The organism is Streptomyces sp. NPDC101227 (assembly GCF_044767545.1).
Lineage (GTDB): Bacteria > Actinomycetota > Actinomycetes > Streptomycetales > Streptomycetaceae > Streptomyces.
Genome location: NZ_JBIWOD010000008.1, coordinates 226,033 through 279,177, shown reverse-complemented (window position 1 = coordinate 279,177; position 53,145 = coordinate 226,033). Strand labels below are relative to the sequence as shown.

The 53,145-nt window shown below is 68.9% G+C and carries 68 protein-coding genes and 1 pseudogene (2 of these 69 cut by a window edge); 38 read left to right on the top strand and 31 right to left on the bottom strand.

Annotated features, from left to right (window positions below; translation table 11 throughout):
* Both ACIRPT_RS21260 and ACIRPT_RS21255 read right to left on the bottom strand, forming a co-directional pair.
* Positions 1 to 384 carry the 5' portion of an ATP-binding protein gene (locus ACIRPT_RS21260; RefSeq protein WP_403829201.1) on the bottom strand. The gene continues 54 nt to the left of window position 1, outside the view, so only the first 384 of its 438 coding nucleotides appear in the window; it begins with the start codon at positions 382 to 384; its stop codon lies off the left edge, out of view.
* Positions 385 to 509: 125 nt separating this feature from the next.
* The gene (locus ACIRPT_RS21255) at positions 510 to 1,115 is read right to left on the bottom strand and encodes a hypothetical protein (protein WP_403829199.1); all 606 of its coding nucleotides are present in this window, start codon (positions 1,113 to 1,115) and stop codon (positions 510 to 512) included.
* 415 nt (positions 1,116 to 1,530) lie between these two features.
* Between ACIRPT_RS21255 and ACIRPT_RS21250 the strand changes: the two genes are divergently transcribed.
* The 8 genes from ACIRPT_RS21250 (at position 1,531) to ACIRPT_RS21215 (ending at position 8,606) form a co-directional block, all read left to right on the top strand.
* Positions 1,531 to 2,799 (top strand): helix-turn-helix domain-containing protein, encoded by a 1,269-nt coding sequence (locus tag ACIRPT_RS21250; RefSeq protein ID WP_403829197.1) that lies wholly within the window; start codon positions 1,531 to 1,533, stop codon positions 2,797 to 2,799.
* An 11-nt stretch (positions 2,800 to 2,810) separates the two neighbouring features.
* Entirely contained in the window at positions 2,811 to 3,284 is a 474-nt protein-coding gene (locus ACIRPT_RS21245; RefSeq protein WP_403829195.1) for a hypothetical protein, read from the top strand.
* A 172-nt stretch (positions 3,285 to 3,456) separates the two neighbouring features.
* Complete coding sequence (locus tag ACIRPT_RS21240) at positions 3,457 to 3,627, top strand: hypothetical protein (protein ID WP_403829192.1); 171 nt, start codon at positions 3,457 to 3,459, stop codon at positions 3,625 to 3,627.
* Between the two features lie 71 nt (positions 3,628 to 3,698).
* Positions 3,699 to 4,922, top strand: a complete 1,224-nt coding sequence (locus ACIRPT_RS21235) for a JmjC domain-containing protein (protein WP_403829189.1) — start codon at positions 3,699 to 3,701, stop codon at positions 4,920 to 4,922.
* Positions 4,844 to 5,686, top strand: coding sequence for an aldo/keto reductase (locus ACIRPT_RS21230; protein WP_403829187.1), 843 nt, complete (start codon positions 4,844 to 4,846; stop codon positions 5,684 to 5,686). Before ACIRPT_RS21235 ends, ACIRPT_RS21230 begins: the two co-directional genes overlap by 79 nt.
* Complete coding sequence (locus ACIRPT_RS21225) at positions 5,667 to 6,500, top strand: aminoglycoside phosphotransferase (RefSeq protein WP_403829185.1); 834 nt, start codon at positions 5,667 to 5,669, stop codon at positions 6,498 to 6,500. The genes ACIRPT_RS21230 and ACIRPT_RS21225 overlap by 20 nt, the downstream gene beginning before the upstream one ends.
* Positions 6,501 to 6,701: 201 nt before the next feature.
* Positions 6,702 to 8,093 carry a Tat pathway signal protein gene (locus ACIRPT_RS21220; protein ID WP_403829182.1) on the top strand — a complete coding sequence of 464 codons (1,392 nt, stop codon included), beginning with the start codon at positions 6,702 to 6,704 and terminating at the stop codon, positions 8,091 to 8,093.
* Positions 8,094 to 8,132: 39 nt separating this feature from the next.
* A complete protein-coding gene (locus ACIRPT_RS21215) occupies positions 8,133 to 8,606 on the top strand; it encodes a TrmO family methyltransferase (RefSeq protein WP_403829180.1) in 474 nt (157 codons plus the stop codon).
* Positions 8,607 to 8,632: 26 nt separating this feature from the next.
* Here ACIRPT_RS21215 and ACIRPT_RS21210 read toward each other — a convergent pair whose 3' ends face one another.
* Positions 8,633 to 8,971 carry a GNAT family N-acetyltransferase gene (locus ACIRPT_RS21210; protein ID WP_403829178.1) on the bottom strand — a complete coding sequence of 113 codons (339 nt, stop codon included), beginning with the start codon at positions 8,969 to 8,971 and terminating at the stop codon, positions 8,633 to 8,635.
* A gap of 393 nt (positions 8,972 to 9,364) precedes the next feature.
* Between ACIRPT_RS21210 and ACIRPT_RS21205 the strand changes: the two genes are divergently transcribed.
* The 7 genes from ACIRPT_RS21205 (at position 9,365) to ACIRPT_RS21175 (ending at position 14,408) form a co-directional block, all read left to right on the top strand.
* On the top strand, positions 9,365 to 9,937 hold the full coding sequence (locus tag ACIRPT_RS21205; protein ID WP_403829175.1) for a hypothetical protein: 573 nt from the start codon (positions 9,365 to 9,367) through the stop codon (positions 9,935 to 9,937).
* A 340-nt stretch (positions 9,938 to 10,277) separates the two neighbouring features.
* Positions 10,278 to 10,601: a hypothetical protein gene (locus tag ACIRPT_RS21200; protein ID WP_403829173.1), complete on the top strand. Its 324-nt coding sequence runs from the start codon at positions 10,278 to 10,280 to the stop codon at positions 10,599 to 10,601.
* Entirely contained in the window at positions 10,598 to 11,251 is a 654-nt protein-coding gene (locus tag ACIRPT_RS21195) for a hypothetical protein (protein ID WP_403829170.1), read from the top strand. The genes ACIRPT_RS21200 and ACIRPT_RS21195 overlap by 4 nt, the downstream gene beginning before the upstream one ends.
* The gene (locus ACIRPT_RS21190; protein ID WP_403829167.1) at positions 11,248 to 11,505 is read left to right on the top strand and encodes a hypothetical protein; all 258 of its coding nucleotides are present in this window, start codon (positions 11,248 to 11,250) and stop codon (positions 11,503 to 11,505) included. Before ACIRPT_RS21195 ends, ACIRPT_RS21190 begins: the two co-directional genes overlap by 4 nt.
* 38 nt (positions 11,506 to 11,543) lie before the next feature.
* Entirely contained in the window at positions 11,544 to 11,903 is a 360-nt protein-coding gene (locus tag ACIRPT_RS21185) for a hypothetical protein (protein WP_403829164.1), read from the top strand.
* 236 nt (positions 11,904 to 12,139) lie between these two features.
* The gene (locus ACIRPT_RS21180) at positions 12,140 to 14,095 is read left to right on the top strand and encodes a hypothetical protein (protein WP_403829162.1); all 1,956 of its coding nucleotides are present in this window, start codon (positions 12,140 to 12,142) and stop codon (positions 14,093 to 14,095) included.
* Positions 14,085 to 14,408 (top strand): hypothetical protein, encoded by a 324-nt coding sequence (locus ACIRPT_RS21175; RefSeq protein WP_403829159.1) that lies wholly within the window; start codon positions 14,085 to 14,087, stop codon positions 14,406 to 14,408. Before ACIRPT_RS21180 ends, ACIRPT_RS21175 begins: the two co-directional genes overlap by 11 nt.
* 105 nt (positions 14,409 to 14,513) lie before the next feature.
* On the opposite strand, the gene ACIRPT_RS21170 is transcribed toward ACIRPT_RS21175, so the two are convergent.
* Positions 14,514 to 14,798, bottom strand: coding sequence for a hypothetical protein (locus tag ACIRPT_RS21170; protein ID WP_403829156.1), 285 nt, complete (start codon positions 14,796 to 14,798; stop codon positions 14,514 to 14,516).
* A 136-nt stretch (positions 14,799 to 14,934) separates the two neighbouring features.
* Here ACIRPT_RS21170 and ACIRPT_RS21165 point away from each other — a divergent pair, with 136 nt between their 5' ends.
* The 3 genes from ACIRPT_RS21165 to ACIRPT_RS21155 all read left to right on the top strand — a co-directional run bounded on the left by ACIRPT_RS21165 (position 14,935) and on the right by ACIRPT_RS21155 (position 17,625).
* Complete coding sequence (locus tag ACIRPT_RS21165; protein ID WP_403829154.1) at positions 14,935 to 15,333, top strand: hypothetical protein; 399 nt, start codon at positions 14,935 to 14,937, stop codon at positions 15,331 to 15,333.
* A 177-nt stretch (positions 15,334 to 15,510) separates the two neighbouring features.
* Complete coding sequence (locus ACIRPT_RS21160) at positions 15,511 to 16,557, top strand: hypothetical protein (protein WP_403829151.1); 1,047 nt, start codon at positions 15,511 to 15,513, stop codon at positions 16,555 to 16,557.
* A 9-nt stretch (positions 16,558 to 16,566) separates the two neighbouring features.
* Positions 16,567 to 17,625, top strand: a complete 1,059-nt coding sequence (locus ACIRPT_RS21155; RefSeq protein WP_403829149.1) for a hypothetical protein — start codon at positions 16,567 to 16,569, stop codon at positions 17,623 to 17,625.
* A gap of 27 nt (positions 17,626 to 17,652) precedes the next feature.
* Here the strand turns inward: ACIRPT_RS21155 and ACIRPT_RS21150 are convergent, their stop codons facing one another.
* The 7 genes from ACIRPT_RS21150 to ACIRPT_RS21120 all read right to left on the bottom strand — a co-directional run bounded on the left by ACIRPT_RS21150 (position 17,653) and on the right by ACIRPT_RS21120 (position 22,888).
* On the bottom strand, positions 17,653 to 17,913 hold the full coding sequence (locus ACIRPT_RS21150; protein ID WP_403829146.1) for a hypothetical protein: 261 nt from the start codon (positions 17,911 to 17,913) through the stop codon (positions 17,653 to 17,655).
* A gap of 152 nt (positions 17,914 to 18,065) precedes the next feature.
* Positions 18,066 to 19,859 (bottom strand): hypothetical protein, encoded by a 1,794-nt coding sequence (locus ACIRPT_RS21145; protein ID WP_403829144.1) that lies wholly within the window; start codon positions 19,857 to 19,859, stop codon positions 18,066 to 18,068.
* Positions 19,860 to 20,072: 213 nt separating this feature from the next.
* Complete coding sequence (locus ACIRPT_RS21140) at positions 20,073 to 20,315, bottom strand: hypothetical protein (protein ID WP_403829141.1); 243 nt, start codon at positions 20,313 to 20,315, stop codon at positions 20,073 to 20,075.
* A gap of 75 nt (positions 20,316 to 20,390) precedes the next feature.
* On the bottom strand, positions 20,391 to 21,074 hold the full coding sequence (locus tag ACIRPT_RS21135) for a hypothetical protein (protein ID WP_403829139.1): 684 nt from the start codon (positions 21,072 to 21,074) through the stop codon (positions 20,391 to 20,393).
* A 276-nt stretch (positions 21,075 to 21,350) separates the two neighbouring features.
* Positions 21,351 to 21,953 carry a hypothetical protein gene (locus ACIRPT_RS21130; RefSeq protein WP_403829136.1) on the bottom strand — a complete coding sequence of 201 codons (603 nt, stop codon included), beginning with the start codon at positions 21,951 to 21,953 and terminating at the stop codon, positions 21,351 to 21,353.
* Between the two features lie 291 nt (positions 21,954 to 22,244).
* Positions 22,245 to 22,541: a hypothetical protein gene (locus ACIRPT_RS21125; RefSeq protein WP_403829134.1), complete on the bottom strand. Its 297-nt coding sequence runs from the start codon at positions 22,539 to 22,541 to the stop codon at positions 22,245 to 22,247.
* Positions 22,538 to 22,888, bottom strand: coding sequence for an HNH endonuclease (locus ACIRPT_RS21120; RefSeq protein ID WP_403829132.1), 351 nt, complete (start codon positions 22,886 to 22,888; stop codon positions 22,538 to 22,540). Before ACIRPT_RS21120 ends, ACIRPT_RS21125 begins: the two co-directional genes overlap by 4 nt.
* Before the next feature lie 291 nt (positions 22,889 to 23,179).
* On the opposite strand from ACIRPT_RS21120, the gene ACIRPT_RS21115 reads away from it, so the two are divergent.
* The 5 genes from ACIRPT_RS21115 (at position 23,180) to ACIRPT_RS21095 (ending at position 27,408) form a co-directional block, all read left to right on the top strand.
* The gene (locus ACIRPT_RS21115) at positions 23,180 to 24,496 is read left to right on the top strand and encodes a helix-turn-helix domain-containing protein (RefSeq protein ID WP_403829130.1); all 1,317 of its coding nucleotides are present in this window, start codon (positions 23,180 to 23,182) and stop codon (positions 24,494 to 24,496) included.
* A 156-nt stretch (positions 24,497 to 24,652) separates the two neighbouring features.
* Positions 24,653 to 25,015: a DUF6415 family natural product biosynthesis protein gene (locus ACIRPT_RS21110; RefSeq protein WP_403829128.1), complete on the top strand. Its 363-nt coding sequence runs from the start codon at positions 24,653 to 24,655 to the stop codon at positions 25,013 to 25,015.
* On the top strand, positions 25,012 to 25,191 hold the full coding sequence (locus ACIRPT_RS21105) for a hypothetical protein (protein WP_403829125.1): 180 nt from the start codon (positions 25,012 to 25,014) through the stop codon (positions 25,189 to 25,191). Before ACIRPT_RS21110 ends, ACIRPT_RS21105 begins: the two co-directional genes overlap by 4 nt.
* A 179-nt stretch (positions 25,192 to 25,370) precedes the next feature.
* Complete coding sequence (locus ACIRPT_RS21100) at positions 25,371 to 26,543, top strand: cupin domain-containing protein (protein WP_403829123.1); 1,173 nt, start codon at positions 25,371 to 25,373, stop codon at positions 26,541 to 26,543.
* 7 nt (positions 26,544 to 26,550) lie between these two features.
* Positions 26,551 to 27,408, top strand: coding sequence for a hypothetical protein (locus ACIRPT_RS21095; protein ID WP_403829120.1), 858 nt, complete (start codon positions 26,551 to 26,553; stop codon positions 27,406 to 27,408).
* Here ACIRPT_RS21095 and ACIRPT_RS21090 read toward each other — a convergent pair.
* Both ACIRPT_RS21090 and ACIRPT_RS21085 read right to left on the bottom strand, forming a co-directional pair.
* Entirely contained in the window at positions 27,380 to 27,952 is a 573-nt protein-coding gene (locus ACIRPT_RS21090) for a hypothetical protein (RefSeq protein WP_403829118.1), read from the bottom strand. The two genes, ACIRPT_RS21095 and ACIRPT_RS21090, sit on opposite strands and share 29 nt — an antisense overlap.
* Before the next feature lie 90 nt (positions 27,953 to 28,042).
* Positions 28,043 to 28,285, bottom strand: a complete 243-nt coding sequence (locus ACIRPT_RS21085; protein WP_403829115.1) for a DUF6207 family protein — start codon at positions 28,283 to 28,285, stop codon at positions 28,043 to 28,045.
* 295 nt (positions 28,286 to 28,580) lie between these two features.
* Here ACIRPT_RS21085 and ACIRPT_RS21080 point away from each other — a divergent pair, with 295 nt between their 5' ends.
* From ACIRPT_RS21080 to ACIRPT_RS21070, 3 genes are all read left to right on the top strand, one after another.
* Positions 28,581 to 28,904 carry a DUF6087 family protein gene (locus ACIRPT_RS21080; protein WP_403829113.1) on the top strand — a complete coding sequence of 108 codons (324 nt, stop codon included), beginning with the start codon at positions 28,581 to 28,583 and terminating at the stop codon, positions 28,902 to 28,904.
* Positions 28,905 to 28,982: 78 nt separating this feature from the next.
* On the top strand, positions 28,983 to 29,522 hold the full coding sequence (locus ACIRPT_RS21075; RefSeq protein WP_403829111.1) for a hypothetical protein: 540 nt from the start codon (positions 28,983 to 28,985) through the stop codon (positions 29,520 to 29,522).
* On the top strand, positions 29,519 to 29,920 hold the full coding sequence (locus ACIRPT_RS21070; RefSeq protein ID WP_403829108.1) for a hypothetical protein: 402 nt from the start codon (positions 29,519 to 29,521) through the stop codon (positions 29,918 to 29,920). The genes ACIRPT_RS21075 and ACIRPT_RS21070 overlap by 4 nt, the downstream gene beginning before the upstream one ends.
* Before the next feature lie 42 nt (positions 29,921 to 29,962).
* On the opposite strand, the gene ACIRPT_RS21065 is transcribed toward ACIRPT_RS21070, so the two are convergent.
* The 9 genes from ACIRPT_RS21065 to ACIRPT_RS21025 all read right to left on the bottom strand — a co-directional run bounded on the left by ACIRPT_RS21065 (position 29,963) and on the right by ACIRPT_RS21025 (position 36,069).
* A complete protein-coding gene (locus ACIRPT_RS21065) occupies positions 29,963 to 31,288 on the bottom strand; it encodes a DNA cytosine methyltransferase (protein WP_403829106.1) in 1,326 nt (441 codons plus the stop codon).
* A gap of 266 nt (positions 31,289 to 31,554) precedes the next feature.
* Positions 31,555 to 32,403: a hypothetical protein gene (locus tag ACIRPT_RS21060; protein ID WP_403829104.1), complete on the bottom strand. Its 849-nt coding sequence runs from the start codon at positions 32,401 to 32,403 to the stop codon at positions 31,555 to 31,557.
* Between the two features lie 153 nt (positions 32,404 to 32,556).
* Entirely contained in the window at positions 32,557 to 33,243 is a 687-nt protein-coding gene (locus tag ACIRPT_RS21055; RefSeq protein WP_403829101.1) for a hypothetical protein, read from the bottom strand.
* Between the two features lie 238 nt (positions 33,244 to 33,481).
* Positions 33,482 to 33,790, bottom strand: a complete 309-nt coding sequence (locus tag ACIRPT_RS21050; protein ID WP_403829098.1) for a hypothetical protein — start codon at positions 33,788 to 33,790, stop codon at positions 33,482 to 33,484.
* Between the two features lie 76 nt (positions 33,791 to 33,866).
* Positions 33,867 to 34,247 (bottom strand): hypothetical protein, encoded by a 381-nt coding sequence (locus ACIRPT_RS21045; protein ID WP_403829095.1) that lies wholly within the window; start codon positions 34,245 to 34,247, stop codon positions 33,867 to 33,869.
* Between the two features lie 206 nt (positions 34,248 to 34,453).
* Positions 34,454 to 34,651 (bottom strand): hypothetical protein, encoded by a 198-nt coding sequence (locus tag ACIRPT_RS21040; RefSeq protein WP_403829093.1) that lies wholly within the window; start codon positions 34,649 to 34,651, stop codon positions 34,454 to 34,456.
* A 20-nt stretch (positions 34,652 to 34,671) separates the two neighbouring features.
* Positions 34,672 to 35,313 carry a hypothetical protein gene (locus ACIRPT_RS21035; protein ID WP_403829090.1) on the bottom strand — a complete coding sequence of 214 codons (642 nt, stop codon included), beginning with the start codon at positions 35,311 to 35,313 and terminating at the stop codon, positions 34,672 to 34,674.
* Positions 35,314 to 35,333: 20 nt separating this feature from the next.
* Entirely contained in the window at positions 35,334 to 35,759 is a 426-nt protein-coding gene (locus ACIRPT_RS21030; protein WP_403829087.1) for a hypothetical protein, read from the bottom strand.
* Positions 35,760 to 35,823: 64 nt separating this feature from the next.
* On the bottom strand, positions 35,824 to 36,069 hold the full coding sequence (locus ACIRPT_RS21025) for a hypothetical protein (protein ID WP_403829085.1): 246 nt from the start codon (positions 36,067 to 36,069) through the stop codon (positions 35,824 to 35,826).
* A gap of 268 nt (positions 36,070 to 36,337) precedes the next feature.
* Between ACIRPT_RS21025 and ACIRPT_RS21020 the strand changes: the two genes are divergently transcribed.
* The 11 genes from ACIRPT_RS21020 to ACIRPT_RS20970 all read left to right on the top strand — a co-directional run bounded on the left by ACIRPT_RS21020 (position 36,338) and on the right by ACIRPT_RS20970 (position 46,063).
* On the top strand, positions 36,338 to 36,751 hold the full coding sequence (locus tag ACIRPT_RS21020) for a hypothetical protein (protein WP_403829083.1): 414 nt from the start codon (positions 36,338 to 36,340) through the stop codon (positions 36,749 to 36,751).
* 211 nt (positions 36,752 to 36,962) lie between these two features.
* The gene (locus ACIRPT_RS21015) at positions 36,963 to 37,382 is read left to right on the top strand and encodes a hypothetical protein (protein WP_403829080.1); all 420 of its coding nucleotides are present in this window, start codon (positions 36,963 to 36,965) and stop codon (positions 37,380 to 37,382) included.
* A 192-nt stretch (positions 37,383 to 37,574) separates the two neighbouring features.
* Positions 37,575 to 39,299 (top strand): hypothetical protein, encoded by a 1,725-nt coding sequence (locus ACIRPT_RS21010; protein WP_403829078.1) that lies wholly within the window; start codon positions 37,575 to 37,577, stop codon positions 39,297 to 39,299.
* Positions 39,300 to 39,451: 152 nt separating this feature from the next.
* Entirely contained in the window at positions 39,452 to 39,871 is a 420-nt protein-coding gene (locus tag ACIRPT_RS21005) for a hypothetical protein (protein WP_403829076.1), read from the top strand.
* Positions 39,872 to 39,945: 74 nt separating this feature from the next.
* Complete coding sequence (locus ACIRPT_RS21000) at positions 39,946 to 40,434, top strand: hypothetical protein (RefSeq protein WP_403829073.1); 489 nt, start codon at positions 39,946 to 39,948, stop codon at positions 40,432 to 40,434.
* 68 nt (positions 40,435 to 40,502) lie between these two features.
* On the top strand, positions 40,503 to 41,060 hold the full coding sequence (locus ACIRPT_RS20995; RefSeq protein ID WP_403829071.1) for a hypothetical protein: 558 nt from the start codon (positions 40,503 to 40,505) through the stop codon (positions 41,058 to 41,060).
* A gap of 94 nt (positions 41,061 to 41,154) precedes the next feature.
* The gene (locus ACIRPT_RS20990) at positions 41,155 to 41,790 is read left to right on the top strand and encodes a hypothetical protein (protein ID WP_403829068.1); all 636 of its coding nucleotides are present in this window, start codon (positions 41,155 to 41,157) and stop codon (positions 41,788 to 41,790) included.
* A 161-nt stretch (positions 41,791 to 41,951) separates the two neighbouring features.
* A complete protein-coding gene (locus tag ACIRPT_RS20985) occupies positions 41,952 to 43,445 on the top strand; it encodes a hypothetical protein (RefSeq protein ID WP_403829066.1) in 1,494 nt (497 codons plus the stop codon).
* A 99-nt stretch (positions 43,446 to 43,544) separates the two neighbouring features.
* The gene (locus tag ACIRPT_RS20980) at positions 43,545 to 44,453 is read left to right on the top strand and encodes a hypothetical protein (protein WP_403829063.1); all 909 of its coding nucleotides are present in this window, start codon (positions 43,545 to 43,547) and stop codon (positions 44,451 to 44,453) included.
* Between the two features lie 71 nt (positions 44,454 to 44,524).
* Positions 44,525 to 44,929, top strand: coding sequence for a hypothetical protein (locus ACIRPT_RS20975; RefSeq protein ID WP_403829060.1), 405 nt, complete (start codon positions 44,525 to 44,527; stop codon positions 44,927 to 44,929).
* 75 nt (positions 44,930 to 45,004) lie between these two features.
* Complete coding sequence (locus tag ACIRPT_RS20970) at positions 45,005 to 46,063, top strand: phosphoadenosine phosphosulfate reductase family protein (protein ID WP_403829057.1); 1,059 nt, start codon at positions 45,005 to 45,007, stop codon at positions 46,061 to 46,063.
* A gap of 53 nt (positions 46,064 to 46,116) precedes the next feature.
* On the opposite strand, the gene ACIRPT_RS20965 is transcribed toward ACIRPT_RS20970, so the two are convergent.
* From ACIRPT_RS20965 to ACIRPT_RS20950, 4 genes are all read right to left on the bottom strand, one after another.
* Positions 46,117 to 46,854 (bottom strand): alpha/beta hydrolase fold domain-containing protein, encoded by a 738-nt coding sequence (locus ACIRPT_RS20965; protein ID WP_403829054.1) that lies wholly within the window; start codon positions 46,852 to 46,854, stop codon positions 46,117 to 46,119.
* 139 nt (positions 46,855 to 46,993) lie between these two features.
* Positions 46,994 to 48,169, bottom strand: coding sequence for an MAB_1171c family putative transporter (locus ACIRPT_RS20960; protein ID WP_403829052.1), 1,176 nt, complete (start codon positions 48,167 to 48,169; stop codon positions 46,994 to 46,996).
* Positions 48,166 to 48,669: an ImmA/IrrE family metallo-endopeptidase gene (locus tag ACIRPT_RS20955; protein ID WP_403829049.1), complete on the bottom strand. Its 504-nt coding sequence runs from the start codon at positions 48,667 to 48,669 to the stop codon at positions 48,166 to 48,168. Before ACIRPT_RS20955 ends, ACIRPT_RS20960 begins: the two co-directional genes overlap by 4 nt.
* 354 nt (positions 48,670 to 49,023) lie before the next feature.
* Positions 49,024 to 49,503 (bottom strand): hypothetical protein, encoded by a 480-nt coding sequence (locus tag ACIRPT_RS20950; protein WP_403829427.1) that lies wholly within the window; start codon positions 49,501 to 49,503, stop codon positions 49,024 to 49,026.
* Positions 49,504 to 49,903: 400 nt separating this feature from the next.
* Between ACIRPT_RS20950 and ACIRPT_RS20945 the strand changes: the two genes are divergently transcribed.
* On the top strand, positions 49,904 to 50,293 hold the full coding sequence (locus tag ACIRPT_RS20945; RefSeq protein ID WP_403829047.1) for a hypothetical protein: 390 nt from the start codon (positions 49,904 to 49,906) through the stop codon (positions 50,291 to 50,293).
* A gap of 75 nt (positions 50,294 to 50,368) precedes the next feature.
* Here the strand turns inward: ACIRPT_RS20945 and ACIRPT_RS20940 are convergent, their stop codons facing one another.
* The 5 genes and pseudogenes from ACIRPT_RS20940 to ACIRPT_RS20920 form a co-directional block, all read right to left on the bottom strand.
* Positions 50,369 to 51,004: a hypothetical protein gene (locus tag ACIRPT_RS20940; protein ID WP_403829045.1), complete on the bottom strand. Its 636-nt coding sequence runs from the start codon at positions 51,002 to 51,004 to the stop codon at positions 50,369 to 50,371.
* 68 nt (positions 51,005 to 51,072) lie between these two features.
* Entirely contained in the window at positions 51,073 to 51,375 is a 303-nt protein-coding gene (locus tag ACIRPT_RS20935; protein ID WP_403829042.1) for a hypothetical protein, read from the bottom strand.
* 505 nt (positions 51,376 to 51,880) lie between these two features.
* Positions 51,881 to 52,067 (bottom strand): annotated as a pseudogene (locus ACIRPT_RS20930) (DUF4865 family protein); the annotation flags it as partial.
* A 66-nt stretch (positions 52,068 to 52,133) separates the two neighbouring features.
* A complete protein-coding gene (locus ACIRPT_RS20925) occupies positions 52,134 to 52,532 on the bottom strand; it encodes a cupin domain-containing protein (protein WP_403829040.1) in 399 nt (132 codons plus the stop codon).
* A 13-nt stretch (positions 52,533 to 52,545) separates the two neighbouring features.
* Positions 52,546 to 53,145, bottom strand: partial view of a TetR/AcrR family transcriptional regulator gene (locus ACIRPT_RS20920; protein ID WP_403829037.1) — the 3' portion only. 36 nt of this gene lie beyond the right edge of the window; 600 of the gene's 636 nt are visible here — the last part of the coding sequence; its start codon lies off the right edge, out of view; its stop codon occupies positions 52,546 to 52,548.

The window sequence follows — 53,145 nt, the reverse complement described above, 5'->3', positions numbered from 1 at the left end:
GCTGACCCCCCAGTCCTTCGAGAAGAAGGCGACGAGGAACATGCCACGGCCGGACTCGTCGTCATCATCGGTGGATCGCAGTTCGGCTGGCTGGGGATTCCCGTCGCTGACCTCGATGCGCAGCTCGCCAGCGGCGTAGCGCACGCGCAGCCCGACCTCTCCAGAGCCGTGCTGGATAGCGTTGGTAACCAGCTCGGAGACGGCGAGCACGATGTCCTCGGCCAGCGGACCGCCGACGTCCCACTTCCGCAGGAAGGCGGTAGTGATCGTGCGCATGTGGCGGACGCGGGACTTGTCCGGGGTGAAGGACACCTCGAAAAACCCCGCGGTCTGCGGCAGCGGCTTCGCGAGGGCGGCCGATGCGACGGATGTGGCGGGGGTCATCGGGAGCCTCACAAGTGGGTGGTGCGGGGGGAGCGTGCGGCATGTGGTGCCTTTGCGTCGCTCGGCACGACTCGTCTCGTCGACCCCTCGACGGGTTTCCAACGGGACGGTCACCGCCTGCGGCCTCATCGCTCCCTCCCCGCAGCCTCCGGCGTCACGAGCGCGACGAACCCGCCGTGGTGGCCGACCCGGTCGAGCTGGAGCTCGTACTCGTCCAGGTGCTGGCTGATGTCCGCGTGCGTCAGCGCTACGACTCCGTCGGCGTGCCCGGCGCGGATCAGGTGCAGCACCCAGCGCCAGCCGGGGCGGTGCATCGGGTCGGTCTTGCTGAGTCGGTCCGCGATGCAGCGGTCGGCGCCGACCCTCCAGCCCTTGCCGTCGGTGTACGCACGGGCTGCGGCGAACGAACGTGCCGACTGCTGCCCGGCGGGGTTGAGGCAGTACAGGCATACGCGCGGGGTCCGACCGTGGGCTTCGAGCTGTGCCAGACGCTGGTTGAGGACCTCGCGGCGTTCGGCGCCGAGCAGTACGAGCTGGTCCGGCGTGAGGCGGACCCGGTCGGGGTGCCATCGCTCGGCGGACCGCTGCTCGGCGTCCATCCAGTCAGGCGCCTTGCGGGGCCTCGGACGCTCGAGGTCCCACGTCTCCGGCGGCGGGTACAGCGGCCACATGTAGACGTACGCCGCTCTGTCCAGGAACTCGGTCAACGTGTCGGCGAGGGCGAGGGGCATCTACGGCCTCCCCACAGCAGGCGCCTGCATCGCTAAGCCGCTCACCGCGGGGCGGCGGCTGAAGCCACCGTCTATGGCCACACGATGACGCTGCCGCTGGTCGGCGCTGGTCGGGCGCCCAGCGCTCGGGCCGCTGGGTCTGGCAGTGGAGGCGTTCATGTGGGTGCTCCGCTCGTCGTGACGCTGGCTAGAAGAGCGAACCGCTTAACCGGGCAGATCGACATGGGGTCAAGGGGTCGGGGGTGGTCAAGGTGGTCAAAGATCGTCCGAGGGATTCGTGGCAGGCGCTCCTGAGTGGGCGTGAGGTCCAGGAAATCGCCTCCGCTACGCGATCTCCATGCGTCATTCGGCGAGCGAATCCGAATATTCGCTGTGCGCATATCAGCGCCCCAACTGGCGTGTCATCCTGCCTATCGTGGGAGCACAGGACATCGACTGGTCTGCGTTCGGGGACCTCAAGGACGCAGCACGCGCAGGGGACTTCGGATTCGTGATCCGCCGAGCTAGGCAGATAGCCGGTGGGATCACGCAGGGGCAACTCGGCGAAGCACTTGGTCTCTCACAAGCTGCTGTCTCGCGGCTGGAGAACCAGGGTGCCGCTGGCATCTACAACATGGACACACTGGCGAAAGCCGCCACAGAGCTTGGACTCCCATTCGATCTGGTCGGCCTCGCCAACCAGCAAGCGAATAGGACATCGCCTGTGGAACGGCGTGAATTCCTCACAGCAGCTCTCGCCACCGCTGCTCAGCCCATCAGCACAGCAGCCGCATCAACACCTGCTTGGGACAACTCCCAGGCAGCGTCTCTGCGCATCGCCACGAGTTCGTTCCGGCGCCTGGACTCGACCGTCGCGTCCCGAGACCTCTCGGAGGCCGTCAAGTCCCACCTGCGTCTGGTCCAGATCATCGCCGGTGACGCCCCTGACGATGCGCACCGATCCCGAATGGCCTCCGTCGGGTCGGAAGCCGCCTCGTTCGCCGCATGGCTGGCGTGGGACATGGCCGACCACGGCTCCGCACGTCGCCTGTACGGGTCCTCGATCAAGGCCGCCCGCAGTTCGGGCAACCCGCTCCTGACCGCCTACCAGACCGGCAGCCTCGCCTCCTTCGAGGCCGAGACCGGCACCCCCCACGAGGCGTTGCGCCTCGTCACCCACGCACGGCAACAGCTCGGGGCGAACCTCTCACCCCTCGCCTCCGCCTGGCTCTCCGCGATCGAGGCCGTCGCCCATGCAACCAGCGGTCAACACCGCGCCTGCGACCGCGCGATGAAGGCGTGCGAACAGAACGCCGCACGTATCCCGGACGCCGACCCCGTCGCCTGGCCGTGGATCTTCGCGTTCGACGAGCGGAAGATCGCGGCCTGCCGCATCACCTGCACCGCGCGCCTGGGCCAGCCCCTCCACACCCGAATCGGCGAGCAGGAGATCGCCTCCGCGTTGAGCAGCAGCCACGACAAACAGCGAGCCCTGCTGACCCTCGATGTCGCGACCGGATACATCGCGACCAAGGAAATCGAGACTGCTTTCACGCTCGCCCAACGCGCTCTGCAGGAAGGGATGCGACTCCGCTCCGGCAAGATCACTGAACGGGCCCGCGCCCTCCGCCGCGCCTACTCCTCACCCCGGCCGCCGAGTATCGTGCGCGAATTCGACGACCAGCTCCACACCGCCTACCTGTAGGAGAACGCCCCATGCGCGTCGGTATCACGGGACACCGCGGCCTGCCTGAACCAGTCGAGGCCCAGGTCCGCACTCTGCTGCTGGAACACGTCGAGACGTACGATGCCCGCGATCTCGTCGGCATTAGCTGCGTCGCTGATGGGCCCGACACTTGGTGGGCCCAAGCGGTCGTTGCCGCGGGCGGACAGATTGAGGTGGTCGTGCCGGCGGCTGAGTACCGGGAAAGCCTTCCGGAATGGCACCACCCCGTCTACGACGACCTCATGGAGCGGGCCAGCGACGTGCACGACACTGGTCTCAAGGAGTCGACCTCCGAAGCCCACCAGGCCGGGAGTGAGATCCTGGTAGGCCTCTCCGAGCGGCTTGTCGCCGTCTGGGACGGCCAACCCGCCCGTGGCTACGGTGGAACCGCCGATGTTGTCGCCTACGCGGAGCGCGTTGGAGTTCCCGTCGTGATCCTGTGGCCCGAAGACGCCTCGCGGTAGTACACCGAAGGCCACGGCCCGTCGTGCATCCGTGTGAGCCATGCGCGGCTGCGCTCGGTGTGGCTCGGGGCGGGCTCATTCACACCCTTGCGTACACCCGTTCGAGGAGGCAGGGTTCCAGGGCACCGCAGCACGTCATCAGCCCCTTCACTGGAAGTGAGCGAGGACGACTATGGCCAACCGAGAACCGTCCAGCAGCGCCGGCGAGCCTGGGCTCCTGATCGCCGTCAAGCAACTAGCCCGTGTGCAAGACCGCTTCGATACCCAGGAGTCCGACCCCACCGGTACCTCCGCCGGGGACGACGGAGAGAACCGCGACGGCCTGAACCACCCCGAGGCGTAGGCGCAGTATCTCTCCGCACGGGGCCCGCCGCTGTCTGCGGCGGGCCCGCCCTCACACTTCCCGGAGGACATGTGCAGCACCAGCTTGTTCACGCCATCGAGTCCGCGCTCGGTTGGGACGGCCCGGCCCCCATGGGAGCCGCATTCACTAGGGGCAGCATCCCCGCCCCGGCCCTGCTGCCTCGGCTGATGACCCCAGTCCGGCTACTCGACACCGTGATGCGCCGTGGTCTTTCGCACCCCCAGTTCCGGGCGTTCCAGGAAGGGCGTGAGCTTCACCCCGGCGAGTATTTCACCGACACGGTCACCCGCCGCGGTCAGGGCATCCGGTTCGCGAACATGACGCGCCTTGGGGCGCTGATGCGCGAGGGCTGCACTCTGGTCCTTGATGAACTCGACTTCTTCGACCCCACCCTTGAGGTCGCCTGCCGGGCGTTGCAGTGGTGGTCTCGCGAGCTGGTCCAGGTGAATGCGTACCTCACGACCCAGGACGCGGCCGGGTTCGCGTTGCACTGGGACGACCATGATGTGGTGATCCTGCAGCTGGCCGGCGAGAAGTCGTGGGACGTGCGTGGAGTGTCCCGACCAGCGCCGATGTACCGGGACGCCGAGCCGAACAACACCCCGCCGGAACAGTCCATATGGCGGGGGACGCTCAAGGCCGGGGACGTCATGCACATCCCCCGAGGTCACTGGCACCAGGCCACCCGTACCGACAGCGGCGACGGGTACAGCCTGCACTTGACGTTCGGATTCGTGAAGCGCACCGGAGTGAACTGGCTGACGTGGCTGGCCGACCAGTGCCGGCGGGAGGAGGTGTTCCGTGCGGACCTGGACCGGTGGGGCACGCCGGAGGGGAAGGCCGAGCAGACCGCCGCGCTCGAGTCCGCGACCGCTCGCCTGGTCGACGAGTTCCCTCCGGCCGCCTTCCTCGCAGCCCGCGAGCAGGAGCGCACGGCCGCCCGGCACGTGCAGACCGTCGGCCTGTTCGGGCCGCCGACCGCCGTGGTGTGCGTGACCGAGTTCCCGCCGCTCGTCGAGACGGACGGCGAACACGTCGCCGTGACCGCCACGGGTAAGCGCCTCACCTTCCATGCCAAGGCGCTGCCCGCGCTGCGCCTGTTCCTGTCCGGCGTACCGGTGGAGATCGAGCAGGCAGGCATTGAGACCGGCATCAACGCTGGGGAACTCGCTGACATCCTGATCCGGGAGGGGCTGTGCGCGGAGATGACCGACGAATTGTTCTCGGGCTATATCGGTCTGGTCCCTCCCGTGCCGTCCTCGAACGGGCTCTAGAGGTTGGCATCACCGCAGTCGATACGGCCTACAACTACGGCCGGTACGAGGGGCACCGGGCGCTCGCAAGTGAGGCAGGTGAACTCCTGGGCCGGTTCGAGGTGTCGACCAAAGTGGGGTACTTCCCCGACGGTCACGACCTCGACCCAGTCCGGCTGCGGACCGCCGTAGCCGAGGCGGGGGAGGCCCTTGGTCGGGTGCCCGACACGGTGTTCCTGCACAATCCGGAGCACGATCCTGGACGGTTCGCGGTTGCGTGCGAAGCGCTCGCTACCTGTCAGGCGGCCGGTCTGTGCAGGGCGTGGGGTGTCGCCACGTGGAACCCGCTGCCCCTGGTGCCGGTCGCGGCCGGGCTATCAGTACGGCCAGAGGTGGTGATGGTGCGGGCAGGGCTGGCCGTGCCCGGCCCGGTCCTGGACGCCGCCGAGAACCTTGCCCATGAGATGAGTGCCAGGACGGTGTGGGGTATGGCACCCTTTGCTGGCAATCCCTCAGATCAGGTCTGGTCCGGCATCGACACCGGCTTGTTCCTCGAGCCAGGGCAGCCAGCCGTTTCGAGCGTCCAGGCCAGGCTGGCAGCAGCGTTCGCCGTCCCCTCCGTCAGCAGGATCGCCGTGGGCACTTCCCGCCCGGACCACCTCGCAGAGCTCGCCGCCGCTACCCGCGTCGCGGCCAGCGCGCAGACGGTTCACGCCTACCGCACACTGCTACGGGAACGGGCCGGACACGGAAAGGAAGCAGCCCGTGCAGCCCACCATGGATGACCTGTCGACCATCAGCCACGAAGACGTCCTTGCCGAAGCGGAGAAGCGCACCGGCCGCGTCCTCGACCGCAGCCGCGCCCACTACTCCCAGTACAACGGGACGGCCGGGTTCCCGACCTCGGCGGGCACATGGGTGCGGCTGGCGTGGGTACGGCCCGGCGCATTCAGCGCGCAGTCGTGGACCGGGCTGGAAGCGTCCGTCGCGATCGAAGGCGTGCCGCGACCGGACTGGTTCGCGGGCTCAATGTGGCACGACGAGAGCCGGGGGGTGGTGTGGCGGGTCGATGAGATGAGCCTCGCCACCGCCCCCGCGCTCTCGCCGACCGGCACCGTCGACCGAGATCCCAACCTGACAGACGCGTGGTGGGCTGACCTGCGTACGGCGCTGGGGAACCTGGCCAGGCACGAGACGAGCCGGGTATGCGTCCAGCAGGGCCACCTCTCCAGGCGGATCGGGGAGGTGTACGGCGACCAGGTCGACACGACAGTGGCGGAGTGGACGTGCGCACACGGCGACGTCGGATACGCCAACCTCACCGCCGCCCCACTCACCCTGCTCGATTGGGAGGACTGGGGGCTGGCGCCTGCTGGCTGGGACGCGGCCTGTCTGTGGTCAGCCTCGCTGCCGGTCCCCGACCTGGCGGCCCGTGTCCTCAACGAGTTCGATGACATCCTCAACACGCGGACCGGTCAGCTGTCGCGGCTGATGCTGTGCGCGAACGTGGCGCGGGCGTACCGGCGGACGGGGAAGGCAGGGCCGCTGACCGGCGCCATGCAGGCTGCGGCCTCCGAACTGCTGGCCTCCCTGAGTTGAACGCCGGCGAGCAGATGAACTCCTCAGAGGCGCATCGAGACTGGAAAGGTCCCAGGAGCTTCGGCAGGGTGGCATTCCGCCACCTCGACTGCACCAAGGGTCAGTTGAGCACTACGTTGGATCTGCACCCGCCCCTGAACTACTTCCGGGGCGGGTCCGGTCAACGTGGTCAAAGATCACTTTCAGTGGCGGGGGCGCAGAATGGCGCGCGAGAGAAACGAACGGCTGGCCGCACTTCTCCTGGAAGCTGGCTGGTCACGAGCGCAGGCCGCCGCTGCGTACAACCGGGTCGCCGTTGAGACGCTGAATGGCAAGGTGCGTGAGAACTCCAAGATCGGACGCTCCCACGTAACCATGTGGGTGGGAGGCACGCAGCCGACGGGGATCGCGCCCGCTATCTTGTGCCAGGCGCTGTCCCGTCGTCTGAAGCGTGAGATCACGCCACAAGAGATTGGGTTCGCAGCTTCCACCTCGCCAGCGCAGGAGGCGCTGGACTGGCGCGTCGATCCGTTGATCGCGCTGAACGACTTGGGGAGTGGAGTGGACACGGACCGGCGTCGACTGCTGGCGGGAGGGGTGTACTCCGCGGCGGCCCTGATCCTGCCGGACGAGACGTGGTGGGACGCCATGGCCCAACCGCCGGCCGAGGAGCCCCCGGCGGGCAAACGCGTCGGCCGCGGAGACGTCGAGACCGTACGGGAACTGACCCAGGCGTTCTCGCGCATGGACCAGCGGCGCGGCGGCGGCCACGGCCGACGCGCGGTCGACGAGTATCTAAGGACCGAGGCGCACGACTTTCTCCGAGGCCGATTCGCCAACGACCAGACGCGGCGCGCGATGTTCTCGGCCTCTGCCGAGCTTGCATACGTGTCAGGGTGGATGGCCTTCGACAACAGCGAGCACCCGATCGCGCTCCAGCGCTTCAACACCGCGGTGAAGCTGGCTGCCCGGTCTGGCGATGCCCCCCTGAGCGGGCACATCCTGCGGGCCATGGCACACCAGGCACTCGACATGGGGTTTCGACGCGAAGCCCTCCAGATCGCGCAGGCTTCAGTGCACGGCGAGCGGTACGCGGCCGCCACCCCACGCGAACGAGCACTCCTCGGCGTGGTGCACGCGCGGACCCTCGCCGCGAACGGCCACAACCATGAGGCGGCACAGGCCCTGCTGCGCGCTGAGGACGATCTGTCGAATGCGCACGACGGGATCAGGGAGCCGGACCGGACGTTCTTCTTCGGCGAGGCGTCCTTGGCCCACGAGACCGCATGCACCCTGCGGGACCTCGGCGATCATCAGCGGGCGGTCAAGGAGTTCCGGCGCTCCGTGCGTACGCGCGGAGCTGCGTTCCGCCGCACGCACGCGGTCACCCTCGGCTACATGGGGGCGACGCAGATTGCCCAGGGTGGCGTCGAGGAGGCGTGCGCAACGTGGACCAGCGTGCTGGACGCGATGGAGGACGGGATCTACTCCGGCCGGGCCCGGCAGAGGGTCGTCGACATGCGGCACCTGCTGTCGCCCTACCGCAAGCGAGGCATCCCCGCGGTGGGCGTGCTCGATGCCCGCGCGGCCTCGTACCTCGCCCAAGTAGATTGATCACGCGTGTCGCTGAAATCGAGTCGAAGGGCTGGGGCCATGGCTTTGGAGATCAAACCAATCGGGGAAGTCGTCGAAGGCCGTACCGAGGTCGCCGACGACTATTGGGGCGGCGTCGAGTCGGTGATTCAGCTCGACGAGGGCGAGTTCCCCCTCGACTCCGTTCAGGGCCTGGAGGAGTTCTCCCACCTGGTGGTCGTGTGGCACTTCGACCAGGCATCGCCTGACGACATCGAGTACCACGCCCGTAGCCCGCGCGGGAACGCGCAGTGGCCGGCGACTGGGACGTTCGCGCATCGCAATCATCGGCGCCCCAACCAATTGGCTCAGAGCTTCCCCCGGCTGCTGAAAGTCGATGGACTCAAGTTGCACGTGACCGATCTGGACGCAGTGGTCGGCACGAAGATTTACGACCTCTCCCCATACTTCGCCGAGATGGGCCCGCGAGGCACGGTCCACGAGCCTGCCTGGCCCGGTGAGATGCTGGCCGACTACTGGTCAGGCAAGTCGTGACCGCCGCGTAGTCGGCATCGACGGCACTACCGAGAGTCAGAGTGGCCCTGACCTGCGTGGCCATCCAGATTGTCCTGGTAAACGATGGCCACAGCGCGCATGCCGAGAGCTTCGTAGAACGCTCGGCCGCTTTCGTTGCGGGGCGAGCAGTGGACGATGAGGGGCCCGAGTTCCCGCTCACGTGCCCACGTACGGACGTAGTCGACCAGGGCGCGTCCTTCGCCGCCGCCGCGGTGCTCGGGCTCGACCCACATCTCGTGGATTACACAGCACCCCCGGTCGTCGGGCCCGGCGATGATGTAGCCGTGCTCGGTACGGTGTTTCATCCCGGCCGGGGGCGCGGGGCGCTCGGGATCGAACGGCATCGTTACCGGGTCTCCATTCGTCTGGCCATGGTGGCGCCTGCGTCGTATCCGACGTTGTCGCCCCACAGGCCAGGTCGCCAGCATGTCGTTGATTCCCTGGTGCGCAGGCCGCGCGCAGCCAGTACCCACTGTTGCTGATGTGCAACAGTGGGTAGGTTCCGTGGATGATTTCGAAGGGACGACACCAAAACGGGGACGTTGCTGCGGCCCTCGACCGCGCGAAGAAGCGGTGCCGGGTGGTACCAGACAAGAACGGCCACAGGTGGGGATGGGTAGTGTGTTGCTCTTGTGGAGCACGGCTCACCGTGTCAGGCACTCCGAAGAACCCCGGCAACGAAGCGAAGCGCATCGACCGGTTCGTCAAGGAACATCAGCACTGAAAGGGGCGGTTCCGTGTCCGAGTGGAGTTTCACCCTTCGTATCAACCAGCCCCTCACGCCTGAGCAGGCCGACGTCTTCGACCACTGCGACGCGTTCGCCGACGGATCCGTTTCGTACATCCTCGCCCCAGATGACCCCCACCAGTACAGGCACCACCCTGACCCCTCCAAGCTGAGGGAACTGTCCTGCGACGTCGAGGCACCGACGCTCCTCGACGCCATTGCTCAGGTAGCACGCAACCTCCAGCTCATCCCGGGCCTGCGCGCCGTCGGAGTCCGCCACGATGACACGGTCACCCTCGACGAGGCCGCACAACGCTGCGACCGGAGTCGCCAGTCCTTGGTACAGCTCTCCCGTGACCAGCGTGGACCGGCCGGATTCCCAGAACCCGAATCCGGCGCGGAGGGAACAGAGTTCTACTCGTGGCGCGAGATCGCTAAGTTCCTGCGAAGCATCGGCGACACCGTTCCCGAGCCCTCCCGTGATCTCGTTATCGCAGACCAGGTACTGCGCCTCGCCCACGAACTCGAGGGTGTTGATGTGGACCCGGGCACGCTGCGGGCTCTGGGCCTGCCAGCGACCTGACCTGGCTACCCAGCGGTAGCCGCCGGCGCCTCCGTGCTTTGGCATGGCAGTGGTCGCTCGCTGGATGCACCCGTCCTAACGTGAGTGGCTGCCCCCCGGGCTCCCGTCGGCGGGGAGCCGGGCTCCTCCCGGACGACAACTCCGCCCCTGATGGGGCGGTACCCGGAGATGGGCCCCGCGCATGACGACCGGCGCTGAACGCATTCTCTCGTCGTCATGGAGCTCGCCCCGCATGTCATCTGACCTGCGGTGACGTGGTCGGGCGTAACGGATTCCGCGATGGGACGTAAGAGTCCGTGAGGGCTCGTCCCTCGCACGCCTACCAAGGAGATGCCCCTCCATGAGCACCACGTTTGCCGTGTCCACAGCCGTGGATACTCCTGCCCAGTGGCTGGACTGGGAGCAGGTCTATATACGGCTCCAGCCCCGTGCCGCCGAAGAACTGGCGCTTGCCGCAGGGTTCCCGATCTTCCCGCCCCCGCTGCCGACTACGACCGTCAAGGTTCGTACCGAGGTGCCGTGCCCGGCCTGCGGACGCGGCCAGGTGTCGCGGTCCTGGCGCATGGAACGCCGTGTGCTCGTCGCCGGAGCAGGGTGTCGGCGGAAGCACGTGTTCGTGATGGAGCCGCCTCTGTCCTTCCTGTGGATGGAGGGAGAGGCATGAGCGCCCTGGCCGTCGAGAAACCAACTCCTGTATGGGCAGGGCGGGTTGTCGTGCGCAGTGCGGGCCGGATGGAGCTGCATGTCGCCGTCCAGGGGGCCCAGGTGCCCTCCGCGATCATGTTCACGGTGCCGGTGGAGTGCCGTCCGGACGTCGAGTCCGCGCCGGGCGTGCGGCCTTGGACGGGACCGGTCGACGAGGGGCGCCTGTGCGCATCGTGCCTGCGGGTGCTGCGCGGCGAGCCCGAGCCGGAACCGGCCCGCAGAGTGCCCGCGTCCACGGTCGAGGCCCTTGCGGGGTCGGGCCTGGAGCGGAAGGGGTGCCTGTGGGCGGTTCCGGACCTGCCGACGTACACCGCCCCGAGCCTGCCGGCCGAGCACGGCGGGCGGCCCATCCGCTGGTCGGAGTGGGTTGAGGCGCCAAAGTTGTCGCACTACTCCGCGGCATGCGACTGGTGCGGGGACACGGGGCCGTGCCTCATGACGGGGGGCCGTCAGGGCAATCCGCTCGCGAAGGACAACCCGCTGCGCTGGTTCGTCGCTTACCGCTGCTCCTACTGCCAGGACATGCGTGTGTATGAGCAGATCGGATCCGCGGGCCTACAGTCGATCGCCACCTTCAAGCCCAAGTCCCCCAAGGGAGCGCGTGCATGAGCATGACCACCGACCCGTCCGCCGAGCTGCTGCGGGAGGTCGCGCTCATTGCGTGCGGCCGACGCGAGGGCAAGACACACTCGTGCCCGTCGTGCGCCCGGAAGGCCCCGGCCCTGCTCAACATCGCCGTCACCGGAGCCCTGGACGCCCTCGCGGCCGCGATCTGCGGCAGCCACAACAGCGCCTGCCAGGACTGCCGCAGCAAGGCGGAGACGATCATCCACGAGACGTCGGAGACGCTGTGCGCCGCCTGAGCGGGGAGATTGACCAGCAGGCGTCGAGGACTCGTTTCATGGGGCAACTGCTGCCGCTGGAGGGCTGGCTCAACATTGAACTGCACTGCCACCTCGACGGCGTCGGCCCCTCCGACCGGCACCCGGACCTCGCCCAGGTCCTTGTGTCGGTGCCGCCGCCCGAGGAGCCCGGCCGCTGCGATCCACGGGTGGAGCCCCTGGCCGACTACGTCTGCAAGGTGATGGAGATGGGCGCGGCCATCGAGGAGATCGAGCGGGAGTTGCCCGGCACGGGCGAGCGGTACCGGTACCTCGCGGAGGCCCTGGTGCCGTGGCTCGTGGCGGCCCCGCGCCGGGAGTTGAAGGACGCGTGGGACCGCGGGTACGAGGCCGGACGCCGTAAAGCCGACGGCCCCTGACCAAATAGGCCGGCCCTCCACACAGCCGAACGACGGGCTGCCGAGTTACAGTGATCACCTAACCGAATACGGGCCCAGGGCCCACCTCCTCGGCGGAGAGCAACCGCCGACAGACCCAAACCGAAAGGCCACGCGATGATCGCGCGTACGCTTCTTGCTGCCTTCCCCAGGTGACGTGACCTGCCCGACCGGGCTTCACCCCTTTCTCGTCACGTCACCTCTGCGGAAGGCCCCCGATGAAAGACACCCGACTGCGCCGCGCTGCCGCCGCGGTGGCCGGCGCGTCCATCGCCGTGTGCCGGTTCTGCGGGCGCCTGCGCTACGAACTGGCCCCAGCTGCCGCGACGTTCGGTCTGACCGCGATGTCGTGGTGGCACCACGCCACCGGTGTGGGCTGGCCTGACCACACCGGCTACGGCCTGGCAGCGGCCGCTACGGGCGCGCTGTGCGCGAAGGGCCTGGAGCACAAGAACACCAAGGCCGCGGCGGTCGGCCTCGGCGGCGCGGTGATGTCCGTGGACGCCTGGCTCGGGGCGGCGCTCGGCCCGTCCGTCCCCTCCTTCATCGCGACTGGCGTCACGATGATCGGCGCCTACGGCATGTACGTGCCGTGGTTGGTGAAGGCCCGTCACGACCGCATGAACCTCCAGATCAAGGCCGTGAAGAACGGCGCCCTGCCGGACTCGATGGGCGTCAACGTCGCCGCTCCGGGCGTGACCGGCGACAGCGTGGAGGAGACCGCACTGCGCCGCGCCCTCGTCGCCCTCGGTGTGCCCGCTCAGGACGTCTCGCGGATCGTGTTCACCGACACCGGATGGCACGCCGCGGTTGCGCTCCCGCCCGGCCGGAACACCTCTGCCGAGGCTGTCATCGCCAAGCAGACCCAGCTTGAGGCGAACCTCGACCTGCCAGGGAAGCTGCGCCTCGCCGTCGGCGCACAGGCCAACCAGCTCATCGTGCGCATGCAGACGCACGACCCGCTCGCGGACACCGTGGCATGGCCGGGGCCCGCCATCACGTCGGTAGAGCAGTCGCTGCCCATCGGCATCTACCCGGACGGCACGCCGATCTTTATCGACCTCGTGGCCGGTCACGTCCTGATCGCAGGCGGCACCGACATGGGCAAGTCCGGGGTCATCAACTGCGTCACCGGGAACCTGGTCGCCTGTGCGGACGCCGAGATCCTGGGCATCGACATGAAGCCCGGCGCGCTCGAGTTGGGCCCCTGGCGTCGCAACATGCTCGCGCTGGCCGACGGCCCTGACGCGGCCCGCCAGGTCCTCACCATGGTCAAGGCGGAGATGATCCGCCGCGGTAAGTACCTGGCGACCCTGCGGGGTCCGAAGGGCGAGCCCGTTCGGAAGTGGACGAGCGAGCACGGGCCGTACTGGATTCTCATCGTTGACGAGCTGGCCGAACTGCTGCGCCAGGCCCCCGACGTGGCCTCGGAGCTGGTCACCATAAACCAGGTGGCCCGTGCCATGGGCATCCGGGTGATCGCGGCGACGCAGTCCCCCAGCGAGCAGGCGTTCGGCGGGAAGGGCACGGACGCCCGCCAGCAGTACAGCACCCGCATCGGCCTGCCCGTGTTCGAGGCCGAGCCCATCAACATGATCTTCGGTAGGGGTGCGTACGGGCGCGGCTGGCGCCTCGATTGGCTCGACCTGCCTGGCAAGGTCATGGTCGCGTCCAGGCGGTACGAGAAACCGCATGAGGGCCGCTGCTACTACGTGACGGACGGGGACATCGTCGTCGTCTCCACGGAGCACGCCCGCTATGAGGAGGAGCTGCCCGCCGAGCCTGCGCGGGCGCACCCGCAGCCGGAGGACGACCCCGACCCCGAGTCGCCGACTCCGCCCCCCGGCGGGCGTGGTCCGCGCGGCGGCCGGCCGGTTCTCCGCGCCGTACCGACGTTCCCGGACGGCTCCCGCATCCCCGATAACCGGCTCGCGTTGTGGGAGGCCCTGCAGAAGGCCGGGCCCGAGGGGCTGACGCTCCCGGAGGCCGTCGCCCAGGGCATCGCGGGTCACCGCACCTCGGTGCAGGGACCGGTCTCCCAGTGGGTTGCGAAGGGCTGGGTCGACGACTCCGGCACCCGCGGCCGCGCGAAGGTCTACGTCCTCACCGCCGCCGATCACACCCCAACGATCACAGTCCCGTCTCTGGAGAAGGAGAACGCCATTGCCCGGTAAGCCCGTGATCCCGGCGAACGTCTACCCGTACGAGCAGATGGCGCAGCACATGCCCGTCGAGCAGTACCACGCTGCTGTGCCGGCCACCTGTCAGTGCGGGCACGGCCACGGCCAGCCCGTGCAGCAGATCATCGTGAAGCAGGCGGACCAATGGGGCCGGTACGTTGCACTGGGGTTTGCCGCAGCGGCCATCGCAGTGATGCTGCTCGTCGGCCTGGTGGTGACGCTGATCGCCGCCGGAGCGTGCGCCTTGTGCATAGCGGTCGCTGCGCGGGCATTGCGGGGCTTGGCCGAAGGCGGGAAGAAGAAGTAGACCGAGGGGCCTCGTCTGAGGTCCCTCGGGCGTTGCCGGACTGATCAGGCGCAGCGACTACGGCGATTCCGGCCCGTAGGCCACCGTCGCTCGCTCATGTGGTGCTCAGTCGACTCGCAGGTCTTCGGCCCACGCGTTGGCCACGGCCGCGCTGTCCGGGTCAAGGCGGGCAAGCCGCGACAGGAGCCCAGCGAGTTCGTTCAACTCCGAGGGGTAGAAGCGTCGTCCGCGGGCCGCGATACGCGCCTTGTCCTGCCTCTCCTGCTCCTCTGCGTCGGAGACGCCCTCCAGGCTCCCGTGCTCGTCGATCTGAAGGGGCGTTCCGATGTTCCCGGCCTGGATGACCAGTCCGTGCGCCGTACCGCCGGTGATGATGTTCGTGTGACTCATGGTGATCCTCCTCCCAGGGAACGAGCGTCCGAGGAGGCTACAAGTCAGTCGATCTTGCATTCGATCCGGGGTGGGGTACGACATGGCATGATCCACCCCTATGGGGAGAAACAGGTGGGGGAAGATCGTGGCCGGCATGCTGCTCGCAGCCACGGGGATGGGGACGAGCGCCTGCGGCGGTGACGCCGAGGCGCAGAAGAAGGCGACCGCGACACCGAAGGTGGCGAGCGTGGCCGAAGCGACGAAGACCTTCCAGGACGCCGTCGCCGACTTCGATGCCAGCGACGGATGCCCGAAGGCCGCTGGCGAGTGCTGGGAGAAGATGAAGGCGGTCGCCGGGCCAGCGCGGGAGCTGCGGAAGGCGATGAACGCCGACAAGAAGACCGGCGCGGAGTTCTACTCCCCGGCGTACGCCCTCATCGGCAAGATGGAGGACGGGATGGACGTCGGCGAGGACACGTTCACCAACAGGCCCGCGGTGCTCGGGTCGGCACATGACCTTTGCGATTGGCTGGACGAGCACCCGACGCAGTAGGGACTGCCCGCGCAGCGGCCGCCGGGCCGGGGTCGTGAGTCAGGATCGGGAGGTCGCCATGGGCGGTGCGCTCCGGGAACTGCCGCAACCGCCGCTGGCCCGCCTCTGTTTGCTGTGGCGAGCGGTCACATACGGGTACTACGGTGCCAGGAGCTGATCACCGAGCTGGGGGATGCTGTGCATCAAACAAAGACCGCCACCTTCACATCTGCCAGCGGCCTGGCCTTCAGCCGCCCCGATGCAACCAACAGCGGCGAGGAGAGCGCCCCGACGCTGCTCTGCCCTTACTGCGATGCCGACACCCACCGCACCTTTCACCTCGACGGCACCAGCGCCACTATCGAGTGCCCCAACCAGCACCGCTTCCACGACCCGGAGGTTCATCCCCACACGGTGCGCCAGGCCCAGCATCTCGTCTTCGTGGGACAGGACGCCTACCTGCCCATCGGCCACGTCCAGGTCCTGACGGTGCCGGCCCTGGACGACGACCGTACGCTGGCAACCCGCCCTGCCAAACCCCGCATGTGGACCAAGCAAGAGCCGGGCCCGGAGTGGCAAGTCGCCCACGCCGTGGACCAGGGATGGCCCGCGGTCACGCGGGCGTTCCAACTCGCCCGTCGGGTCATGTCCGTAGCCCTGCCACACGCCGGCGACCTGTGGGCCGACCTCCATCCCTCCGTGGGAGGCGACCCGGTCGACGCGCACATGACCACGGTGCTCCTCGCCTTGTGGATCTACGAGACCTATCCCCGCTACTCCCACGACCGGACGCCGCTCGAGGAGCTCGCCTTCCCCGACATCGGCGACGGCATCATCCCCTGGCACAGCAACGATCAGCTGCGGCATGCGCGGCCCGCTGTCGTGATCGGCAACCGGCAAGTGTCCGCGCTGCGGGCAACTGACGTAGCTCGGCTGGAGAACGCCGACCGGAAAGCCGTGATCTCTTGGGGCCGATGGGCGTACCACGCGCTGCAGACCGCCAACAACGTCATCAACGCTCACCGCGACTCGCTGTCGAAGATCCCGAGCACAGGCGCTGCCCGCCTCATGGACCTCACCAGCGTCGCTCATCCCGCCACCTGGCCGGACGAACAAACCTGGTACCACGACTTCACCCCCCAGGTGACCCGCTCACCAGCAGCTGCGCGCCATCGCACCAGCCGTTCTCGCACTCCGGCGCGGTATGGGTACTCCCTCTGTCAGTACGCGGCGGGATGCGGATAGCGTGTGCGCATGGGCTGGAAGCAGGCATACGAACGGGCGGACGAGCTGACCGCGGCCGACCAGCCGTTGCGCGAAAGCTGGGAGTACCACGGGGTGCGAGGCATCCTCGCCGTCGCTCTTGCCGCCCTCGGCGAGAGCGTGGCGACGGACACACTGGTGCGGCACCTGGACCAGGGGCCCGCACACGTACGGCAGTTGGCCGTCGCGCTCGTCGGAGAACACCTGGCCAGCGGGACGGACATCGACCCGGCGGCCGTGGACATGGACGACCCTCAGATGGCGACATGGGTGTGGCTGACGCGGACTTGGCCCGCGGACGGGCCCTGGGAAATGCCACGCGGCACTGCCCGCGGGCGGTCCGACCCGGCACTGGACATCCTCACGGCATGGGCAGCCTTGGCCGCCCAGCGGAGCGGCTCTGGCCGGAGTACCGCGACGAGTGACCTGGTCGACGAGCACGAGCAGCCCGCTGCGCCCGTCGGCTTCCCGGCCCGCTACCCAAGCGTGTGGTCAGCATGCACAGTATGGGCGCAGGCACTGATGCTGTGGCATCACGAGACCCATCCCGAGGTGTGGCTCACCGCCAACGCCTCGCACGATGACACCCAGGCCGTCGAGGCTCTGCTGACCGCCGCGCTGGTCGACACTGCCTGCAGGCGGGGCCTCGCCGCTGAGGCCGACGGCTCCCAGATCCACCTCACCCCTCTCACGCCGCTCTGCGATGTCCTGGGCATTCCGTACCGGTGGGAGCGCGTCGTTGAGATGCTGGCCCGCCTCGCCGGGCAATTCAGCCCTGCACAGAACCTGCTGGAGGCCGTCCAGCTTCCAGGGCCGCCAGGAGAAGACGACGAGGCGTACCGCAAGCTGCTCAAGCTCACCGAAGCCGTCGTTCTCGCCAACGCCAAAGCCGCCCCGCTGCCAGCGGAAACCACCATGAAGCAACTCACCGCCGGCGATGTGCCGCGGCTGGTGGACCAAGCACCTGCCCTCGCGCAGGCGGCACGGCGCCGACACGACACCGACCGGGCCATGAACGGGCCGGACGACTCCCCATCCGGGAATGCATAACCGTGAGTCCTCGCTGCTGCCCGGCCATCAACACAGCGGGCAGCCCGCGTCGTTCTCGTCAAGGTCGGTGCAGACGACGCAGTCCTGTTCGCCGTCCTTGGAGGGCGGGGTGTCGCTCAAGTCGAGCCCGCACAGCGACTGGTCCGGCTCACAGCAGTAGAAGTGGGCGATCTTGTCGTTCAGCGCCGTCGCCGTCGTGGTGGCTGCCGCGGCTGAGAGCTCGCCGCGGACACGCGCGACCACGGTTCGGGTGGCCTGGGAGAGGGCTGCGAGGAACGGGTCCGACATGGACAGGGAGAGTAGCGCGACCGGCCTGGCGGCGGCAGCCTGGAACTACCAGAAGGCCGGGGTGCGCCCGCATCCGTTCGCGATCCGTCGGGTCGAGGCGTCGCGGGGCGTCGTTCATGTTTCCGAATCTACTCACGGCTGGGTTGGTTGCTTCAGTTGAGGAGGCCGCGGCGGCGTGGCTTGTGTAGGGGCTCCGGCTCGTAAAGGGCCAAGAGGACGGCTTCGGCCCGGTCCGGCGACTTCATGCCGCGCGCCTTCATGGCCTTCTTCGACTCGATCTGGGTGTAGCCGCTCGTCGTCGACAGCAGCTTCGGGGTGGAGAGCTGCGCGCCGGCCTTCTTATCGACGTGGAGGCGGAGCCGGCCGCGGCCGGAGGACGGGTCCGGCTGGAGGAGGCTCCTGGTCGCCAACCACATCTCGTCCCGCTTGCGCCACGGGCGCATGACGGCGCCAGGGTCGTCCTGGCTCGGGGACTCCGACACCATGACGCCAACGATCTGGGCGTGGTGCCGGCCTGTCTCCGCCCACCGCTGGAGCATGCTGACCACGCCGTGGCCGATGCCGTTCTGGTCCACCTTGACGCGCACGGAGTGCGGGGAGTTCAGGGCGTCGGCCAGGCGCTGCGCGGCGTGGATCTCCTCGAGGACCTTCTCCGCGACGGAGACCTGGTTGTCGTTCGCGGCACCGGCGGAAGCGTGCCGGAACTCCACGGCGTCGCCCACGGAGCGGTACACGGTGAATTCGTCGCCGCCGTCCGCTGCGACGTCGACGCCGAGGCGGACCCAGGCGCCTTCGCGGACGGTGTGCTGTGCGGTCTCGCCTTCCAGGCCGAGGTCGCACAGGCGGTGCCAGCCGTCGCCGGTGGGGTCTTCGTAGGACATGGCGCCCTCGACCCAGCTTGGCGGGACGACGATGCCGCCACCGCCCTTGGGGAACCGGGCGTACACCTTGGCGATCACGTACGGGTGGTCTTCGCCGTACGACCTGATAGTGCGGTCCACCCAGTCCTGGTCGGGCATGTGGTCGGCGAGCGAGTGCCGGGCGACGCCCGAGGGGCAGTCGGTGCAGTACGGGGCGAGTTCACCGGTGATCGCTGGGGAGTCGAGGGAAGAGATCGGGATGGTGACGGTGGTCGGCTCGCTGACGTCATCGCCCTCGATGCACAGTTCCTCGAACCAACTGGCCGGGTCGTCCATTGCGGGGTTCCCGATGGCCAGCATCGCCGCGTGCCCGCCGGTCAGCAGGTTGTTGGTGCCGTGGCCGATCATCGGGGCGATACCGCCCGCCTCGTCGACGATGAGCAGCAGGTGGGGCATGTGGATGCCCTGCATGGCCGCCTCGTCGTTGGCGGGCGCGGAAAAGCCGTAGGCGGCCACGAAGTCGTTGCCGTACGGGTCAGGCATCTTGTACTGGACGGTGTCGCAGTAGCCCGGCAGGCCGGCGCGCGGCACCACCTTGCGGATGTGCGGCCAGAGCTGCCGCTGCACCTGGCGGAAGCGGGTCGCGGTCGTGATGCACAGCGCGGTGCCGACGGGATAGACGTTGGTGAACCAGACGGCGGCGCGGGCGGCGAGGTGGGTCTTGCCCACACCGAATCCGGCGGGGACGGCAACGCGCTTGTGGTCGACGAGGGCGTCGAGTACGGCGCGCTGTTTGCTCCACAGGCTCTCGCCGAGGACGTCTTCGACGAACCCGGACGGAGAGTCCCGCCACAGGCCGTACAGGGAGCCCGTTGCTCGTTCGACTTCCGTCATGACGACGGCGCGTTCGCGGGCGGTCAGGTGGCGTTTGAAGGTGTTGCGGCGCTCGGTGGGCGGCAGGCGCAGGAGGATGTCGGCGACGCTGGCGGCGTCGCGGGAGATGACCCCGGGCCGGGCGTGCTGCAGCCTGGACGCCGAGGGGGCCACGCGGGTGCGTGTCGGCTGCTCAGGCTGCGTACGGGACATGATCGAGACGGTGCCGCTCTGGCCGGGGTTGTGTCGCGGTCTGGCCGGGGGCCCATGCCCTGACGCCCGACCAGACCGCGAGGTCCGGCGCGGTGTGACTTCGGTGCCCGTGTCCGTGGGCTTCGCGCCGGAGTTCTGGGGCGAAGCCCGCGCAACCGGGGGGAGGGTCGCGCGGGCCTCGGTACCTAGTAGTACGTCGGGGGGCAGATCTTGTTACACCTGCACCATGCTGGGCTCGTCGAGAGGTTCGACGGGGTCGACGACCAGGCCCAGGAGCGTGTTGCGCTCGTCGTTCGTGCGGCGTATCGCTTCGAGGATGATCGCCGCTTCCGCGACGGCGACGGACCGCTCGTCCGGGGTCAGGCGGTACCAGGGCGCGATGTGCGTGCCGGCTGCGGCCAGGACCTCGCGACGGGTCTCGTAGTAGTGGCGGGCGAGCGGCAGTGTGCCGGGCATGGTCGTCATATCGGAGGGAACGCCGGCGCGCCCGATTCTGTGACAGCGCGCCGGGCCTCGTGCCCTTCGCTGCGGTTACTGGCGGGCGCCTGCCTGCTCGTCTGCGGCCGTGACCGTGGCGGGCTTTCCGTCCTGAAGCTGCTGGAGACGCTTCAACGTTGCGGAGAGCATGGCCTGTGCGCCCGAGGGGTCGCCTCCGGTGGCACCGTCGATCTTCACGCGGATGTTGACCCTGCCGGAGCGGACGTAACCGTAGACGCTGTCGTCGCTGGCGCCCGGGTTGATCACAAGCGTGTTCTCGTCGCCCACGGGCCGCTTGGGCTTCTGCTCCTTGCTCGTCTCGTGCCCCTTCCATGAGGCGTAGGCGCTGTGCGCGTCCTCGGCCGTATCGAAGAGGCAGATGTGCAGGAACCCCATGTTGACCGTGGAGCCGTTGTATTCGTAGTCGACGTCGGAGCCTCGGACCCATCCCTTGGGAGTGGAGTCGTCGTCCGTCTTGTTGCAGTACGGACCTTCGGTCGTCGACTTGTCGCCGTGGAGGGTGTATCTGGGAAGCGTCTCGCCGTCGCCCAGCAGGGCCTGGGTCAGGTGCGCCTGACTGAGTTCCTTGGTGATCGGCTTCGGGGCCGGGGAGGAGGAGACCGGCTTGTTGCCGCCCGAGTCCGAGGCTGAATCCGGCTTGTCGCTGCTGGAGGAGCACGCGGTAAGCGCGGTCAGTCCGACAAGGGCAGTAGCGAGGGCGGCTCGTACACGTGACATGAGCACAGCCTATCCAGCTTGATCACCGACGAGCCTGACCCTGCTGGTGAGGCCAGGGCCTCCCCTGCGAAGCGATGCCGACGGTGCCTGAGCGAAGCGAAGGCAACGTAACTACTTGATGGTGGTGCTTGATGTTCTTACTAAAGGGGCCTGAACTGCCGGAACCCGGAGCACCGGTAGCCGGTTACACCGGCGCCGGATTCTCAGGCCCCGGTCACCGGCGACTGAAAACCCGGCCCCGGTCGTGCTGAGGGGCCGGGCCGAGGGGCGGCCAGCTCAGTGGCCGCGGCGCCGCTTCGCCGCGTTCTTCACGTCCCGGACGTACTTCGGGGTGACGTCACCAAGCTTGGCGATGCGGTCCGTGCTCCAGTCGTACGGCTCCTCGGTCAGCACGAGCGCGGAGTCCTGAAGGAACGGCATCGCGGCCTTCCTGCGTGCGGAAGCAACCGACACCGTCGCGGCGAGGGGCGGCAGCCGGTCCGCTGCGTCCTCGATGCGCGGCACGCCGGCCTTCTTCGCGGCCCCGCGGCGCTCGTCCGCGGTCATGCGGGCGTTGAGGTCGCCGCCGGGGTTGATCGTCGCCTTCTTGTCGCCGTGCAGGGCGATGCGTCGCATCTCGGAGTAGGCGTTGGGGAGGATGCCGAGGACCTTGTCCAGGCCGCGGACACCTTCGTAGAACCACAGGCTCAGGGCGGCCTGGTTACGCTCCTCGGCGTGCGCGGCGATCTCGAGGTCGGCCTGCTGCACGATCTCGCAGGCCCTCTTGAATCGGTCGTCAGGGCGGGCGATCTTGCCCAGCTCCTCATTGACCTTGCGCTCGGCGTCGGTGCGCAGCTTCTTGTGCTCGGGGACCGTGAGGTTGTGGTGCGCAGCGGGCATGACTGGCCTCCGTCGGGTGGTGGCACCTCGGGGTGCCGGCGAAGGCTGGGGCAACCCCATGCCAAACGAACCCGGAAATAGTACAGCTCGGGGCGCAGTCTTGTCATGGTGACCTCTTTGCGCCCCGCCTGAGCAGGGCGAACCCGAATCGGCCGAGCATGATCACCGTCCCTTCGACGTCACCCGACGTACCTGGATCGCGGGAGTGCGGGGCGTCTGTGAGGGCGAGCCGGCCGACGGCCGTATGTGGGACGGCGCCGCGGCGCAGCACACCGCGCCCGGCCAGCTGCTTCATAGCCACCACAGCAGCCGCCGGAGCCATCGGTGGTGTCTGGGGAGCGGCTGGAACTCCTCGCTGTCCTTTGCCCACGGGTCGTTCTTCCGGGCCTTGTACTCGGCGTGCGAATGCAAAGGGAGCACGGCCCAGGTTCGGTGGCCGAAGGTGATGGCGGGCCCGCAGATGCCGTACGGCCGCTCGTTGCGGCTGTAGGTGTAGCCGATGGCGAACCAGATGCCAGGCGTCTTCGTGGTCCAAGTGCCGGCCGTCCACCGGCCGAAGTCGACGAACCCCGGGGCCCCGCGCTTCATCGGGTCGCTCCCACCGAGGTGCGAACACCATCCGGGGTGAGCTGGTACACCCGCCCGTCGGGGTAGCGGACCTCGACCTGGTCGGGCAGCTGCGGGCGCCTGACCTTCCAACCGGCCTCGTACGACGGCTTCGGGTGGTCCTCGAACCAGCCGTTGCACGTCGTGCAGACAAGCAGCAGGTTATGCGCCTGGTTGATCCACGTCTCCCTGGCGCCGCCCATGCCGCGGTTCACGCGGTGGTGGATCGTTAGCCGGTGCACGGAGTCGCAGCGCACGCATCGGCCACCGTCGCGCTGATAGACGAGGTCGCGGACTGTGTCCGTGGGGCCGGTGCGTCGTCGTGCCACGTCGAACTCCGTCCTGCCCGGCCACCGGCCGCAGAGCGCGGCCACGGGGAGCGGCGGGGCGAGCGACGGGAGAGTGGACGGCGGCCGCGCCTTACGTCGCGCTCTGCAGCACCTGCCATCTGACAGCTCCGCACACCGGGCAGAATTCCGTCAGGGGCCAGCCAGCTGCGAGTGCGGGCCGCACCCCACCCGCAAGCACTGAATTCGACGTGATGCCCCCTACAACCGGGCCTCTTGCGCCAGTACCGTGGCTTGCTCACGCGGTGGGGACACGGACCTCGGGGGCTTCCAGTGGCGGGGAACGCACTGACGCTCGGGCAATTGATCGCCAAGGCCCGCAGACGCAAAGGATGGCCGCAGCGGGACTTGGCCGCGATGCTCGACAAGTCGGAGAGTTGGGTTTCCCAGGTGGAGCGGGACGTGATCCCGGTCAACAGCCTGGAGACACTGCGTCACATTTGCGATGTCCTGGAAGTCCCCCTGCCTGAACTCCTCGGCGCCGCACCGCCGCCTGGGCAACCGCCAGTATGGGCTCGCCGCCGGTCCGCCTCCACTAGGGTTGTTCGCAATCTTGGTCCCGAGGAAGGTGACGACCCCGTGCGACGCCGTGAACTTCTGGCCGCTGCGGCCGTGGTCTTCGCCTCCGCCCCGGCCAGCGCCACGCCGGCCGAGGCCAGTACCCTCGCACCGCTCGAAGACCTTCTCCTCTACGGAACGGCCTCCGTGCCCGAGGACAGTGACGTGTCACCAGCTGGCGTCGCCGCCGGGGTGAAGGCGTCCCGGCAGCACTTCCGGGCCGCCCGCTACGACACGCTGGCCCGGAACCTACCGGGCCAGATCGCCCAGGCTCGGGCTCTCCGATCGACCGAGATCTCGGCCACAGCGGTCGCCGACCTTTACAACATCGCTGCCCGCCTGTGCATCAAACTTGGCGAGGACGGGCTTGTGGCGATTACCGCGGACCGTGCGCTGAACTCCGCGCGGATCGGCGGGGACGCGCTGACGATCGCCGAGGCCCACCGGATGGTCTCCAGCGCTTGGCGCCGCCAGGGCCACCTGGCACGAGCCACCGACATCGCTGTGAGGGCCGCGCAGGGCGTTCGGGCTGACCGCGATACCTCCGAGCCAGCACGGTTGGCCGCGAGCAGTTCGCTGCTGGCGACGGCCGCGTACACGGCGGCGAAGATGGGCGACCGACAGACCGCGCATGCGCTGATCGGGGAAGCGGCCGACACCGCTGAAGCCGGCCGGGCGACCCCCGATGCCCGCACCGACGCAGGGCTTCAGCAGGTACTGATGCATCAGTTGTCGGTCCACTACCTGCTCGGGGATGCCGGGCAGGCGATCGACCTGGCCAAGACCATCGACCCCACCATCCTGCCGACCGCTGAACGGCAGGGGCGATTCTTCATCGACGTCGCCCGCTGTTTCGACCAGTGGGGCAAGCCCGAGCAGTGCTACCGGTCCCTGCTGGCAGCCGAGCACGCCGCGCCGCAGGAAATCCGCCGCGGGGCGGTCAAGGATCTGGCCAACAGCCTGCTCCGCCATGACCGGAGCCTTCCCGGCGTCCGCGCCTTCGCAGGCCGCGCGGGCGTGACCTTCAACTGAGCCAACCCGCAAGAGGTTTGCTACCTCGCAGCCCGTTTGCGGATCTGCCCTTCCTCGCGGCGGTTGACTCGTCTCAGCCGCCAGGGGCCGCGCACGGCCGGCCTCTCCTCGCCCCAGGCGGCGGTGATGACCACCCCGTCTTCGAGGAGTCGCTCCATGGACGCCACCCAGATCGCCCCACCGCCGCCCACCGTGGGCGGCGGTAGTGACCAGCTCCAGGCCGACATCGCTGCCGCTCTGCGCTCCAGGACCACGCTCCCGCCGTATGACGACGTCCTCCAGATGATCGAAACCCTCAAGGGGCACCTTGCCCCGCTGGTCGACCAGGCCAAAGAGCACGTCAACGAGCACCGCCCGGGAGGCGGCACATGGCGCCAGACGATCGCCGGGGCTGAGTTCCAGCTCCGGGCCGGACCCGGCAACGGCCTGGTTTCGGCCACTCACCGCCTCCAGCCCCTTGCCCGGTGTCTGCTGCACCTCCACCGGCAGCTGCACCGCGACGTGGGAGGCAGCCGGTGAGGGGCCGCCACCGCGGCGGGGAACCGCAGCTGGACGTGTGGTTGGGGCGGCTGTGGCTGCTGGGCACCACCGCCGGCCTGACCCTCCTGGCCGCATTGACCGTCCAGCACGACGGCGATGGCACCCGGGGCGCCGCAGTCTCGACGCCCGACACCGACCCGGCGTCGCCCTCCTAGACGCCGCAGGAGAGCTTCCCGCCGAAACCTCGGCGGGAGAACCGGAACAGAGAAGGAGTTAAGAGATGAAGCGTCTGATCGTCTCGAAGCGCACGGTGAAGGCCGCGCGCACCCAGGACCGCCTGAGCGACGGCGGCGGCACCGGCAAGGGCGACGGCAACGACTGATCGGAGCCGTAAATGACCGCCATCACTGCGGCGGTCCGGAGCCTCGGCGGGGACTTCCCCGCCGAGGCATTCGGCCGCACCTACCGCCTCTGGCCCCACACCGGCGACTTCTCCGCCCTGTTCACCTGGGACGACCTCAACGGGATCATCGCCCGGCACCGCCTCGAGCCGCCGCGGCTGCGGCTGTTCAACGACGGCACCCAAGTCCCGCAACACGCCTACACCCACCCGGTGGTCTCCAAGCGCCACACCGTCTGGCACCGCATCGAGCCAGCCAACCTCCACCACCAGCTCAAAGACGGCGCCTCCCTCGTCCTGGACGCCGTCGACGCCCTCCACCCCGGCGTGGAGAACCTTGCGGAAGCCCTCGAACGACACTTCCGTACCGACGTACAGGTCAACCTCTACGCCTCATGGACCGCGAAAGAAGGCTTCGGCGTCCACTTCGACGACCACGATGTGGTGGTCGTCCAGCTCGAAGGCGCCAAGCGGTGGAAAATCTACGAACCCACCCGCATCGACCCGCTCCGCGTCGACATCGAAGCACCCGACCCGCCGGACGGCGACCCAGTCACCGAGATCACTCTCCGCGCCGGCGACATGCTCTACCTGCCCCGCGGATGGTGGCACGCCGTGGCCGCTACCGAAGGCCGCTCCCTGCACCTGACGTGCGGTCTGAAGCCCGCCACCGGCGCCGACCTGCTCTCGTGGCTGGCGGACCAGCTGCGGGCCTCGGCTACTGTCCGCGCGACCCTGCCCTACTTCGCCTCCGCCGACGAACAGTCGACGTATGTGGAAACGCTGCGCAAGGAGTTCGCCGAAGCCCTGCACGGCCGTGTGATCGAGGAGTTCGTCAAATCGAGGGGAACCATGGACCCGGGGCGGCCGATGCCGTCTCTGCCGTTTGTGGACGGCATCCCCGCCGACGAAAGCCTCCGCGTCCGCCTGACCGCGACCGGCGCGTGGTACACGGTGGACGGCCAGGGCCGCGTCGTGTTCAGCGCAGGCGGCCAAGAGTGGACGTTCGCCGCCCCGGTCCTCGACGTGATCAAGCCCCTTATCCAGGGAAGCACCTCGACGCTGGGTGACCTGGCGGTAAGCTCCTCGCTCCCCGTCGGCCAAGTCGCCGCACTGGTCACCGAGCTGGTGGTGGCCGACATCGCCGCCGTCAGCTGGAGAAAGTAGCAAGCCGATGTTCACTGCCCCTGAGCCAATTGTCAGGGACCGCGTGCTCTCCGCCCGCGGCCAGGCGTGCACCCTGTTGGGCCTCGCCGACGCCGCGGGCGGAGAGCTGTGGGGATACGCCGGCCGGACGCTGTCCGGGGCCGTCACGACCCCGAACGGCCCAGCGTGGCTACGACTGGTGAGCGAACCCGAAGGCAAAGCAGGCGGGAAGCTGTGGGAGGGCCCCAAGGAGGCGGAATGCTCCGTGCACCCCACCGTGCCCCGGCCGCGGCTGCTCGGGCTGCGGGACTGGTCGGCCGACGGCTGGAACTACCGGGCAGAGCTCTACCAGCTCATCGACGCACCGCCCGTGTCCCAAAGCCCAGTGCTCCACGATGGCGTGGACCTGCCGGATGCCTGGTGGCACGACCTCCACCAAGCGCTCGACCACCTCGCGCTCGTCAACACCAGCCGCCAGGCGGTACGCGAGCAGTACATCCGCCGCCGCGTCCCGGAATTCACCGGCATCACCCCCGGCGAGATCACCTGGACCACCGCGCACGGCGACCTCCACTGGGCCAACCTCACCGGCCCGGAGCTGACCATCCTGGACTGGGAGGGCTGGGGCACCGCCCCCACCGGCTACGACGCCGCGAACCTGTACTTGCACTCCCTGCCCGTGCCGGGCATCGCAGACAGGGTCAGTAAGGAGTTTGCCCACATCCTGGGCACCCCTGCCGGACGGGTCGGTGAGTTGACCGCGTGCACCGAAATCCTGCAGGCAGCCATCCGGGTGCCGTTCTACGCCGACTTGGCCGACGCCGTACGACAGCACCTCGATCACCTGCGTGCCCCGGTCACCGAGCCGAGATCGGCCCGTTGCTGAGGGCACTCGCCAGGCTAGTCCTCGCGGCGGATCCGCAGCAGTGTCGCGCCCCGGCGGCGTCCCGTTCGGCGAACGCGCGCTCCAGGGCGTCGAGGACTGCAACGGCGTCCGGGATGGTGGCGAACGAGATGTTCACCTGGCCGTGTCCGAGCGTGCCGAGGACGAACTCGAACTGCGCGCTCGATCCCTCGCACTCGTAGACGTACGTACCCGGCGGCGCTTGGAACAGCGGCCCGTCGACGTAGTCGAGGTACGGAAACCGAACCTCGTCAACGGCGCGCACGATCACCTCGTTGGGAACCTGGTCGAACTCGACGTTGGCGCGGCCCTCATCGTCGACGCAGACCCGCCCGCCGCCGAGCCCGACTTCCTCGTACTCCAGCCGGATGTCGTCGCAGCCCACGTACCGAGGCTGGTCTTCGAGGCGGGGGAACGCGGTCTTCAGCGCGGCGACAGCCGCGGCCTGTGTCTGGTCCCAGTGCTGCGCCCAGGTGTCGATGGCCTCGAGGACGGCGGGCTGCAATGTGGTGCTCCGTTCGGTCACCGGGCAGCCGGCCAGGATGGGGAAGCTGTGCGCCCGGTAAGGGGGTAGTTCAGCGGCGCAGCATCCTGTCCGAGCGGTCTAGTGTCGCGTTCAGCTCGATTCGGGCTCTTGCGGCTGGCAGCGGCAGGTCTCGGGTGCGTCGCCTGGGTCGGTGTGGCCATAGACGTGAACGCGGACTCCGGGGACACCGGGGGCGTGCCATGGGGTGCCGGGCCCGGAGATGTTGTGGCAGCGGCCGAGTGCGAACGCCATGTCGAGGACGGTCTTCTCGTCGGCCCCGGCGATCGTGATGGACACGTGGCCCGGCTCATGCTGGTGCAGTTTGCTGGTCATGGCGGTATGACGGCTCTCGACAGATGACGGGTTCTCGCCGGTCGTGCGCTTCACATGATCGAGGACTCGCGGTCGGGTGCGGTGCTGCCGCCAAAGACAGCGATGGAGGCGATCACGAGGAGGAAGGCGCCGACGATGCGGCCGACATTGCGGCGCGAGGGCGGGGGAGCGCTTACGGTGCTTCCTTCCGAGCGGGGGTGGGACACCGGACGTTGGCCACTGGGCGGGGCTTGTGTCGCCTGGGTGCGCTGGACGAGGGTGGCGACCCGGAGTGCGGTTGCGCCACGATGCTGCGATGAACGAGGAGCCGTTGGAGGAGTGGGCACGGCGGCGCGAGGAGCGCCGGGCCCTGTCGAAGGGGAAGCTGCGGGCGGTGCCGCTCACGGAGGGGCCGCACCGCGGGGCACACGTCGAGCCGGAAGCGCCGCGCGTGATCCAGGAGTGGGACGGCACCCAGTGGGTGACTGTCGGACTCGTCGGCGACTTGGCCGCCGCGAAGGCACTGCTGCACCCGCCGCAGCCGGTCGAGGAGAAGCCAGCCGAGTGGGACCGCCCCCCGCTGAGCAAGGGCCGCGGCCGGCACCGGAAGCCGTCTCCGGCTGACGAGCGCGACGCCTGATGCCCATGTGCTCATTGTGGCGAGAGTGATGGTCGGGTAGACAGGCGTGCGACGCGCACTGTGCACGAGGGAGAGAGCATGCCTGACCGGAAGTCGCCACATAGCGAGCGGGAGTTGGCCTGGCACGCGCACCTCGACGTCGCCACCCGAGCACCATTCGGCGGCGGCACACCGGGAGGCGATCCGGACTGCCTCGTCGGCGAGGCCGTGTACGACAGCCTGGCAGTGCACTCCGCGCTGCACAGGCTGGCAGCAGGCATCACCCCAGACTCTCCCCTGGTTCCGTTGCTCCTGCCCGCTCTGGTAGCCGCACAGCGGCTCCTGACCCTGCGCTCGGCCTGGATCGACTACTGCAATGAGCGGTTCCGCCTCGACCCCGCGGCCGACGACGTCACGAGCGAGATGTCCCGCCAGTACGTGACTGGTGATGACGTACGTGCCTGGGCGAGGTATGCCGAGGCGAGGACCGCGTATGCCGAAGCCACGGGGGCGGTGAGGGAGTTGAACCCGGTGCTTGCCCGGTCGTGCGGTCGCGCCGGCAGCGCGAACGCCCTGACGCCGGACGGGCTTGAGCGGTCAGGTCTGTGTCTCGTCCCGGGCATGCGGACTACGCGATGAGCACGGGATGGCTGCTGCTCATCGCTATTGCCGTAGTCGTAGTCGGCTTGTTTCTGGTGGCCGCCTACAAGGGGGCCGCGAAGGCGGCGCGGGCGGACACGCGGCAGGACCTGATCGGGCTCGGCGGGATCCCGGAAATGGCCAAGACCCTGACGGCCATGAGTCGTCTGCCGACGTACGCCTTCGCTGCGCCCTTCTCCTCGGGCCGGACGCACCCGTTCGGTTGGCTGTGGTGGCGGGTCGAGGGGGATGCCGACGGAACTACCGGGCGCGAGATGGGGTGGGCGTTGACGTACCGCGGTGCCCGGAAGGCCGCGGGGCTGCCGCTCTCATTGAGGGCGCAGCATGCCGAGATCATCATGGCTCAGGGGCACCAGCCTTCGCCCACAGCTAATTGATTCCGGCCCGGCCTCCGGATGGGAGGAGGCCGGGCGTCAGGGTCAGACCGCTAGGTCGTACTCGTCCCACAGATCGTCGTAGTGGTAGAGGCCGGTGAGGTAGTCGCGGACTCGTGGCTCCCAGTCGATGCCGTGGATCGCGGCGAGGACGTACGCGGCGACGGCGGGGCAGACGACATCTCCGGCCTGCTGGAACTGGGAGGAGCGGGAGCCCTGCCATGGATATGTGGCGCGGAAGGAGACAAGCGTCCCGGCCTCGGCGGGTGTGAGGCGGAGTCCGTCGCGTTCGCGGACCCAGGTGCGGGTCTTGCCGGTGAGGCACCAGGATGGCTTGTCGGCGGAGAAGCAGTTGCCGCCCTTGGCGCGGCCGGTGGCCGGGTCGACGGGACGCTGCCCGCGGGTGTTGATCCGCTCGCCCTCGTTCCAGCCGAGCGCTTCGGCCATCGTCGTGACGGGCAGCGCCTCGGCGGTCGGGGCGAGGTCGACCCACTTGTTCCGGGTGGCGATCATGAAGGTGCGCTTGCGGCGGGAGGCGACGCCGAGGTTTGCGGCCTCCAGGACGGCCCAGGAGGTACGGAACCAGTCGGCGCACTCGAACTCGATCGAGAGGTCGTCCAGGACGCGCTCAGGTAGGTTGCTGGACTGCTCCATGGCCATCCACGTGATCGGCGCGCCCGCTGCCTGGAGGCCGATCGGCCATATCGCGACCTCGGCCATCAGACCGATGCGCGGGTCGGTGAGCCCGTCGAGCATGGCGCGGACCTCCGCCCAGGAGGCGCCGGAGCGCGGGGCGTAGCCCTCGTCGTAGCCGAGACCGGCGCACAGCGGGCACTCGCCTTCCAGGTCGGGGAACAGCTCGTCGCAGCACACCTCGTCGAGGCGGATGAACCCGGCGGCTTCGCCAACGTAGGCGATGACCTCGCACAGGATGTCCAGGTTGGCCTCCAGGAGTCCGGCGCGCTTGCCCGCCGTCGAGAAGCTGGGGCATGGGGGGCTGATGAGGACACCGCGCGTGCCGCGCAGTGCCGGATGCTCGGGGTCGAGCTGGGTGACGTCGGCGCAGATGCGTGCGTGGCCGGCGGCGCGGGCGGTCGCGCACGCGTCCTCGTCGATGTCGACACCGACGACGTCGAAGCGGGTGACGCCGAGGACCGTTTTCAGTCCCTCTCCCCAGCCGCCCGGACCGGCACACAGCTCAACTACGCGCTCCGGCTCGCCTTCCTCCCAGGGGAGGAGCCAACGGCCGGGCCATGGCGCGGCGATCTCGTCGAGCTCGGCCATGAGGTGGGCGGGTATCGGGGCGCCGGTCTCCTTGTAGGAGAGGGCGGTGGTTACGACGCTCTGTTCGGCTGCGGTCAGTTCGGGCACTGGGGTCTCTTTCGCTTCGGGTCTTGTCGGCGGTTGCTCTCCACCAACACCTGAAATATTACAGCAAACGTCATGATGGTTCTATTCATGCAGATCAGAGATGCGTGTGCGACTCAAGCTGTCGCAAAACGAGAGCGGGCCCGACACTCCGGAGAAGGAGTGCCGGGCCCGCTCGGCGCGACGCCAGGCCGTCAGTCGGCGCTGTCCACCAAGTCCAGGTCGAAGGTGAGCCGCGCCCCTCGGCCGGGCGGACCAAGGGGGTTGGGTCAGCGGGCGAGGGTCGCGGCCAGGTGGACCAAGTGGTCGATGCCGACGCCGTGCAGCTCGGCAGCCACAGGAGTGGTGTCGCGGACGCGGGCCACGGGATCAGCAGGCGGGGCGACATACCCGAACGGGCCGGTGCTCCCGCCAAAGGTGAGTCCACCGTCGTCGAGCTGGTCGATGGTCGTGAACTGCACGAGATGCGCGGCGAGTCGGCGACCCAGGGCGGTCCGCACGCCGTGCATCGGATAGCGGGGCGTCTGGGTGGCGGGCTCCGGCAGGAAGTGCGGCAGTACGCGCTCCACGGCGGCCACGGGCCCGGTGACGGACAGGTCGCACGCCGGGTTCGCGCCAACGAGGGTCACCGTGTAACGCACGCCCTGGTTGCCCCACGCCACGACGTGACTGTTCGGCTGGATACCGACAACGTTGAGCGTCGCCGCACCCTGGGCGCGCACCGCGCTGCCGATCAGGTTCAGGTGGCGCAGCCGGGCGCGCTCGGCGACGGCGGGCCGATAGGCATGCGCGACGGCGGAGGCGTCGTCCAGCCGCGGCAGGACGAGCCGCAGGACCTCGCGGGTCACGGGCTCCGGTGCCATCCGGTCGAGGGTGAGGTCCGGCTTGAACGGCTCGCGGTCGTCGAGCTGCCACGCGATCTCGGAGCGCCACGGGTGCGCGGCCAAGATGAGCGCGCCGGACCGCCCGGCCTGGGCGAGGCGCGCGGCCGGGTGGGTCGTCCACCACGCCGAGTACGGGGTGACCGTCCAGGCGTTGCCGTCGCGGTGCGGCAGGCGCTCGGCGACGCGGTGGGCGAGCGCCGGCGCGGCGGTCACGGGGGCGGTGGCAGTAGCCATCGGGCAGTTCCTTCGGGTCTTCCGGCGTTGCTCTCGCCGGGGAGTGGATCGGCAGTGTGGGCTTTGCGTCGCCTGCTGCCGGGTCGGTGGGGCCAGTTGCTCTCCGGCCCCGAGAGGCCCCGGCCGGATGACCGGGGCGTGGCGGGTGGCCGCTCAGTCGGCGTCGCGCAGGCTGCGCACCGTGTCGGCGACGAGGGAGGCGAGCGCGTCCAGCCCGTCGGCGGCGGTCGCGTCCGGCAGGTAGCTGCGGCTGCCGCTGTTCAAGTCGTCGCAGATGTAGAGCTGTCCGTGGGACGAGGGGTCGCACTCGGTGTCGACGAGCATTAGGTAGCCGTACGTCTCGGCATCGTGCTGGAGGTAGGCGCCGACGCCCCACGGGACCGGCTCGGTCTGCCAGGTGGGGCCGAGGAGCTGCACGGCGGCGTATCCGACGTCGGCGACGCTGAACGGGTATTCGGTGCCGGGCGCGGGGTTGTAGTGGCCGTGCTGGTCGTACGGAGGAGGAGTCAGGGGGCGCTGCTGGCCGATGCCCGCCGCACGCTCGAAGCCAGCGATGACGTCCTGGGCGCCGCGGATCGCGTGCTGGGGGTTGGTGACTGCCACCGACCCGGCCTCGTCGAGTCTGCGCAGCACGGAAATGAGCTGATCACTGAAGCTCTGCCAGTCGCTGCCTTCGCCGTTCTGGACGGCGAAGTACGCGTACCCGCACATGTCCTGGATGCGGTGGTGGAGGTCACGCGCCCCGTAGGTCGTGGGAACGGCGTTGTAGGCGCCCAGCGCCATGCGGGCCCGCTCCGCGATGTAGGTAGCGGTCCGGGGGTAGGTGAGGGTGCGGCTCATCGTGTTGCCTTCGGTTCGGTCGGGGCCGGTTGCTCTCCGGCCGGGGACGAGGGGCGCACCGGAGTGGTGCGCCCCGAGACGGACTCAGCAATGGGCGGGCCGCTGGGTGGCGGGGCAGTCGTAGCCCCAGCAGTCGCAGACCATGGCGTCGGCCCAGGTCTGGCCTGTTCACGGCGGTGCTTTCCCAGGTGGGGAAGGAGGGGCGCGGCAGGGGGAGGGCCGCGCCCCGTCCGGGGGATCAGGAGGGGTTCTCGACGACCCAGTCAACGAACTCGTTGCCCTGCACGACCCACACGTCCTCGCGGTCGGTCACCCAACCCGTTCCCGGCTGCCACTTATAGGTGCGCAGGAAGGACACGGGGACGTGGTCGCCCGCGCGGACCTCATCGAGGTTCAGGACGGTCCCGGTCCAGGCGTAGACGGTGCGGTCGGGGCGGGGGCTGGAAGCTCCGTGGTCGAGCCGGACGCGCATTCCGTGGGTGCGCACGATGTCGCCCTGGGCGAGCTGGCTGCTGTCCTTGATGGTGATGTTCGGGGCGCTGATCACGACTACCTCGCGGGGTGGTGGTTGAAGGGGGGAGGGTGTCCGGCGCGAAGCGTTTGCGTCGCGCCGGGCGGGGGTGTTACGCGGCGAGGGCGGCGCGGATGGCCTTGTACTCGGCCTTGCGCGGCTTGTAGTTCGCGACAATCTGGGCGACCTGTTCGGCCGTGTAGCGGTAGATGGTCACGACTCGGCGTGCGCGGCCGTTCAGGGTGCGGCGGATGCGGGCGGCGTGACCCCGGATGCCTGCCTTCCGGGCCTGAGTGCGAAGCGCGTCAGCGGCCCCAGCGACGATGTCGAGCGGGGCGCCGGTGGCGATGATGTGGGTAGCCAGTGAGCGGGGGCCGGTGCGCACGCGGCGGGCAGCGGTGGCGGCCGCGCGGCGGGCGCGGGCCTCGGCACGGTTTGCGCGGGCGCGGTTACGGAGGAGGGCCGCGGCGCGACGGGAGTTGGCGGAAGCCATGGGGGCACCTTTCGGTTCGGGTCTTGTTGGCGGTTGCTCTCCACCAACACCTAAAATAGTACAGCATGAGTCGCACGGGGTTCAATCAGGACGTGATTAACGATCGCTGAAGTGGCAGTCGCATCCCGTAAATGCGGCCCCCGCTCGGGCCGATGGTGATACTCGCGACCCCATGTAGTGACGCATGCTGTACTTAAATGCTGCCCCTAGAACAGGGCGTCAGCCTGCGGCTGCTCCGCCTGGGCCCGGCGGCGGGGCGCGGCCCGGCGGACAGGCGTCTCGTCGCCGAACAACGCGGCCGTGCCGTACGCGTCCGGCGTGGCCGGCACCGGGGCCCCGGCCCGCGCGGTGCTCTCATCAACGAGGGAGGGCGGCGCGGACGTGTCGAAGTCGGCACGCCCCATTTGCCTCCAGTCCCGGCTTGTCACCGACCCTCCCCCTTCTCTGCCGTGGCGTTCAGGTCGATCACGGTCATCTGCCCGTTCTCATCCATCACCTCCAACTCCGGCGGCCACCCGTCGGCGGCATAGCTCTTGAGCTGTTCGAACGCCAGGCGCGCCGCCTCTTGCGGGCTGGTCGCCTCGAAGTCGGCGGACCACATCACGCCGTACGTGCGCACGGGCGGCTCGGAGGTGGCCTCCTCGGCGCGCGCCACGACGTCGGCGGGGATCACGGCCACGGGTCGGTTACGCAGCACGATGACGCACGGCTCGTCGTCCTCGGCGGGGGCGAGGCACAAGAACCTCCAGCCGACGTCCGCGACGCGGCTGTGCTCGGCGAGCGTCCAGGCGTCCATGTCGTCACACTCCTCGCACCCCTCGCAGGGGCAGTCGGAGAACGAGTGCGGGTCGGCGAGGAACGGCACGGGGACATGCTCGGTTGGCCGGACGCCGGTCCCATCGCTGAACTGGGCGACCACGAGGTCGCCGAGCTTCACCTGGTGCGCGCGGACGGCCACGACGTCGGAAAGGGTGAGCCCGTGCGGCAGGGGCGGGAAGTCGTCGGCGGTCGGCCGGTCGGTGAGGGGGAGGGTGTCGGAGCTGTCGGCGAGTACGAGAGTGCGCATGGCAGGGCCTTCCAGGGGTGTCAGCGGGTGGCGGGATCGGGCAGCTGGTGGGCGGGGACGACCACAAGCAGTTCGTCGGCGTTGTTGAGCTGACACACCGGATCCAGGCCCTCGCGCGGCCAAACGGCGAGCGCGATCGGGTCGGTGAGGTAGGTGTGCGGGTCGGCGCGGTGCTGGCGGCACAGCTCGCACGGGCACGCGGGGTCGACGGGACGCGGCCGGGCGGCGTACGGAATGCAGCCGTACGGCAGGTAGCTGACTCCCGCGGCGCCGCCCGCCGGGCCATGGTCGTACACCTCGCCGAGGACGACATCCCCGTGCTGTACGCGGTCGGCGCGGACGATGCGCACGGCGGCCGGGTCGAAGTCGTAGGGGTGAGTGCCGGCCGGGCGGGCGGACAGGCGGACGGGTCGCACGGTCGGGTCGAGGTCGAAGAACTGCGGCATACGGGGTCTCCTCCAGCGGAACGGGGCCAGGTGTAGCGGCGCGGATGCGCCCCGGCGGCGGGTGTCAGCGGCGCTCGGTGGGGGCGGGCTTGGTGTCCGGGTCAGTGCCAGTGCAGGAGCCGAAGACACCCGGGGCGCCGCGCCACTCCATGCCGACTGAGCAGCCGGGGGTGCCGAAGGTGACACCGGCGTTCTGTCCGTCGTAGAAGCTGCCGAAGGTCGCGAGGGCGCCGAGTCCGGCGGTGGCGAGCCCGGCGGCAAGGAGCGCCGCGGGGCGGGGGCGTCGAGTGAGCAGGCGCATTTTGTGCATGACGAAGTCCCTTTCGGAGCGGGTCTGTTGGCCCGGTTGCTCTCCGGGCCGGTGGTGCGGGTTGGAACGCTACACACCCCGAGAGAAAAAGTACAGCACGAGTCTTTCGGGGGAAGTGGAGAGATGAATAAGGGCAGTTCAGAGCGCATTTTTGAGGATCTCATTTCTCAAAGAGCGACTCATGCTGTACTATTTAGGTGTTGGTGGGAACGCCCACCGAACAGCCCGGAGAGCAACCGGGCGCAGACCCAAACCGAAAGGCACACCCATGCCCGTCACCCTGGACAAGACCCCCCGCTCCTTCACCGTCGCCATGGATGGCGGCACCGTGCACGGCGTCACCCTCACCCCCAACACCGAGGAGGGGCGCGAGCTGCTGAGCATCGAGGCAACCGTTGACTGCCTCGACCTCTTCGAGGTAACCGCCATCGACGGCTACGCCGCGAGCCTCCGAGCCATCGCCGCCCACGACCGCGCCACCGCCATCGAGGACTACATGGACCGTGTCGGCGTCAACTACGGCACCGCTCGAACCGTCTACCGGGATTCCCGCACATGGGCCCGCGCCCTGACCCGCGAAGGCCGCGCCTCATGGCTCAGCGGCATCCTCAAGACCTACGCGCCGCTCAAGCACTTCGCACTGGTCGAGGCCATGCGCGAGTTCGGCGAGCCCACCCTCTGATCGGTAGCACCGCCCGCCCCTCCGGGCGGGCGGTGCGCCCCACCCCCGTGCCGGAACCCCGGTGCCGGCGCCGGGCGCGCACCGCCCGAAGCCACACCCGCCACACCAGCCCCGAAAACGCAAAACAACGCGCTCTTACGCGTGCGCGCGCGTAGAGGGCTCTCAAAACTCGCGAAATTCCGTCTGCTCTTCCTTGGAAGGACCCGTTCTGATGACTGCTGCGACGTCCGCTGCCGAGCTGACTCCGGCGCAGATCACCGTCGCGCTGGACACCTGGGACCAGCCGGTCCTGGTACTGCCCGACGCCATCGCCGAGCGCCTGGCCGTCTCCTCCCGTACGGACGTGAGGGATTACGGCTACTGCCACTTTGAGTCCCGCCGCTTCGCCGCCGACACCTACGAGACCCGTGCGATTCGGGTGATGTTCGAGGCGGTTCTTGCCGCACATCCCGATGAGCAGGGCCTGGACCAGTACGAGCGGTTCGGCACCGGCTACTTCTACGGCTGGATCGTCGGCGCGTCCAGCTGGGACGCGGACGCGCGCACCTGGAAGGACTACGACGCCACCAAGCACCTCCACGTGCACGGCATCCACCTGCACCACGACGGGCGCAGCCACTTCGGTTCGTGATCGCCGGGCGCCCGTTCCGGCGGGCGCCCACCATCCCGCCCGCCCCCCCAGCTGGGGGGCGGGTGTCGGCCACCTTGATCAGTTCTCCCCGCACGCAGCAGAAAGCCGCTCCTAGGCTCTATTTGACCTGCGTGCGGGGCCAATCCGACCGGCCTGGTCATGCGCCAGGCCCCGCCCCATGTTGAGGTTCCCGTGAGTACACCTGCCAGCACACTCGCCCACCGTTCCCTGTTCGCCGTGCCCGAAGCGGAGACGCTGCTCGACACCGTCCGATGGGTGTCCGGGGCGTGGCTGAAGAAGAAGTTCCCGCGCACCGCCGCGCAGCTCGGTACTGGGCAGCACGCGCTCGACGAGTCGTCCCTGCTGCTGTCGCAGGCCGCGTACGACGAGAGCGGCGCCGAGTACGCCACCCGCATCCAGCTCCGCGAGGACAAGGCGGAGGCTACGTGGCGCACCACCGTGACGGCCGTCCGCTCCACCACGGGCAACGGTGGCATGGTGAGCGTCGACTTGGAGTGTTTCCCGAACGGCACCCAGACCTTCCGGACCAGCAAGCCCAACCTGATCCGCTCTCTGGTAGCGGAGTTGGAGCCGCGCGACGGCATGTCGAGGCTGAGCGTCAACGCGCTGCGCGTCACGCATGACCGTGTGCATCAACTCGTCGACGTGCTGTGCGACCCCGAACGGCATTTGCCGACCGTTGTCGCTGCCCGGCCTACGCAGCCCGATCCGCTGTGGTCGGAGCGGGTGGCCGGCACGATGCGAAACGTCGCGGGAGACGCGTCCACCTACCTGCTGTGGGACCTGGCCGCAGTCGACGCGTTCCGTGAGGCGATCGGCCCCGACCACCGTGTCGGTCCCGGCTCTGTGCGGACGTTTCTGCCGCTCGTCGATCCGGCCTGGGCTCCGGACGCATCTCGGCACCGGCTCATGGGCCCGGCCCGGTGGATCGATCCGGCAGACCAGACGTGGCGCGGTGTCGCCCGTCGCGTGAACGCACTCGCCCTGGAGCGCCCGTTGCCCCGGCAGCTCTCTGTCCTTGCGTTCCCCGACCGCATCGCCGAGCAGCATCGGCAGGAGCGCCGCGAGTCCATGAACAAGGCGCGGCTGCTCACCTCCGTCCCGACGCAGCGGTCGGGCGAGCACGACGAGGAGCTACGTGCCGAGGTGAGCCTGTTGAACGGGCTGCTCGAGCAGGCCGACAAAGAGCTGTCGGAGCTGGGGCGCACCGTCGACCTGGCGGAGCGGGCGAACACGTCGATGCAGGAGCACCTCCAGGTGGTCATCGGCGAGCGGGACGGCGAGATCGAGGACCACCTGACGACGTTGGACGCGTTGCAGCAGGCGCGGGGCGAGGCGGACCGGCTCAGGCTTTTGCTGCTGCGTCAGGGACGCTCTGAGGCGGTCGTCGAGGCCGCCGAGAACCTGCCGGGCATCCCGTCGTCCTTCGAGGAGCTGTGGGAGCGCCTGGGGGAGCTGGAACACCTGACGGTGACCGCGGACCGGCGGATCGCCTTCGGGCTCGACGAGCACCCGATGTCGCGCACCTGGGCGGCGAAGGGCTGGACGGCGATGGTGTCGCTCGACTCGTACGCCGCGGCGGCGAAGGACGGGTTCAACGGTGGCTTCTACCAGTTCTGCATGACTCCGCCCGCGGGCGCGAAGCCGTACCCCGTCAAGCAGGTCGCGATGACGGAGAGCGCGCCTACGATGGAGCAGTACGGGCACGAGCGGCTGTTCCCGGTCCCCGGCGGGAAGCGCGCGGAGATGCAGGCGCACCTGAAGCTCGCTGCCCGCGGCCGGATCGCGCCGCGGGTGTACTTCCTCGACGACGTGAAGGGGACGCGGGGCGGGAGTGCCGGCCGCCTGGTCGTCGGGTACATCGGCCCCCACCTGACCAACATGATGACCAACTAGCCGAGGCACCTCAATTCGGCACAGCGCACGGCGCAGCGGGGTCAAACCGCATTGTTCTCCAGGTGCTACTACCCCCAGTGCGACGCGTGCTGTACTATTTTAGGTGTTGGTGGAGAGCAACCACCACAGACCCGAACAGAAAGGGGACCGTCGTGTCCTTGACGTTCACCATGCTCAGCGTGGACGAGATCACCGCCTTGTACGGGCCGCTGCGCACCGTCCTCTCCGACTCCGGGCCCGTCGACATTGAGCCCGAGCTCGATGCCGTGTACTCCCTGGAGATCCTGGGCGGCAAGACGCTGCGCGAGTCCGTCATCAACGGCGAGACCGGGCCCGCTCTGATCATCCGGCTCGTTAAATACGTCGACCCGGTCACCCGCGCCGAGCTGTATGGCGTCGAGAAGTGGAGCGTCGTCGGTTTCCGCACCGTCGACCACTGGGTGCGCTTGGTCTCCGAGAACGAGTACGAGCGGCTGGTCCGCGCCGAGTTCGCCGAGCCGACGCTCCCCCTCGGCCGTCAGCGGTTCACCGGCGGCCTGGTGACGTTCTTCGACATCACCGACGTCCTCTGACCACCCACCCACACAGGGGCGTAGGGCGAGCAACGTCCTGCGCCCCACCTCTCCCGTACCGAAGGACCACCGCCATGGCCACCGCCCGCAAGATCCCGACCACCCCGACCCCCGCACACCGCCGCGCTCTGCTGGGCGTACTCGCGGACCCCAAGGGCCGCGTCCAGGAGTCGAACTCCCGAGTCCTGGACGCCATCTCCCTCGCCCACTGGGTGACCGAGGTGACCAACACCGGCCGTGCGGCCGTAGGCGCACGCTGGGCCGGGTACGACGGCCCGACGTTCCTGGTCATCAACAGCCGCGGCCGCCGCGCGCTGCTCACCGACGCCGGGAACACCGCGCTCCGCAGCGCCGGGGAGGACGGGCGCTTGCCGGAAGGCACCCCGTGGCCGACCGCCAAGACCCTGCACCGCGACGGCCTGATCGAGTACCGCGACACCAACGGCACCGTGCACCCCACCGACGGCGACGACGGCATACGCGGCCCGCTGTACGCCCCGTACGAGACCGAACTGGGCCACCGACTGATCACCGGCTTCCCGCAGGCGCAGCGCGCCGCCTGACGCCCTCCCCACAGGCCGCGCCGCCCTCACCCGGTGGCGCGGCCCCGCCCCGAACGGAGACACCCACGATGAAGACCACCGACGCGAACGCCACGCTCTCCCACCTCCGGAAGCTGACCACCCAATGGCAGACGAACGCCGACCGGACCCGCGCGGCCGGCACCACGGAGTCCTTGGGCTGGCAGATCGACCGCATGGGCGAGCGAGACGACATAGCCACCGAGCTGGTCACGGCGTGGCAGGCCCTCGACGAGGTGATGACCAGCAGCGTCGGCCTGGCCCGACCCGAGGAGTGGCGCTTCCCGTCGCTCACTGTCGCCGAGTACGCCCGCGCGTTCGCGGACTGGCCGGAGCTGGCCGTGTTCGGCGAGGACCTGGTCAAGGAGCTGTCCAGGCACCGCGGTATCCGGTACGTCCGGTGGCTGGCCCAACGAGCGGTGAAGAATGCCCCCGCGCTCGCCGCCCCGCGCTCTGGTGCCGACGAGGACGCGTGCACGTGCGTCACCAACTGCGCCGAGAACAAGGACGGGTGCAGCCTTTCCGGCCGCAGCCACGTCCACCCCGGCACCCGCACCGGCCAGTACGGGCCGTGCCCCGAGCACCCCGACGCCCCCGGCGACCTGTAGTCCGACCCACTGGGGTGCCTCCTGTGACGCCCCATCCCTGTGCCCCCGGCGGAGAGCAACCGCCGACAGACCCGAACCCGAAGGGAACCCAGCCATGTTCACCACCGCCATCGCCCTGGAAGCGCTCGCCGCCGTCGGCGTCCCGGCCTACTTCGACGAGGAGGAAGGGCTTCTCGTCGCACACCCCGCCGACGTCCCCCAGCGCAAGGCCCTGTCGGGTGAACACGTCGTCCTGTCCCCGCTCGACCTCACGGGGCGCGGCTACCGCGCAGCCGCCTGGGTGCCGGACGGTGCCCCGGACTTCGCGGAGACCGCCACCGTGTACGAGACGCCCGGCAGCGACGCGGCCCAGTGCGCGCGGGCCGTCGCCGAGTGGTTCACCACCCCCCGGCCGAACGCCGGAGCCGTGCTGCTCGCCGCGCTCGCCGAGTGGGGCATCACCGCCCACAGTGACGACGTCGGCATGAGCTACGCCATCCCCCTGGACCCTGCCACCCCCGCCGCGGACGTCCGCGACCGTCCGCACCTGTCCGTGGGCGACCGCAACCCGTCGGTCGGACACGTCCCGGCCGCCCACACCGGCTGGACGGTGTTCCTGCACGATGAGTTCGGGGAGCCGGTCGGCGACCCGCTGTTCATCAGCGGCTACAGCGGCCCGGTCGACTGCGCCACCGACTCGGCGGCCGCCGCCGAAGCCATCACCGACTACCTCACCTGCCCCACCCGCTGAGTGCGCCACCGGGGCGCGGCTCGAGCTGCGCCCCGGCCCCCTTCTTCAGGCGGGAGAGCAACCCGCCCCAGACCCACACTCGAAAGGCCCCGCTCGTGGTTGCCACGGCTCAGACCGCCTTGTTTGCCCTGCCCGAATCGCCCGCGTCGGCGCCCGCCCCCGTGGCAGCCGGAAAGCGGCCCACCGTGCTGTCGTACGGACTCGGCGCGGACTCGACCGCGATCCTGCTGAAGTTCCTCGCTGCCCCGGAGGCGTACGGCCTGGAGCCGGACCTGTCGGACCTGATCGTCGTGCACGCCGTGACCGGCGACGAGTGGGCGGCATCGCTCTCGTACGTCGACCGCCTGGTGCTGCCGCTTCTCGCGGCCCGGAGGGTGCGCACGGTCCAGATCGCGCGCGGCGGCCGCCGGGACGCAGACGGGGTGCTTATCCTCGATGACACCCGTACGCCGGGGCGGATCTGGCCGGCGGGCCCGTGGCGGCTGTCAGACGAGCTGCGCGCTGCCGGCACCGTTCCCCAGATGGCTAGTGGCCGTAGGACGTGCTCAATTCGCTTTAAAGGATGGGCACTTGATGCCTGGGCGGCCTTCGAGTTCGGCACAGCCCCGTTCCGTCGAGTCATCGGCTACCACGCCGGGGAACTTGGGCGCGCGGAGAAGGACAGCCTGATCCAGGCGAATATCAACGCCGAGGCAGGCCGCGTCGTGTGCGAGCCGTACTACCCGCTGATCGCGACGGACGGCATGGACCGGGCCGCGGTCGAGGCGTACGTGCATGCCCGGCTCGGTGAGCGCATTCGCAAGAGCGCGTGCACCTTCTGCCCGTTCAGTGGCGTGTGCGCCTCCAGGGAGCAGCACGAGGAGTGGTTGCGCGAGAGCCCGGAGATCGCGTCAGCGGCGCTGATGATGGAGTACACCTCGCAGGCCCTCAACGAGAAGGTGGCGCTGTACGGGGAGCGGTCGCTGTACCAGCAGCTCGCCGAGGACAAGCAGAACAACGAGGTGCTGGCGCAGTTCGAGCTGTCGCTGGAGCGGGCGCCGTTCGCGCTGTACGAGGTCCGGCGCCTGTACTTGCCGGGCCGGACGAAGGACTGCCGGACCTGGCACGGCAAGCGGTGCTCGTCGCCGCGGTGGTGGTGCCGCACGAAGCGGTCCGCGGCGTGCCGGCGTGAGCATTGGGCCGGGTACGAACTGGCGTCGGGGGAGCAGGTGGAGACCGCGCCGTGGTGCGACGGGGACGACGAAGGCTGCCGCGGTGAGCAGGCCAAGGGGCCCGCGTGGAGGTCGGTGCGCACCGTGTGGGAGGGGGACCGATTCGACGCCGATATGACGCTGCTGCGCTTGTGCCGCGAAGAGGAGGAAGTGCGACTCCGGTCGGGCCACGCCTCGCACATCCAGCGGGCGCACTACCTGGACGCGGGCGACGGCTTCCCGTCGGCGGCCGCGTACCTGGTGGCGGCCCCAGCTGGTGTCGAGTCGAAGCAGCGCGACGGCTTCGAGGCGAAGTGGACCCAGATCACGGGTCTGGCGGGCACGCGGTGGACTCCGATCCGGCCGCTGGTGAAGGCGCAGCGGCAGCGCCGATTGAACGGCTACGTGCCGGTGCGCTACTTGCGGAAGGAGCAGCGCACGTCGGACGTTGAGCTGACGACCTGACAGTGGGGCCCAGGTAGATCCAAGACGACGCATGCTGTAGTATTTCGAGTGTTGGTGGAGAGCAACCGCCAACAAGACCCGAACCGAAAGGGACTCCTCGTGCAGTCCGTCGCACTCTTCGACGTGCCCGCATCCGCGGTGGCCGCTCCCGCGCTACCGCCCGGCCCCGTCGACCCCGGCCGCACATACCTCCAGTACGGCGAGGCCGACCGCTGGAGCTACCTGGGCACGCACCAGCCGTCCTGGCTGGAGCGCCCCGAGTTCGGCGGCAGCCTGGCCGTGCCGCTGTGCGTCTCGCACCGCCGCCTCGCCGGTCGCCGCCGACTCCCGCGCGCCGTCACCTCCTGGATGCTCGACTCCGGAGGGTTCACCGAACTGAGCCTGCACGGCCACTGGACCGTGCCCCCGGGCCAGTACGCCGCCGCCGTCCGCCGATACGCCGAAGAGGTGGGCGAGCTGGAGCGCGCAGCGATCCAGGACTGGATGTGCGAGCCGCAGATCCTCGCCAAGACGGTCCGGACGATCTACGACCACCAGTGCCGCACGGTCGCCTCGTACCTCAACCTGATGTGGCACGACGACGAACTCCCCTGGATGCCCGTCCTCCAGGGCTGGACACTCGACGACTACCTCCGGTGCGTCGACATGTACGCGGCCATGGGTGTCGACCTCACCCTTGAGCCGCTGGTCGGCCTCGGCTCCGTGTGCCGACGCCAGTCGACCAAGGAAGCCGTCCGGATCGTCGAGACCCTGCACGGGCTCGGCCTCCGCCTGCACGGGTTCGGCTTCAAGGTGACCGGCCTGCGCGAGGTTCACCACTTGCTCTACAGCTCCGACTCCCTCGCCTGGAGCTTCAACGCCCGGCGCCACGCCCCGCTGCCCGGCTGCACACACAAGACCTGCTCGAACTGCCCCAGGTACGCCCTCGCGTGGCGGAACCGCCTCCTGGCCTCCCTGTCCGACTGGCAGCAGGACAGTGCCGTTTCCCTGCCCGACCTGGCGGCCTGACCGCCCGCCGGGGCGCCGACCGCGCCCCGGCCCCCTTCCCCTTCACCCCAGTTCCCGAAAGGCCCAGCTCTATGACCGCGCCGTTCCTGTCCACGTTCCTGCCCGACACCCCGCGCAACCGCAAAAGCCTCGCCGCCGCCTGGAATCGGATGCGCGAACTCGGCTACACCCCGCGCGCCAACCCCGTCACCGAGCCCGAGTGCTGCACCCGCACCCGGTGCGCCGGTGTCCACCACGGCTACCCCGGCAGCGAACACCGGTGGGCCCTGCACTGCCTGCTGTGCGATGAGGACATCGAGGTCTTCTACAGCCACATGCGGGAGCGCGAGGGCGCCAACCCGGCACCCCCGCGCCGTCACAAGGGCTGCAAGTTCTCCGGGCCCGGCCGCGCTGCGGCCCGCGCCGCCCGCTACGCCGAACTCGGCCTCGCCGTCCCTGCCTGGGACAAGGACGCCCGCACCGTGCTCCCGGCCTGAACCGGCCCGCCGGGGCGCGACGCAGACCGCCGCGCCCCGGCACCCTCCGCCCGCACCTTCCCCACCGAGGACACTGTGAGTGCTCAACTGGCCCTGTTCGCCGACGTCGCCCCCGCCCCGAAGCAGAAGCGCCCCCGCCGCATCCACCCGTCCGTCCCCGAAGTGCCGGCCACGACCATCCCGGCCGCGCTGCTGCGCGCCGCCGACTGGATACTCCTGAACTCCAGCGGCGGGAAGGATTCGCAGGCGATGGCCTCCCACGTCTGCGACCTGGCGGCCAAGCTCGGCCTGTTCCACCGCGTCGTGATCGTGCACGCGGACCTCGGGGACATCGAGTGGGAGAACACCCGCAAGCTGGCCGAGGACCAGGCCCGCCGCCTGGGCGTGCGGTTCGAGGTGGTCAAGGCCGAGGGCGGCGACCTGCTGGCGCGCACCGTCGCCCGGTTCTTCAAGCTGAAGGCGAAGGCGGAGAAGGAGGCCCGCGACGAGGGCCGCGACCCGGCTACGGCGAAGGTCGCCCCGGCCTGGCCTTCATCCTCAGCTAGGTGGTGCACTTCGGATTTGAAGCGGGGCCCGATCCGGAAGCTGATGACGCGCCTCGTCGCCGAACTCGGCGACCTGGGGCGCCCGGCACGCATCCTGAACTGCATGGGCCAGCGGGCCGCCGAGAGCGCGCCGCGCGCCAAGCTCCCCGCCGTCGAGATCGACCGCCCGGCGAGCAACGGCAAGAGGCACGTCACGACGTGGAGGCCGATCCACGGCTGGACGGACGCCGCGGTCTGGAAGGAGATCGCCCGCTCCGGCCTGCCGTACCACGAGGCGTACGACTGGGGCATGAGCCGCCTGTCCTGCTCCTTCTGTGTACTTGGGTGTGAGGCAGACGTCGTGCTCGCCGCACGGGTGCGCCCGAAGAAGGCCGCCGAGTACGTCGCCGTGGAGAAGAAGGTCGGCGCCGACTTCAAGCACGGCCTGTCCATGGCCCAGATCGTCGAGCGGGCCCGAGCGCTGGACGCCGAGCACGGCGAGCTGCGCCGCCCGGCGCGCGGCACCGCCCTGTCCGGCTACGTCGGTAAGAAGGCCACCCGCAATTACCTCGCCCGCGTCGAGCGCGGCCGTCTCGACCTGGCGGCCTGACCGCACCGCCCCGGCCGCAGGGCCGGGGCCCCGAGCCCGGAGAGCACTGCGAATCAGCAGTTGCCAGCCGCATGCAGGATGGACCGGGCTGTCGTGCGGCCACCGCGCAGCGCTGCCTCGGAGGACGTTCGGACACAGCGCTCCAGCATCGGGTCATACTCGGTCATGATGACACCGGCATGGTCGGTTGCGACTTCATCAAGGTGTGCACGCCAAGAGGCGCCTTCCAGAGCCGCGAGGAAGTCCCGCGAGTTCTGTGCGTCAAGGACGACGTCACCTGAGCCGTGTACGAGCCGAACAGGTACCGGCCGCGCCGACGAACGGGTCAAGTCGTCGAGCGGGGTGTCGCCCGTGGTCCGGGCAGGAAGCCCGTAGTGGCCAGCGATGCCCACCACCGCCGAAGGCTTCCAGCCGTCGACAAGTTCCGGCCTTAGAGCCACTCCCATCGCGGCGCCGGCTCCCGCCGACCAACCGGCAAGCACGAAACGTCCAGCATCGCCTCCGCGTGAAGCTGCGTCAGCACGCACGAATCGGATCGACTCCAAAAGGTGGCCCCGGCCGCCATCCGAGGCATCGGACCGCCAGTCGGAGGCGTACACGATCGCACCCCGCTTTGCGGTCTCCTCCGCCAGTGGCCGAAGCACGTCCCTCTCATCAGGCCCCAGGCCATGCCACATGAGGACCACAGGCAGAAGATCTTGAGGGACATCACCGGGCCGGTACACGTCTATTAGTTTGCGGTCATTGCCGAAGGTGGCCGTGCTGAGCACAGGAAGCGGGGTGGTTGCCATGGGAGACGGTCTCCTAGAAGTCTGGGCCAGTCGCACATCGTAAGAGCAGGTCATGCACCAGAGCCTGGTGGCAACGCGGTTCTCGGACCCTTGTGGGCAAGGAGCGCGGGCGCGGTGCCGATCCGGCTTGATGCGCCGATTACGTATGCGGTGTGACTGCAGGCTGCGTCATAGGGGGCGTGAAGTAGCGCGCGATGCGGAGCAGGAGCTTCTTGTCCTCGTCGGTGGTCGAGGTACGGACTCGTGCATCCGCGTACTCCGCAGGCTCGATGGCCGTCCACCGTTGGCTGTGGCTGACAAGGGCGGCACGAATCTGTTCGGCGACCACCGCGGCCGCGAGGTCCGGATCGTGAAGACCGCGCGCGTTGTGCCGATGCTCAGCCTCTTCGCGAGTCTCGGCATCGAGATACGGACGAAGCTCAATCATGCCGTCACGGATCTCGGTCACGCGCCGGTACAAGGAAAAGCTGACGGGACGGAGTCGCAGCAGAGCCGTGGCCTGTGACTCAGCTGGTAGGGCCGCGATCGATGGCGTTGCGGCATAGAGCGCTTCCCAGAGAGGACCGAGCCGCTTGTACACGTAGTGGTCGTTGGCCCATCCATACACGCCACGAGCTCGATCGACCAGTGTGGGCAGGAAGTATCCGAGCAGGGTGAGCAGAGCGCCGGCATCACCGCAGAGCCAGGCGATGGCGAGCCAACTGTCCGCGCTGGAGCCGAATGCGTCCGCGAGAAGGTCAGCGGCTCGGATGATGCTCTGACCGATGGTGATGACTGCACCCACCGCAATGATGCGCAGGCTGGCGCTAACCCATGCGTTGGGGGACCGGCGTGACTGCTGCCAGCACTTCACTGCCAGGTAGGTCTGGGCGGTGGTGTACGCACAGATGTAGATGCCGAGATACGCCTTGTAGAAGGGGTCGCGTACCGCGAAGTGCGCGAAGTCGTCTGGCGGAATCTGGGAGAACGTGACGAAGAGGCCGAGAATGGTAGCGGCACCCACGGCCCCGAAGAGCTTGGCGCACAACCGAGCCTTGGCCGGTGGAAATGACCAGTAGGCCACAACCGCGGTCTGGAAAATGAGGACCAGCATGACGCAACTCTGGGCAAGCGGAACCGAGATGTTGGCCACGCCGAAGACGCCATCGATCTGTGCCCACACCGGAGGAAGGGCGATGATGTAGCTGAGAGCCGAGGAGAGGAATACGAGACTTAGAAGGACCAGGGCCCGGTCCTTACTGTTCTTCAAATCCCGCAGAAGAAGCATGAATCCCAAAGTCGCAATGGCCAGACATATGGGGTGTAGAGCACTCACGGGTTTGACTTTCTGGAGCGAATGAAGGTTCGAGCTACGCGGCCGGACTCGGATTCGTCGAGTATGCCGCTGCGGTCTTTCCGGTGATAGAGCACGTGAGCTTGGAGATAGGTGCCCACCATCTCGGCTTCCAACTCCTGTGCGTCGTCGTACTGCGTGCGTCCGAGGACTGACAGGATCAGCTCGGCGCTGATGCCGCTGACGTCGGTCGACATCTTCGCTGTACCTTGATGGTCCTTGAGGATGTGCGCGATCTCGTGGGCGATGATGTGATCTTGGTGCGCGACGCTCGTTCTCGGGTCGTAGAAGATGTAGTGCCTTTTCTCGGTCGCGATCCACAGCCCGCACGGTGTTGAGACTTGCACTTCTGCAGGCTGCAGTTCCACGGCCAGCCCGGTCCGGCGCTCCACTTCGGGAATCAGGTCGCGAATTCCCGTCACCGCGGGAAGGTTCAGGCTTCGCACGAAACGCTCACTGTCCTGCTGTATGGATGCATACATCTGAGTACCCCTCCCTGGCCGGTCAAGATGACGGGATCTTGTTGCGCGCGGCAGGCGGGGAGGCTGCTGGGGTCAGGAATAGTCCCGTGCCGGCGTTGCGTCCGAGTCGCCGCTGGTCCTCGCCCATCGACGATTGATGAAACTCCTCGCACCTAGCGCGCGCAAGATGGAAATGTTTGGCGGTGGATCCGGTCTCACGATCTGTTCGACGTTGAAGAGTTCGGTTGGGAACCTCAAGGAGATTAGCTAACGCCCTGATTCGCCCCTGCAAGGGGCACCGGGCTGCTACAGCCTGCGCGAACTGCTATACCACGCGTCCACTCCCGCTGCGGCGGCCCGGTGCTGAAGCGTCGATCAGGTGTCGGGCTCGGACGGCAGCCCTTCGAGCCGGCGAACCTGGTCGATCATCGCCGCGGCTGCGGTGAGTCCTTCGTCGGACAGGCCCACCGCCCGCATGGCAATCCCAGTAACCCGCGCGTCCTGCAGACGTTTCAGGGTGGCTGAGGTGACGCCTGCTTCCTTCAAGCGGGCCAGAGTCTCCAACTGCTCATTGATCACCTCCGGCGTGACCCCCTGGCCCATCAACTTCGTGAACGCTTCGAGCTGCCGGTGAAGCTGGTCAGGGCTCGTGCCGGACTCCTTGAAGCCGTTCAGACGGGTGATCATGTTGTTCACGGTGCTGGCTGTAGCGCGGTTAGACCAGTAGTCCTGCGGGACGCCGAAGAAGGCTGCAAGGGCGTCCATGTGCTTCTTGGTCGGGTTGTCGGCCCGGCCGGTGCGAAGCTGCCACATGTAGGTAGCAGAGAAGGTGGGCAGGCCCCGTTCCTCAATCATCTTCACGACAGTGGGGTTCGAGAACGGACCCCGCGGGTCGTGGGTGCATAGAAAGTCAAGTTGCTCCGCGAAGGTGGCCCCGTAGGGGGGCACCTCCTGCGGGGCTTGCATCCCGTGGGCATGGGTCACGGTGACGCTCTCCCCTCGATATTAATCTGAGTTGATCTGAGTGGACGAATCGACCAACGTTGGCCCTAGGATAGCAACTCAAGTTGCTCTCCCTCCTCGCCGCGTGTGGGCCGCTCGCACCCTCGTAGGTGGGCCGCCGGTGTCGGCGGCGGAGGGGAGATCGAACTGAGGTTCGCTAACGGTGCTTCTAGTGACGGGATGGACAGACGTGAGGCACACCCCCGCTGAGCGAGGACTCCAGGAGTCGCCGTCCTCCCCATGGCGGCAACTGGTGGTGAACCGCGACATTGCCTTCGCTGTCGGACCGCACGTCGAGGCAGCCGACACCATGACGCGCGCTGCTGCGTTCGTTCGGCGCACCCTGCCCATGCTCCTGAAGGGGGAGGCGAACGTCGACACGATCAGTCGAGACGTTCTTGCCGTAGTGACGGAACTCGTCGACATCACCGCACGCCATCGATGCAGCATTGACATTCTGGGGCGCGTCGTCTTCGACGGCGCCCATGTCACCGTGTCGGTCGGGGAGATGTGTGGACCTCTGCCTGCCCCCGACGAGGAGCCGGGGCTGTACCTTGTCCGCCGCCTTGCCGATGACCTCGGACAGTACTGCGGCGATGCGGGGGGATATGTGATCTGGGCGTCTGTGCCGGTTCGGTCATAGGCGCGGTTCACCCGCGATCTCGGCGACCAGGTCGGGCTTGACCAGTGGGACGTCGAGAGGCGTCTATACAGCGGGTCAGGCCGCCTGTTCAGTCACGAGGCCGACAACGCCCTCGTACCAGTCGGGGTCTGCCACCGGGGCCGGAAGATCAAGGGTCGGTGCGACTTCGGCCAGGGAGACCACGTCGTAGTTGCGCGTACGGAACCGGTGGTCCATCAGCTCACGGTAGGCGGCACCCGGTAGGTGTGGCCGATGGGCGGCGTAGTTGCAGAGGTCGCGAAGCGTCTCCCTGACTGCCCGGGTGATGATCCGGCCCCGCGCAGGGTCTGCGCGGACCAGATCCATCAGGGCCTGCCACTGGTCGGCGTGCGGTCCTGACGGCGCGGGCCAGCCGACCTCACCAGGGGAGGGGAACTCCTTCCCGACCCACAGCCACGTCAGCAGCTCGTCCCGGAGCTGGTACAGAGCGATGTCTCCAAGGGCATGGCCACGCGCCATCTCCAACCGCAGGGACTCGGCGATGCCGGCCACTACCAGAGCGCGCTCATCCGGCTCTAGATGAGGCATCCGGGGGGACCGGCCGGAGTGCTGGGCGTGCCACGCGACGATTGATTCGGCCCACGGCCAGGCATCGGTGTAAGGGTGCCGCCCGTCATGCGCCGCCGCGTACTGCTGGGCGTGCTCCTGGAGTTGGGTGTCGGGGCCCCACATTGGTGTACCTCTCGCCGCGTCGATGGCAGCAGTCTGCCCGACCGGCGAGGCAGTCATGGCCAGCTCAGCTAAGAATCAGCCGCGAGTACGTCGATCAACCGCCGAAGGGCCAGCACCGCAGCGTCCGCTGCGCCCCCGCCGACGGACTCCCGGGACTCCAGAACCGTCGTTGCCGGATCAAGAACGTCGACCAACCGCCCGGCGCGGACCGCAGGGTGCACCTCGCGCAGTGCGGCACGGATGGACTCCGGGCGCCAGTGCATGTGGGCGAGATCCTCAGCGAGCGTGTGCTCCTCCAAGGTCGGATGCCACACCCCGCCCTCGTACTCCTTTAGGAGTTGGGCAGAATCCCGTACGAGGGCATCAGTCATCGCGATTGTCATACCTCATGAACGACGGCGTAGCACCGCCGTGACGGGAGGCGTAGCGCTTCCCTCGCGGCAGCCCCAGAGTAGGGCCGCCCGCGTCTGTCAGGGATCGGGGTGGAGTCAATTCGCCTGCCTTTGGCCAGCGTGAGTTGAAGGCAGGCGAGAACTCGTTCGAGGTGAATTGCGGCTTGATGCGGCTTGGGGCTCTGAATTCTGGAGGTGCCCCGCCCGGAAATGTCCACCTGCGGCGCAGATTACTGCGGACGCGTGATGTACATCACGGCCAATGTCCACATGTTGGACGGTCCCAAGTCGGGGCGACGCGGCTGCATGACAGTGCCCTTGTCGCTGTTCCTGGGAGTTCGGCGAGTTCAGGCGCTCGTTGGTGCTGCGCCGGGAAGGGCGCCGCTATGGAGGTCTAGGGCAGGGCGGGAGTGAAAGTAGCCATCAAAGTAGCCAGGGAAGGGGCCATCCTGCATGTTTACGCAGGTGATAGCGCTGTTGTGCTTCACCGGCGCGTACTGGTTGACCGGCGAGCCGTCGACCCCGCGCTCGCGGATGCCGTACGCCTTGAGGCCGAGCCCCGGGAAGTCGTCCAGGAGGTGGCCCTTGGACCGCACGCGGGCCCGGATGATCTGCATGTCGTAGTCGGCGGGGAGGGTGATCGCGTACTGCATCGCCTGGAGGGCGGGCATGGCGGCTCCGTACGGGAGGGAGGGGAGGAAGGGGGTGGGGCGGGCTTCGGGGGCTTCTTGTGGCGGTTACGCGCTCGGGTACTCCTGCGCGCCGACCGGCTCCGCCCACTCGATCGTGCTGCCGTCGGCGGCGGCCTCGACGGTCGCCAGGTGCGTCATGAAGGTGTCCGGCGCGGCGCCGTGCCAGTGCCGCTCGCCCGGCGCGATCCACACGGTGTCCCCGGCCCGGATCGGCTCGATGGGCCCGCCCGCGCGCTGCACCAGGCCGGCGCCCTCGGTGACGTACAGGACCTGGCCGTGCGGATGGGTGTGCCAGGCGGTGCGGGCGCCGGGCGCGAAGTGGACGCTGAACATGCGCAGCCGGGAGGGCGCGGGCGGGACGGCGATCTCGTCGAGCCAGACGCTGCCGGTGAAGTGCTCGGCGGGGCCCCGCTGACTGGCCGGGCGCCGTCGGGTGATCTCCATGGGACGTGAACTCCTAGTGGTGGGTGGTGTCGTCCGTATTGGACGTGAGCTGCGCCGAGAGCAGCGACAGCGCGCCGCGCACGGCCGCGTCGAACGGCGCGGCGTCATCGGCCGCCCGCGCCAGGACGTATCCGCCCTGGACGACGGCCGTGACGGTCGCCGCGGTGTCCGCCGGGTCCAATCCGGCGGCCAGTTCGCCGCGCTCCTGCCCCTCGGCGAGGACCTCGGCGATACGGCCCTGGAGCCAGCCGAACATCTCGTCCAGCGGCCGCCGCAGCTCCGGGTCCTGCACCACATCGCGGTCCTGCGTCATCCGGCCGATGGGGCAGCCGCGCAGCACCCGTCGCTCGCGCAGCAGATAGGCCGCGACCCGGTCGTACGCCGTACCGGGCCCCGAAAGGCACTCCTCGGCGGTTTCCCGCATGCCCTCCGCGGTGCGCCGGACCGCCGCCAGGGCGAGGTCGGACTTGCCCGCGAAGTGGTGGTACATGCTGCCCTGGCCGACGCCCGCGCGATCGAGGATCGCCTTGGGGCTGGTGCCGACGTATCCGCGCTCCCACAGGAGCTCCTGGGTGCTGCGGACCAGGCGTTCCCGGGTGCCGGGCCGTGCGTC

Bases quoted from the DNA above. Each gene is read 5' to 3' on its own strand.
- ACIRPT_RS21255 (WP_403829199.1), bottom strand. From the start codon at position 1,115: ATGCCCCTCGCCCTCGCCGACACGTTGACCGAGTTCCTGGACAGAGCG.
- ACIRPT_RS21245 (WP_403829195.1), top strand. From the start codon at position 2,811: ATGCGCGTCGGTATCACGGGACACCGCGGCCTGCCTGAACCAGTCGAG.
- ACIRPT_RS21240 (WP_403829192.1), top strand. From the start codon at position 3,457: ATGGCCAACCGAGAACCGTCCAGCAGCGCCGGCGAGCCTGGGCTCCTG.
- ACIRPT_RS21220 (WP_403829182.1), top strand. From the start codon at position 6,702: ATGGCGCGCGAGAGAAACGAACGGCTGGCCGCACTTCTCCTGGAAGCT.
- ACIRPT_RS21215 (WP_403829180.1), top strand. From the start codon at position 8,133: ATGGCTTTGGAGATCAAACCAATCGGGGAAGTCGTCGAAGGCCGTACC.
- ACIRPT_RS21210 (WP_403829178.1), bottom strand. From the start codon at position 8,971: ATGCCGTTCGATCCCGAGCGCCCCGCGCCCCCGGCCGGGATGAAACAC.
- ACIRPT_RS21200 (WP_403829173.1), top strand. From the start codon at position 10,278: ATGAGCACCACGTTTGCCGTGTCCACAGCCGTGGATACTCCTGCCCAG.
- ACIRPT_RS21195 (WP_403829170.1), top strand. From the start codon at position 10,598: ATGAGCGCCCTGGCCGTCGAGAAACCAACTCCTGTATGGGCAGGGCGG.
- ACIRPT_RS21190 (WP_403829167.1), top strand. From the start codon at position 11,248: ATGAGCATGACCACCGACCCGTCCGCCGAGCTGCTGCGGGAGGTCGCG.
- ACIRPT_RS21185 (WP_403829164.1), top strand. From the start codon at position 11,544: ATGGGGCAACTGCTGCCGCTGGAGGGCTGGCTCAACATTGAACTGCAC.
- ACIRPT_RS21180 (WP_403829162.1), top strand. From the start codon at position 12,140: ATGAAAGACACCCGACTGCGCCGCGCTGCCGCCGCGGTGGCCGGCGCG.
- ACIRPT_RS21170 (WP_403829156.1), bottom strand. From the start codon at position 14,798: ATGAGTCACACGAACATCATCACCGGCGGTACGGCGCACGGACTGGTC.
- ACIRPT_RS21165 (WP_403829154.1), top strand. From the start codon at position 14,935: ATGCTGCTCGCAGCCACGGGGATGGGGACGAGCGCCTGCGGCGGTGAC.
- ACIRPT_RS21155 (WP_403829149.1), top strand. From the start codon at position 16,567: ATGGGCTGGAAGCAGGCATACGAACGGGCGGACGAGCTGACCGCGGCC.
- ACIRPT_RS21150 (WP_403829146.1), bottom strand. From the start codon at position 17,913: ATGTCGGACCCGTTCCTCGCAGCCCTCTCCCAGGCCACCCGAACCGTG.
- ACIRPT_RS21145 (WP_403829144.1), bottom strand. From the start codon at position 19,859: ATGTCCCGTACGCAGCCTGAGCAGCCGACACGCACCCGCGTGGCCCCC.
- ACIRPT_RS21140 (WP_403829141.1), bottom strand. From the start codon at position 20,315: ATGCCCGGCACACTGCCGCTCGCCCGCCACTACTACGAGACCCGTCGC.
- ACIRPT_RS21135 (WP_403829139.1), bottom strand. From the start codon at position 21,074: ATGTCACGTGTACGAGCCGCCCTCGCTACTGCCCTTGTCGGACTGACC.
- ACIRPT_RS21130 (WP_403829136.1), bottom strand. From the start codon at position 21,953: ATGCCCGCTGCGCACCACAACCTCACGGTCCCCGAGCACAAGAAGCTG.
- ACIRPT_RS21125 (WP_403829134.1), bottom strand. From the start codon at position 22,541: ATGAAGCGCGGGGCCCCGGGGTTCGTCGACTTCGGCCGGTGGACGGCC.
- ACIRPT_RS21110 (WP_403829128.1), top strand. From the start codon at position 24,653: ATGGACGCCACCCAGATCGCCCCACCGCCGCCCACCGTGGGCGGCGGT.
- ACIRPT_RS21100 (WP_403829123.1), top strand. From the start codon at position 25,371: ATGACCGCCATCACTGCGGCGGTCCGGAGCCTCGGCGGGGACTTCCCC.
- ACIRPT_RS21095 (WP_403829120.1), top strand. From the start codon at position 26,551: ATGTTCACTGCCCCTGAGCCAATTGTCAGGGACCGCGTGCTCTCCGCC.
- ACIRPT_RS21085 (WP_403829115.1), bottom strand. From the start codon at position 28,285: ATGACCAGCAAACTGCACCAGCATGAGCCGGGCCACGTGTCCATCACG.
- ACIRPT_RS21080 (WP_403829113.1), top strand. From the start codon at position 28,581: ATGAACGAGGAGCCGTTGGAGGAGTGGGCACGGCGGCGCGAGGAGCGC.
- ACIRPT_RS21075 (WP_403829111.1), top strand. From the start codon at position 28,983: ATGCCTGACCGGAAGTCGCCACATAGCGAGCGGGAGTTGGCCTGGCAC.
- ACIRPT_RS21070 (WP_403829108.1), top strand. From the start codon at position 29,519: ATGAGCACGGGATGGCTGCTGCTCATCGCTATTGCCGTAGTCGTAGTC.
- ACIRPT_RS21060 (WP_403829104.1), bottom strand. From the start codon at position 32,403: ATGGCTACTGCCACCGCCCCCGTGACCGCCGCGCCGGCGCTCGCCCAC.
- ACIRPT_RS21055 (WP_403829101.1), bottom strand. From the start codon at position 33,243: ATGAGCCGCACCCTCACCTACCCCCGGACCGCTACCTACATCGCGGAG.
- ACIRPT_RS21045 (WP_403829095.1), bottom strand. From the start codon at position 34,247: ATGGCTTCCGCCAACTCCCGTCGCGCCGCGGCCCTCCTCCGTAACCGC.
- ACIRPT_RS21040 (WP_403829093.1), bottom strand. From the start codon at position 34,651: ATGGGGCGTGCCGACTTCGACACGTCCGCGCCGCCCTCCCTCGTTGAT.
- ACIRPT_RS21035 (WP_403829090.1), bottom strand. From the start codon at position 35,313: ATGCGCACTCTCGTACTCGCCGACAGCTCCGACACCCTCCCCCTCACC.
- ACIRPT_RS21030 (WP_403829087.1), bottom strand. From the start codon at position 35,759: ATGCCGCAGTTCTTCGACCTCGACCCGACCGTGCGACCCGTCCGCCTG.
- ACIRPT_RS21025 (WP_403829085.1), bottom strand. From the start codon at position 36,069: ATGCACAAAATGCGCCTGCTCACTCGACGCCCCCGCCCCGCGGCGCTC.
- ACIRPT_RS21020 (WP_403829083.1), top strand. From the start codon at position 36,338: ATGCCCGTCACCCTGGACAAGACCCCCCGCTCCTTCACCGTCGCCATG.
- ACIRPT_RS21015 (WP_403829080.1), top strand. From the start codon at position 36,963: ATGACTGCTGCGACGTCCGCTGCCGAGCTGACTCCGGCGCAGATCACC.
- ACIRPT_RS21000 (WP_403829073.1), top strand. From the start codon at position 39,946: ATGGCCACCGCCCGCAAGATCCCGACCACCCCGACCCCCGCACACCGC.
- ACIRPT_RS20995 (WP_403829071.1), top strand. From the start codon at position 40,503: ATGAAGACCACCGACGCGAACGCCACGCTCTCCCACCTCCGGAAGCTG.
- ACIRPT_RS20990 (WP_403829068.1), top strand. From the start codon at position 41,155: ATGTTCACCACCGCCATCGCCCTGGAAGCGCTCGCCGCCGTCGGCGTC.
- ACIRPT_RS20975 (WP_403829060.1), top strand. From the start codon at position 44,525: ATGACCGCGCCGTTCCTGTCCACGTTCCTGCCCGACACCCCGCGCAAC.
- ACIRPT_RS20965 (WP_403829054.1), bottom strand. From the start codon at position 46,854: ATGGCAACCACCCCGCTTCCTGTGCTCAGCACGGCCACCTTCGGCAAT.
- ACIRPT_RS20955 (WP_403829049.1), bottom strand. From the start codon at position 48,669: ATGTATGCATCCATACAGCAGGACAGTGAGCGTTTCGTGCGAAGCCTG.
- ACIRPT_RS20950 (WP_403829427.1), bottom strand. From the start codon at position 49,503: ATGATTGAGGAACGGGGCCTGCCCACCTTCTCTGCTACCTACATGTGG.
- ACIRPT_RS20940 (WP_403829045.1), bottom strand. From the start codon at position 51,004: ATGTGGGGCCCCGACACCCAACTCCAGGAGCACGCCCAGCAGTACGCG.
- ACIRPT_RS20935 (WP_403829042.1), bottom strand. From the start codon at position 51,375: ATGACTGATGCCCTCGTACGGGATTCTGCCCAACTCCTAAAGGAGTAC.
- ACIRPT_RS20925 (WP_403829040.1), bottom strand. From the start codon at position 52,532: ATGGAGATCACCCGACGGCGCCCGGCCAGTCAGCGGGGCCCCGCCGAG.